The following is a 57,253-nucleotide window of genomic DNA, read 5'->3' on the forward strand; positions in this document are numbered from 1 at the left end:
CGTTCCCGCTTGACGCTTGTCGAGACGGACCGGTGGGCCGACCCGTTCCTCGGGCCCAACATGACTGGCGGCGTCCAAGAGAGGGTATCGAGGCGTTCGACCGTGACACCAGTCGAAACCGTGCGCAGTTACACGCCGAGCAGGTACAACGCCGCGGGGCTCAGCCGGTCACGCGTTCGGACGCGGAGATACTCCGCCTGGTCGAGCTGTTGCGGCTGGTCGCGCCTGGTGAAGTAGGAGTGCAACGCGCGGCGGGGCCGGTCGCTGTTGTTGCGCGTACCGCCGTGCCACAGATGGCTGTTGAACACGACCACCGTTCCGGCGGGCGCGATCAACTGGATTTCGTCCGGGTGGGTGGCTCGCGGGTCGCCGTCGAGTTCGTCGGCGGGCCCGATGCCGCGCTTGCGGTGCGAGCCCGGCACCACCCGCGTCGCGCCGTTCTCGGCGGTGAAGTCGTCAAGCAGCCAGATCGAGTTGCAGACCTGGTAGCCCTGCCCCTCCTGCAAAACTCCCTTCCGCTGTCGTTCGTCATCACGCCCGGCAACATCAACGACCGCACGCGCGGGATCGCCCACACCATCCCCGAACGTCGCGACCAGCTCGCCGCCCGCGCCCGGCGCGGACACCGGCGCTGCGGCTTCGACCGTGCGATCTACCGGCGCCGCAACGTCGTCGAAAGCTGCGGAATCGCCACCCGCTATGAAAAGCTCGCCGCTCACTACCGCACCGCCGTCACCGTCGCCAGTCACACATCCTGTGGATCAACCAAGATCCACAAAACAGGCCTAGCCGACAGTGCCGGCGTGCTCATCCCTGCACTTGACGGCAGGAGTTGCCGAGGCTCCATGAGAAACCGCGTTTCTCGTCAACCTAACCCGCGTTGGCGCGGCGGGCCGTGCTGAACCGGCGTTGGTAGGCGGTGGGGCTGATCGACAGCTTCCTGGCGAAAACCCGTCGCATGCTCTCGTAACTGGGGAACCCGGCGAGGACCGCGGCCTGCGTCGCGGTATGTCCTTGGTCGAGCAAAGCCCTGGACATGTCGAATCGGATGTTTTCCACGTAGCGGGCCGGTGTCGTGGCCAGCTCGTCATGGAAAAGCCGGGTGAGGTGCCGCGTGCTCACGTTGAGGTGTTTCGCGAGTTCACCGAGCGAGTGGTCCCCGCGGGGGTTCGCCGTCACCAAGTCGGTGATCTTACGGAGAGCCGGCGAGCGGGGCGGCGGTATTTGCAGCGGGGCCGAGAACTGGGACTGGCCGCCCGCACGCTGCATGTACACCACCAAGGCGCGGGCGACGTCCCGCGCCAGGTGAGGCCCGTGGTCTTCTTCGACGAGAGCGAGCGCCAGATCGATGCCGGCCGTCACCCCTGCCGACGTGTACGTGGTGCCGTCGCGAACGTAGATCGCGTCGGGCTCGACGCGGCACGTCGGACAACGGGCGGCGAGCTCGTGCGCGACCTTCCAGTGTGTGGTCGCGCGCTTGCCGTCGAGGAGGCCGGCGGCGGCGAGAACGAACGCCCCAGTGCAGATCGACGCGATCCGGCCGGCCACAGCCGCCGGTATCCGCGCGGCGTCCGCCAGGTCGCCGGGGACACGAGCGCGCGGATAGAGGTCGGACCCGGCCACTAGCAACGTGTCGAAAGCCGACTCCGACGAGACGGCGCCGTCGACGGCGAGTTGGACCCCGAGGCTCGACGTGACGCCCGCACCGGTCGGCGACAGCAGCACGATCCGGTAGTCGGCGCCGAACCGGTTCGCCTCCTTGAACACCTCCGCGGGACCGGCGACGTCCAGCAACGTCACTCCGTCGTAGACGAGGATCGCGACGCGATGGGGGGCAGCGTTCACCACTCCGGTCCCTCCAGAGCCGGTGACCGGGGACCCCGGCGGCACCGACCCCGGTCGGGCCGGCGACGCAGAAGGCAGGAACACCGTTCCTTGGTAGCACACCGTCATCCTGGGATGACGGAGGCCCTCGTGGGCGGGGTTGCTCAACCGGCAGCGGGTGCCGAAGCCACCCCCCGGCCGCCCTGGGGTGGTTCCGCGGTGCCGCGGCGGGGTGCGGGTCATCACGAGAGTCAGTGCAGCGGTTGTGGTGGAGCACCCGGCTGCGATTTCGCCCCGTCCGGATTTAAGTGCTTCCTGGCCGGACGAAGGCAGCGCTGCACGCCGCCCCGTCGGCAGCATGGACGTCGGACACACGGTCCACAGCCAGCACAGTTCCCAGAAAGTCAGAGGTCATGGCGGAGGTCATCGCGGGGTTGGAGATTCCTGAGACAGTGGCCGTCGCCGAGGCGACCCGGCTCATCCAGGAGACGACCAGCCCCCTCATCTACCACCACTCCCGGCGGGTCTTCTTCTTCAGCCTGATTCACGCTCACAGGCTGGGTATGAAGCCGGACCCGGAGTTGCTCTACGTGGCGGCAATGTTTCACGACACCGGTCTGTTGACTCCCTTTTCCGACGTCGAGCAGCGTTTCGAAGTCGATGGCGCCGACCACGCGCGCAAGTTCCTCCTGGAGCGGGGTTTCTCGACCGCCGCCGCCGACGCCGTCTGGACGGCGATAGCGCTGCACACCACGCCGGGCATCCCCGACCGGATGGGCGCGGAGATCGCGACCACGTACCTCGGCGTCTTGACCGACGTGATCGGCTTCGGCCTGGACGGATTGGACCGCGTCCAGCTGGACGCAATCCTCGCCGTCCACCCACGAGGGGACTTCAAGAACCAGTTCCTGCGAGCCTACGTCGAGGGGCTGGCAAACCGCCCCGAAACCACGAACGGCACCGTGAACTCCGACGTGCTCGAGCACTTCATCCCCGGCTTCCAGCGCATAACGACGGTCGAGCGCATGCTCGGCGCGCCCTGGCCGAGCTGAGTGATGAACGGTGTCAGTCATGTCGGCAACGGGCGTCGTCTCGGACGTCGCGCCTCGTTCGTCGTGCTCGTCTGCACCAACGTGCTGATGATGGCGACTGCGAGCGCGCCGTCCCCGATCTACCCGCTTTACCGGGAACGCTGGGGCTTCTCGGTGACGATGCTGACGGTGATCTTCGCCGTGTACGTCGCCGGTCTGCTCGGCGCCTTGCTGACGGCCGGTTCGCTCAGTGATCACATGGGCCGTCGTCCGGTGCTGGTCGCCGCCCTCCTCGTGGCGGCAGCCAGCACGGCGATGTTCTGGGCCGCCGACGGGGTGGGAGCGCTGCTGATGGCCCGCGTGGTGCAGGGACTCGCGACCGGGACTACGACGGGTGCGCTCGCCGCCGGGTTGGTCGAGTTCGCGCCGGGGCCGCGGGGCTGGCAGCGGCCCTGATGCTCACCTCGCTGATCGTCTTCGTCATAGGGTCGGTCATCGCCGGACTGGGCGTCGGGTTGACGTTGAACGGAACCCTCCGGGTCATCAGCGCGGCGACCAGCGCGAAGGCCCGGTCGGAGGTGTTCTCCGCCGCCTACGTGATCAGCTACACGGCACTGAGCGTCCCGTCTCTGGCCGCCGGGCTGCTGGCCCGCTCGTGGGGGCTGGAGGACACGGCCCACCTCTACATCGCGTTCGTCGCAGTGTTGTCCGTGATCGCCGCGGCCCACGCCGGACGCCCACAGGCTCACAAGGGCACCGGCGACGGGCGGTCCGCGACCTCCGCGGCCGGGAGCCCGCACCACGCCCGCCACGAGCAGACCTCGTGTTGAGCCCCCAACCCATACCCAAAACGTTCATGAAAGGAGTCGAGGATGCGAGCGATCACTGTACGAGATCGTGACGCGGATGTCGGCGGTCTTGCCCTGACCGACATGCCATATCCCCATGCCGCGGAGAACCACGTCATCGTGCGTGTGCACACCGACGGACACCCGGCATCCCCCGGGCACGAGCTATCCGGGGTCGTGGTGGAGCTCGGCTACGGAACCACCGGCCTCACCGTGGGCCAACGGTGTTCGGACTACCCGCAACGGATCGTGTCGGTCTCACCGCGGACGCCGCCCGCCGGCAGGGCATCGACGTCGCGACCTCGCAGGTTGAACTGCCCGAGGTGATCCATCGACCCGAGACGTACGAGACGAAGCCACGTGGCACTCTCGGCCTCGTCGCTGACCGCCGGCGGAGGACTCTCGTCGGTGTGTGGGTGATCGCTCCACAGGTCGGGGAGTGGATCCACACTGGTGCTCTGGCGATTCGTGCGCAACTTTCTGTTGACATCCTCGTTGATGGCATAGCCCAGTTCTCGACCTTCAACGAGGCTTACTACCCAGCTGCGAGTGCCCTGCGCCTGTGACGCCCGGAGCACCGGAAGTACATGCTGCCGGTGTCACCCGCTGCTCTCCGCACCGCGGGACGACCGGCCGAAGTAAGCGGTGACTACTGTGGCCAACGAACGACCGGACTCGATGGCCACGCCCCGAGGGCCTGCCTCGTCTCCCTGATGAGAACCAACGGACAGACGAAGATGCCCTGCATGTGAACGTGCTGTGCACTCGGGTCGCCTCCACGCGCCCCGAAGGGCGCGGCGAAGACCACACGAACGAATCAAAGGAACCATGACCGACACCCAGCGCGTCAACATCGGCAAGCAGCACCCGGCCGCCTACAAGGCCCTTATCGCCATGTCGTCGGGGGTAGAAGAGGCCGCCGCCGAAGCGGGCCTCAACCCGCTCTTGGTCGAACTGCTGAAGATCCGCACCTCCCAGATCAACGGCTGCGCATTTTGCCTGCGTATGCACACCCGCGCCGCCCTCGAGAAGGGCGAATCCCCCGACCGGATCGCCGTGCTACCTGGCTGGGAAGAGACCGGCTACTTCTCCGAGACCGACCGCGCCGCCCTCCGCCTGACCGAGGCGATCACACGCGTGGCGGACGGACACGTCAGCGACGAGGACTTCAACTACGCCGCGGCCGTGCTCACCGCGGACCAGGTGTCGGCAATCGCCTGGCTGGCAACCGTGATGAACGCCTTCAACCGCGTCGCGATCACCAGCCGGTACCCCGTCGGCAGCTGACCTCACCGGTGACACCCGCGGTGAGACTGATTGCTGAGCCTCCACCGTCGTGAGGTGATAGTGGAATCAGTCGGACGCAGGTGCGAGCTGGCGCATGTTTACACAATGCGGAGGCATTCGACGGCGTGCGTGGACGGTGAACGGCCAGGGGAGAGGTTGAGCCGCTTGTCCAAATGTCAAGGACAAGGTGCCGTGCGGCTTGGCGTCCTACCAGAACAGGGCGGTCCGTCCGCGTTGCTTCTCGTCCGTCAGCTTCTTCGCCCAATCTGCTCCAGCCAGGCGGCTGGAGCGGCAGCGTGTGGACTGGAACGAGGCACCAGCATGTGCAGAGGTCAATCGGCCACCGTCAGCGCCACCCGGTGATCAGACTGGAGGCGTCGACTCGCCGACACAAACGGCGGCGGACCGTGAGGAGCGTCCGCCGCGTGACTCCTTACCAGTCTGCGAGCCCGCTTGCCGAGTCTGTCCTGCTGAGCTAACAGGTCCGCGTGCGCGCGAGCCAGGACATCCGCGATCGCTTGCCGGCGCGCGGATCCGAAGCCGGCCAGGGACTTGGCCGCGCATTGGTCGGCTTCGGAGACCTAGGCGGCGTAGACGCGCAAGGTGGTGGCTCCTCCGCCGCCATGGCCGAGACGGCCGGCGATGGTCCGGACGTCAACGCCGGCGGCGATCAGCTCGGTTGCGGAGTAGTGGTGGAGCTTGTGCAGCGTCGTGCGGATGCCGAGGCTGGCTGCCATGCGCTCGTACCGTGGGCTGATGGACGCTGGCGCTGGCGGCATATGTCCGCCCGGGTCGGGGGAGAAGACATAGCCATCAGTGGCAAGCGGTCCGCCCGCTAGCTCGGCTTGCGCCTGGCACACCTGGTGCGGTGGTCGGCGTCGACCCACCGTTGCTGCACCGCGGTCGTCGCCTTGTCCAAGAAAGACGGCACACCGGTGCGATGCCCGTACCCCCGCAGGTCGGTGGAGCCGTCCGTACGCGACTTGGGCGCTTCCGCATGCGACAGCCTCTCGATGGGTCGGCGTCAACAGCGTTCGGGATCAGCGCCCGCCACTGTAATCGTCCTCGCCGGGACTTCTCGGGGCCGTTCTGTGTCTCGTCCTGGATCGGTCGGCGCATTCAGGCCGGTGTTGCCGCGCCCTCGCGGGAGATGCGCGAGTGTGAAGTCCCACGTGGTCTGTCAGCGGGCATCGTGCCTTCGCCGTTCGCCCCGTCTGTCCGCCACGTTGCCTTCGTATCTCGACGTAGTGGGGTGTAGCGATGAGTGACACGAGCACAGGATGGCGTCTGAGCATCAGAGACGCACTCCAACGCACGAACGACGTCACGAAGCCCGGGATCATCCCCGTCGAAGACGTCTCGGCAGCCGACCTCGGAGACTGGCAGGCGGCGTTGCGCGAGAAGCTCTGGGACCTGCTCGGCGGGCCGGGCGCACGGGTCGAACCGTGCATCAGGGTCGTGATGGAGGCAGAGGAGGACGTCTACACCCGATCCTTGCTTCACTATGAGACAGAGCCAGGCGTGGTGACGAGTGCCTGGCTGCTGGCGCCGAAAAGTTCGGCGAACGAGCGACTGCCCGGCTTCCTGGCGCTCCATGGTCACGGACGTGGCAAGGATGACGTCCTGGGCATGGTCGTCGACGGCGATCCGAACTCGTATGAGCACGTACGGCGGCTCAACTACGACTATGCGGTCCACCTGGTGCGTCGTGGTTACGTGGTCCTGGCGCCGGACGCGCGGGGGTTCGGAGAACGCGCATCCGGAGGGTGTCACGTGCCGGGCCTCGTCTCCCTGTACCAGGGCCGAAGCATTGCCGGACAGCGACTCTGGGACGACATGCGATCCCTCGACCTGCTGGCAACGCTGCCGATGGTGGACCCTCGGCGACTGGGCTGTGGCGGACTGTCCGAGGGTGGCAAGCGATCACTGTTTCTCGCCGCGCTGGACGAACGAGTCCAGGTCGCTGTCGTGAGCGGGTACTTCACGAGTCTCCGAACGGAGATAGCCAGGTGGGACCGGCTTGCAGGCTGGGACATCTGCAACGTCGTTCCGGGCCTGCTTCGATGGGCCGACCTCCCAGACGTTGCCGCATTGATCGCGCCGCGTCATCTGACGATCGAGATCGGCCGTGCCGACCCGCTCTACACACTGGAAGGGGTCGTGACCGGGTACGCCCGAATGGCGTCAGCCTGGCACGCACTGCAGGTGGCCGACCGCATAGACCTGGACATCTTCGATGGGGCTCACCAGTGGAGCGGCCGGCGTAGCTACCAGCACGTCGATAGCGTTCTCCGTCCGGAATGAGTCGCGGTTGCCTGCGATGTGACCCGCGCTGCGCAGCGTTGAGCTGACGAGTCGGCTTCACCCCGGTGTACCGGTGGTCCGGGAAGGGCGGGCCCTGCGACGAGTGCTCGAAACTTAGGTCTGACGGGCCCGGTAGATCCGCGGATGACAAGGTGTGTCTACAGCTCGACGACGGGGCTTGGATCGAGCTCCTTGGCGTCGAGATGACGGAGGAGAAGGTCGACGGCGATGCCGCCCGCTTGGCTGCCAGGCACGTGGATCGAGGTGAGCGTCGGGTAGGCGACCCCGGACATGGGGCTGTCATCGATCCCGAGCACGCTGATGTCGCCCCCAACGTGCAGGTGGTGCTCCGCGAGCCTGGCCATCACGCCGAGCGCGATCACGTCGTCATAGGCGATGACAGCTGTGCACCCACTGGCTCGCAGCAGATCTGCCGCTCGGACACCAGCCTGCATCTGCGGCTCGAACGGCCCGAACTCTGCGAGCTCGACGCCCTGTCGGGCGCAAGCGTTTGTCATTGACGTCCGCCGCTGCTCGTTCGACCACGACTGTCGTGGCCCGGACAAGTAGCAGATCCTCCGATGCCCGAGGGCATGCAGATGCTGAACCGCCTGGTTGATGCCCTCGCTGTTCTCAACGACGACGCTTGGCGCGCCTGTCACTCGTCGGTTCACGAACACGGCAGGAACCAGCTGCAGGATGGCGGGAAGATCCTTCTCCGGCGTACGAGGTGAGACCAGGACAAGTCCGTCGACCTGTCGCACGAGAGCACGAGCACGCTCCAACTCGTCCGCGACGTGCTCGTCGGTGTCCGCTAGCAGGACTGAGACGTCCTTGGTGGCGGCCCGGGCCTGAATGGCCTTGATGACTGGAGGGAAGAAGGGGTTGACTATGTCCGGCACGATCACGCCGATCGCACCCGTGCGCCCCATCGAAAGCGACCGTGCGCTCCGTGCGTAACCTGCCTTCGGTCCCCGTTCGCCACAGCCCGGTCGGACTCGCAGGACAGACTCGGCGAACCCGTAGACGATCCGCAGCGGTACGTCGTGCAGGGCGGCTTCGGTGGCCGCCCATGCAGCGGCGTTGAGCGCGCTCTCAGACCCATTGACGCCCACGACGATCGACCGAGCGTCATGTGTCGCCATCCGGTCGCTGCCTTTCGCCGGATACTCACCATGGACGCGAACCGGTGTCTCTCAAGGCCCAGTTCTTACGATCCCGCGGGCTGGCGGGAGGGGACAGACTGGCACGGTCCTCCGCCAGTCCCAGCGAAGGTCCCAGCCACGAGGCGAGGGGGCATTCGTCGCATCTGACCAGAATTCGATTGAGCATCCCGACGCCCGGGCGGTCGCGACATCGGCCGTTCATCACAACGCTAGGTCGAGGCTCCAACCTCGGCGCTACGTGCCGCCTTGCACGGCTCAGCGCCTCGCCCCCCGGCGCATCCGACCGCGGGGAGCCGGCGTGCCCTCCCCACGTCGTCCGGGGAGATGGGCGAGGGACACGCACCGCCGCACATTCGCGGGCCGGATCGCAGGGTCACAACCACGCCTCGACGGCGAGGACGTCGCGCATGGAGATCATGCCGACAACGGTGTGGTCCCGCACGACGGGTAGGTGGCGGACGCCGCCGTCGAGCATCCTTCTGGCGATGTCGGTGGTGTCCTCGGCGAGCTTGGCGGTCTTGACTTTGAGGGTCGCGTGCGATCCGGCGCCGGCGCGAGGAAGATCGACACCTTCGGCGACCGCACGCACGACGTCGCGTTCCGACAGGATGCCGACGAGGCTGTTACCGTCGACCACAACAGCAAGCGCACCGACGTGCTGGCTGGTCATCCTGCTAGCAGCCTCAGACAGCGAGTCGGTTGCTGCCTAACAGACCAACGCTTCGGGCCGATAGACCTCTTCGACACGCATCAGCGGATCCCCTCCACATAGAGCAATTGCTCTTCTGTCTAGCTCCGGTTGACGCTGTTCCAGCAGGGCCGAACGTCATCAGGGCGCCCCGACGGGTCGGTCCACCGGACCACCGGACCACCGGACCACCGGACCACCGTCGAAGGGGACCGCCGAAGGAGATCCGGCGCGGGGACGCACCAAACGGACGCTGGCGGGAACGTGAAGCGCTGAGGGGCGGAGGGAGCGAAACGAACGATGGTGGCGGGACTCGTAACGGATCTCTACGAGCTGAACATGGCTGCGAGCTACCTTCGGCGTGGCATGTCCGGACCGGCCACCTTCAGCCTCTTCGTCCGTGCCCTGCCACCCGACCGCGGCTTCCTCGTCGCCGCTGGTCTGGAGGACTGCCTGACCGCGCTGGAATCCTTCGCTTTCGAGACGGAGGACCTCGACTGGCTGCGCGACGCCGGCTTCGACGACGCGACCGTTCGGGGGTTCGCCGGGCTGCGCTTCACCGGAGACGTCCGCGCTGTCCCAGAGGGCCGCGTGGTTCTCGCCGACGAACCCCTCCTGGAAGTCACGGCGCCAGCGGCGGAGGCACAACTCGTCGAGACCGTGCTGCTCAACCACATCACCTACCAGACAGCGATAGCCACCAAGGCGGCCAGATGTCGTCTCTCGGCGGGCGACATGGAGCTCGTCGACTTCGCGTTCCGGCGTACTCACGGGATCGAGGCCGGCATGGCCGTCGCCCGCCTGTCGTCAATCGCGGGTTTCGCCGCCACCAGCAACGTCGAGGCGGCGCGGCGCTACGGGCTGCCGGCGGCCGGCACGATGGCTCACTCCTACGTCGAGGCGTTCCCACGTGAGATAGACGCGTTCCGGGCGTTCGTCGAAGACCTGCCCGGGCCGGTCACGTTCCTGGTCGACACGTACGACACACTGCTCGGGGTGCGCGCGGCGGTGCGGGTGATCCAGGACATGACGCTCGACAGGCCGCTCGCGGTTCGACTGGATAGCGGTGATCTCGTCGCGCTCGCCCGCGAGACACGGCAGATCCTCGACGAGGCGGGTCTGCGCAAGGTCCGGGTGTTCGTCAGCGGAGGGCTGGACGAGTACGACCTAGAGCGGTTCATCCTGGAACGAGCGCCGATCGACGCTGCGGGTGTCGGCACCCGCGTGGGCGTATCGGCCGACGCGCCCTCTCTGGACAGCGCGTACAAGCTGGTCGCGTTCGGCGACCGCCCCGTCTGCAAGCTCTCGCCCGGCAAAGCCACCCTCCCCGGAGCGAAGCAGGTGTGGCGACACTTCCCGATCGAGCAGGACGTCCTAGCCCTTCGCGAGGAGGCCGGACCCGACGGCTTCGAACCCGTGCTCGTGGAGGTCATGCGGAACGGTCGACGTCTCGGGAGCGAGGGCACCATCGCCGCGGCACGTGAACGTTGTGTGCGAGACGTGACCGCGCTGCCGCCCGACGTCCGCCGCATCCGTGGTCCGTCGTCGCCCCGGGTGCGCGTCTCCGAAGGGCTCGCCGCATTGGCGACGCGGACTGCGCGGTCCGCCGCCAGGAGGCAGGACCTCACATGGTGAGCGCGGCGACCTGCGCGCCCGGCGGACCGACCTGTCAGGTCACCCGGCCGGCGTGACGGTGGAACGGGACAGTGACGGGACAGTACGGAGGCCGAGCAGATGACGCGGTGGTCGTCGGAGCACCTCGTTGCGGCTGCGCGCCGTACGGGTGTCACCGATCCCGCGCTGCTGGAGGCGCTGCGGGTGGTTCGCCGGTCGGCGTTCGTTCCGCCGGAGTACGCCGACGCGGCGAACGAGGATCGTCCGGTCCCGATCCCGCACGGGCAGGTGACTACACAGCCTTCCCTGTCGGCCGGCATGATCGAGGCGCTCCGCCTGACCGGCACGGAGCGGGTGCTTGAGATCGGGACCGGCTACGGCTACCAGACGGCGCTGTTGTCCCGGCTGGCGGGCTTGGTGACGAGTGTGGAGCGCTGGCCGGACCTCGCCGCACGAGCACGCGAGAACCTCGCGGCCGAGGACGTCACGAACGTCGAGGTCGTGGTGGGCGACGGTACCGAGGGTGCGGCGGACTCCGCGCCGTACGAGGCGGTACTGGTCTCCGCCGCGTACCCCGAGGTTCCTCCGCCGCTGGTCGAGCAGATGCGGCCCGGTGGGCGGCTCGTCCAGCCGATCGGGCCCGGCGGCGCGGAGGAGGTGACGGTCTTCCGCCGTACACCTGAAGGCCTGGACGCGGGAAGGCCAGTACTTCCGGCCCGCTTCGTCCGCCTGCGCGGCCACTTCGGCTACATGTGAGTGGTGTCGTCGTCGGCGCGTCGCTCCTGGCCGCACCAGCCGGCGTTTCGTCGGGGTGACAATGGACGGCGGAGATTCCACCAGCCTGTGAGCGGCTAGCGTGGTGAGTGCACCGAGTGTGCGCTTGTCCCTGTGCGGTGACGTGATGCTCGGTCGTGGCGTCGACCAGATCCTTCCGCACCCCGGTGACGCGACGCTGCGGGAGGCCTTCGTGCGAGATGCCCGGACATACGTCGGATTGGCAGAAGAGGCGAACGGTCCGATCGCTCGCCCAGTTGGCTTCTGCTGGCCGTGGGGGACGCGCTCGGTCGCATCTTGGCGAACAACCACGTTCTGGACTTCGGATACCCAGGGCTGGAGGAAACTCTTCGGACGCTGGCCGGTGCGGGGCTCCGGGCGGTGGGTGCGGGCAGGAACGTGCACGATGCCCGCCGACCCGCGATCGTGCCGCTCGACGGTGCGGGGCGAGCTGTGATCTTGTCGGTCGGTATGGCGTCCAGCGGCATTCCGGAGGCCTGGGCCGCGTCGGAACGACGGCCCGGGATCGATTTTCTGGCCGAGCCGTCGCAGTCTGCCGCGGCCGATGTTGCCGCTCGGGTCCAGGTGGTGAAGCGCGCCGGCGACGTCGCGGTCGTGTCGGTTCACTGGGGATCCAACTGGGGCTACGACATAGCTGACGATCAGGTCAGCTTCGCGCATGCACTCGTCGACGGAGGTGTCGACGTGGTGCACGGGCATTCCTCGCACCATCCCCGTCCCGTCGAAGTGTATGAGGGCAAGCTGATCCTGTACGGCTGCGGAGACTTCATCGACGACTACGAAGGCATTACCGGTTACGAGGAGTTCCGCGATGACCTGCGACTGCTGTTCCTCGTTTCCTTGGACCGAAATTCCGGGCAGCTGGTCGAGGCGAAGATGGCGCCGCTGCAGGCCCGGCGGATGCGCCTCCGGAACGCTTCGGGTGAAGACTCCCGGTGGCTGTGCTCCATGCTGGAGAGGATCGGTCGCCGCTTTGGTTCACGAACTTGGCTAGACCCCGACCGCCAAAGCCACCTCGAAACGCTCGATCACAAGGCCGATCGGTGGATTCGGGCTTGGCTTGGTGACCCTTCAGTGTCACATCCCGAGGAAGCTCACTGTTTCTGCGATGTCCGCCCGCATTGTGCGCAGCTGCGGCACGCCTTCCATCTCGAATCCCACCGAGACACCGCAGAACAGCACGAGGCCGTCATCTGCCCCCACTATATGGCTGACGGTCTTGCGATACATCGTCCACATCACCTGTGGACAGCTGTGCAACCCTTCCGCCCTCAGCAGCAACATGATCGTCTGTAGGTACATCCCCGCGTCCCCCCACTGACCGGGCCCCATCGTCCGGTCGAGGTAGCAGAACAGCACGACCGGTGCGCCGAACGCCTCTGAGTTCAAGGCGGCGATCTTCATGGGCCGGTCGGGATCGTCGCGCGCGATCCCCAGCGCTTTGTACCTCTGGGCGGCCGCAGAGGTACAACGGTCCAGGTATGGCGAGGTCATTTCGGCCGGGTACATCGGATACTCCCGGTCATCGCCCGGGTCTCCTGCTAGTGCCCGAGCAGTCGCGCGCCTTTTCAGTTGGGCCAAGGGCTCGCCGGTCACGACATACACATGCCATGGCTGAAGGTTTCCACTCGAAGGAGCGCGCGATGCTGCGTCCAGTACTCGTTCGAGTACCTCCTTGTGTACCGGCTTATCGCTGAAAGCTCGCACGGCCCGGCGACTGTTCACAGCTTCATACACATCCACATTTTCGTCCTCTCACCAACGACAACCATGTCTTTACCTTCGTCGGTGCCGGCGACGTGCAACGGGGTCGCGTTCGTTGAGGTGCCGGGCGAACCGGCGTCGGTACGCCCGGGCGAGCGTACCGCTCGACATCGCGGACGGAACCATGGCGGGAGCGGGCCAGCACAAACGACGTGCCGATATGCCGGTTGACCTCGCGGCCGTGGGGACGTTGCGCCATCGCCGGCCAGGCCGTGACGAACCGTTGGAGCGGCGTCACCCGTGGACTGCATTGACCCGCGCCGAGTGGCGCGGTTCTGGAGTGAACTGCTCGGCCGCGAGGAAGGTTCGTCCGAGCCTGGATGGGTCTACCTCGGAGGCCGCGATGATCTACTGCCGAGGCTGGTGTTCCAGCCGGTGTCCGAGCCCAAACGGGGCAAGACCCGGATCCACCTGGATATCGTGGTCGACGACATCGCAGTAGGCATCGAGGAGGTCATCTCTCTCGGTGGTTCTTTCACCGGCGAGCGCCACGACTATGACGAAGGTGTCGTCGTGGTCATGACTGACCCGGAGGGCAACGAGTTCCGCCTGTGCCAGTACTACTCGAGCCAGAGCGCATGAGACGTATTCGAACGGAGGACACTGATGCACGTCTCCTCACCCGGTACCACATTCACCTGTCCGGTGCTGGAAGGACGTCTCGTACGTCTGGAACCGCTCGGACATCATCACGCCGGCGACCTCGCCCGGGCAGGTGAGGAGGACCGGCGTCCGTACGCATTCACCTGGGTGCCCACCGCCGGCGAGGTCAAGGCATACATCGACGCCCAGCTTGCCCGGGCGGCCGCCGGGAAGCTTGCGCCGTACGCCGTGATGGAGAAGGCCTCCGGACGCGCGGTCGGCGCCACGGCGTACTGGGATCCACGGCCATGGCCCGACGGGGGAGGACTGTGCGCGGTCGAGGTGGGGTTCACCTGGCTGGCCGCGTCGGCGCAGGGCCGCGGCATCAACACCGAGGCGAAGCTGCTGCTGTTCGACCACGCGTTCATCGAGTTCGGTGTCGCCCGGGTCGACCTGAAGACCGACGCACGCAACATCCGCTCCCGCGCGGCGATCGAGAGCGTGGGCGCAAGCTTCGAGGGCGTACTGCGCCGGTGGTCGCGGTCGTGGGCTCCTGGTGAGGAAGGGCTGCTGCGGGACTCAGCGATGTACTCCATCGTGGCCGACGAATGGCCCGAAGCGCGTGCTCGGCTGCTCGAACGTCTGGCCAGGCACCTGTCGCCGGGCAGCCGTTCCTTCCGGCTGGGGGCGGGAGCGTCACCGGACAGGTGAGGTGACTCCGCTGGGCGGTGCGCTGAACACGCGTGCGGTCGCGGGTTTCCGCCTCGTCGGCGGCCGGCGGATCAGGCCAGGCATCCTGTACCGCAGCTCGGCGTTGTCGTACCTGTCCGACGAGGATCGCGACCACGCTGGAGCGCCTGCAGATTCGTACGGTCATCGACTTTCGCGGGCTGGCGGAGCAGGCGAAGGCGCCCTGCCGGCTGCCAGCGGGCTCAGTCTCGGTCGGCGCGCTGGGTCGTGACGGGTGCCCGGATCTATGAGGGCGCGATCCTGCGGATGGGCGCCAAGATCTCCCTGCTAGCGTGGTGCACGGCGCGGCGCTCCTCCGGCCGCGGTGGAGGCCGGCGCGTAGCGCCGACCCATCCCTGCTGTCCACAGACGAAGTAGGGGCCCCGCGACTGTCACGGGGCCCCATTCACTCACTGTCCGGCTCTCCGGACCGGGCGACTCCGCCCTCATGAGTTCTTCGGGCGGATCTTCCCCTGGAACATCAGCATGATCACGAAGTTGTCCGCGTACGGCGAGTTCTTGAGGATCGGGTCGTCGTCGGCCGGGAAGCCTTCGATGTGGTCCTCGAGCGCCGCGTTGTTGCCGTAGCGCTCGTACAAAGGCACGATCGGCAACAGCTCGTTGAACGCCACGGCGGCAGTCGCCACGTTCTTTTTCTGAGCTTCCTGGTCGAGACCTTCACCGGCGTTCGTGACGGCCTTCTCCAGGTCGACCTTCCCGAGCGTGTCGGTGTCCTGCTTGAGCGGGAAGTCCATCCCCTTGCCGCCCTGGTTCGCCGCGACCGGAATGTTGTGGGTGAACAGGTCCGCGACGAAGGCGAAGTGGGGGTGCGGACTGCTCGAGGATCCCCAGCCCTGGATCGCCAGCTGGAAGTTCCCCTTGTCGACGTCGATCGGCTGCTGGGTGAACGTCACCCCTCTGCCGGTGACGCCGAGCCCGAAGTCCGACAACTGCTTGGCCACGTTGGCGCCTGTGGCGGACCAGTCGGCGTACTCCGAGGGGAAGGTGAGTTCGTACTTGGCCGGAGTCCCGTCGGGCTTTATCCACGACTTGCCCTGCTTCTTCCAGCCGGCCTGGGTGAGCAGATCGGTGGCCTTCTTCTCGTCGTATTCGTAGTGGTTGAGCTTGCCCTGGTCCTCCGAGCTGAGCCAGTCCGGTACCTGGATGTCGGAGAAGCCCGCCATGAACTTCACCGCGACGCCAGATTCGGAGAGGGAAACCTTGCCCACCTCGTCCCGCTTGATCGCGTGGGCGAACGCCCGGCGGACCCGGACGTCCTTGAACTCGGGCTGCTTGCCCAAGTTGAAGAAGATCGCCGGACCGGAATAGACCGGGGGCCGCAGGATCCGGATGCCCTTCGCGATGAACTGCTTCTCGGTGGCGACCGGGAAGCCGTGCGTGGCGTACTCGACCTTCTTGGCCAGGACCAGGGGTGTGATGGTCGGAGTCTCGCCGTTGTAGAGGGTGATCTTGTCGAACTTGACCTTGTCCGCCGCCCAGCCCTTGTTGTTCTTGACCAGGGTGAGCTGCGCGTTGGTGATGCTGTTGTAGTCGTAGGTGAACGGACCGCTGGTGACGACCTCGTTCTGCGGGTTCTTGGGCCGCCAGGCCTGGAGGTCCTCGTTGAGCTTCTTGCCTTCGGGGCTGTCCAGGTCCTTGTCGGACGAGAACAGCTGCTCGGCCCGCTTGCCGAAGTCGCCGTAGGTCGCGGCGCTCAGGATGTTCGCGCGGACGATGTAACGCTCGACCACGCTCGAGGGATTGTTCATCGTGAAGACGACCGTCTGGTCGTCCTTCGCCTCGACCTTGGAGAGGAACTGCCACTCGGTCTGGCGCATCACCCGCCGGCACAAGAACGTACTGATCACGTCCTGGCTGGTGACATCCTTGCCGTCGCTCCACTTGACGCCCTTGCGCAGGGTGTAGGTGAAGGTCTTGGCCACCTCGTCGAAGCCCCACTTCTCGGCGAGCATCGGCTCCCACTTCTTCGCATCCCAGTAGTACATGCCACCGGGCAGGAAGATGAGGTCGAAGTAGGCGCCGGGGTTGATCGCGTCCGTGACGCCCGCCATCAGGTTGAAGTGGCCCTTCGGCGGCACCTGGTAGGGCCAGGCACCGTTGAAGACGGCCTCTCCGCCGCCACCGCCCCCTCCGCCGCCACCGCCGTTGCCGCTGTGCTCGCCACAGGCTGCCAGCACGGCGGCCCCCGCGGCGCCGAGGCCGAAGATCTCGAGCACCCGCCGCCGGGAGAGCTCGGGGCCGAACGGGCCTGGTGTTGCGTTCATCAGTTCCTCCCATCAATCAAGTGATCAATGCCGCGCTAGGAGGGTTCTGCCTAGCGATTCTTCAGACGTACTAGAACGAGGCCCCGACGACACACGCGCACACTGCGCAGCAGGGCCGTCACTTATCCATACAGAGATGCGGGTTCGCCGACGTGCTCCCCGTACGGATTCGTACCGGGAACGTTTGATGATCGGGAACGTATACCTTCACCGGGGCCCAGCGGAACCGTATGGCGACAACTTGTAACCCGATTTGTTGCGAATCTGCGCAGCCCCGGCCATGTCCACCCGGATTCGCGCAGCGGCTCGCGGCCTATGTGGCCGCCCCCAGGCACCGGACCTGGTCAACCGGCAGTTCGGCGCCCAGGCTCCGAACACGTTGTTCGTGGCGGTTTTCACCTACGTCCTCCTGATCAGCGCTTCGTCTACACGGCTTTCGTCGTCGACGCGTTCGCCGGGGTGATCGGCGGTTGGAAATCTCAACGTCCAAGCGGTCCGCGGTCATCGAACGGTCCATCGCCGCGGCCCGCGCGCCGCAGCGAAGGCGGGGTAATCCCCGAAAAATAAGGCGATCCACCACTCGGACGCCGGATGCCAGACGTCCGGACTTTCCGCGTCTGAGTCGGCGGCGGTGTCCTTCGGATTCGGCGAACGCTTTGGTGGTCGGGAGGGTCATCGCCGGATGTGCAGGCACGGGTGCGGGCCATGCGGCGGTAGGAGACTGCCGGGAGCCGGCGCTGGTCCGTCAGCTCTGGGATGAGGACGGCGAGGACGGGGCCGGTTCACAACCAGATCGGGGACGTGGCAACCGAAGGCGCGGCCTTGTGCGAACGCTGGGCATCAATGGCCCAATCGGCAGGGGCCACGTTCAGGGGTGATCCTCTGCCAATGCGAAGACGCCGCGCTCCATGAAGCGAGGTTCAGCACCCGCACCCGCGGCATTCCCGGCTGGCACGAGACTGGCAACTGGGCGATCGTCGCTCGGCGTCGGGCCGCCTTCATTCCGTGGACTGGGGCGGACGTGCTCGCCGTCGACGCGTCGACTTCGATCGAGGACAACATGAAGGCCGTGCGGAAGTTCGTCACGGGAGAGCGGGACGCGACGGTCGACCGAGCGCCTCAAGCTCCCTCTCCGTGCCTCCGCGTGTCCCAAGCCAAGGGTGATCTTGGCCGTAGCGGTGATCCACGGTCGAGGTACGTGCTGTCGGACGCGGCGGCGATCCACGCTGGTGGAGCGTGAGCGGGTGAATGGCCTTTGCAAGGCAGTGGTTCACCAGCGTGCGACGTCCCGGCCTTTGTAGCTGTCTCAGGGGAGGCCGCGATCGGAAGACGGCACAGGAAGCTAGGGTCTCGCCGTGGGATACGAAGGTTCATACCTGCGGCGGCTGCGACGGAAGATCGGCTCCGAGCTAGTCGTCGAGCCGGCCGCCCAAGTTCTGGTCATTGACTCCTACGACAGGATGCTCCTGATCCAACGCAGCACACGGGACGGTGGGGACTGCCCGCCGGCAGCGCCGAACCTCGTTCGACCTCGCGCTTACCGCGGTCCGTGAGCTCGAGGAGGAGACCGGAGTGCGCGCCGAGGTGACCGACCTCGAACCTTCGCCTGCGTCTCGGATCCCGCCCGGCACGCGGTGACCTACCCCAATGGTGACCAGGTGCATGCCTTCGCGCTGTGCTTAGCGGTCAATAACGATGGATCTGTACGGCCACCTCTACCCGGACGAGATGGTGCACCGTCTACAGCGCCGCCCCAGGAGAAGCAGTGGACTACGGCGTTTCGCATCCCATCCCGCACCCCGCGGAGGTGTGACTTGAGACCTGGTGGTGGGGACAGGTGGCGTCGGGATGCACCCCTTGCTGCACGGACGTTCTCGGTGGCTGATCGTTCGCGTGCTCAGCAGATTGGTTCCGAGGAGCAAGGTGCCGACGACGCGCCGAGCAGGCAGATGCCCCGCCCGGGGTCGCGCGGAGGATCTACGACACTTCCGGGTCGACAGCTTGGGCATCTCAATGAGACAGCAAAACCTTCAAAGCGATGATGATCAGGCCTAGGAGCAGATTCACCAAACCAGTCACCAGAACCAACTCCGTTCGTGCACCCATCCGACGCGTAGCCACCACGCCCCAGCCCACCTGCCCGGCAAGGGCCACGAACAGTGCCAACCAGGCTGTCGTGGCATCGGACAGCCCCAGCAACCAGCCCACGCTGGCCATGGCGGCCGGCGGCACGGACGCTTTCACCAGCGGCAACTCTGCGGCGCCGACGGATCTGATCTCCGCCCGGCTCCATACGGCGCCGTGCGCGCGATCACCTATCAGCCGTGCGTAGACATGGGCAAACCAGAAAACCAGCCCGGTGGCAAGCAGCAGGATCGCCAGGGCGGGGGCCGGCACTGGATGCCTGCCAGGGCTGGTTCCGGCGATTACGGAGGCGGCCAGCAGCGACCCATATACCGCACCGGCGTAGTCAACACGATCGGGAACACCGGCCGCCCGGCCATTACCGCTGCTCATATGTTCCCCGTAGGCGTCGCCGACCTATCGGCTCGTCCCGTCCATGGTTCAGATCCTCGGCATCTCGGCTCCCGACGGCACCCGAGGCAGGTCGTGCACTGCCGTCAGGGCGAGCAAAAGCCCAGTCGCGGCTCTGGAACAGGCGAGACCCGGGCAGGGGAGACTGGCTCACCTCAGCAGCCTAGGCTCCTGAAGTGGTGCGTCGGTGCCGACCTGGATGAACGTCCGTGCGCGGGTAGATTCGAGTGCACGGCGAACGAGAAGACAGTTCTCACGGCCGAGGAAGTGGTCGTGGACGCTGACGTGTCAAAGATCCCCGTCGGGATCGACGGGGAGACGGTCACGATGCCCACTCCGGTCTGCTGCACCATCCAGCCTCGGGCGCCGCGGGTCCGGGTGCCACGCAATCGCCCCGGAGTCCGCCCCGCCAAGCCTCGCCTCGACTGGTCGACACTGCGGCGACTGGCCTCGTTCAGCCCCGCATCAGCGGGCACGCGCTGAGCCGCTCCACGCCCCGTCGAAGGCGGGCGCGACGGACCGCTCGTACACGACCCATACCGGAACTGCCGGCTACCGACGGCTGTGACGAGTTCGTTCGCGCTCGAGTGCGCCCGTGACCATCGCAGCCATCTCCGCTCCAAGGATGGAACCCACCACCACATCGCCGGGATAGTGCACGCCAGTATGAACCCGCGAGTAGGCCACCGCACCGGCAAGGAGGTCCAGTGACAGGGCCAGCCCGGGCATGGTGCGGTCGACGGTGTGCGCGAACGCGAACGCTGAGGCCGCATGGCCGGACGGAAACGTTGCGGATGCAGGCAAGGCGCTCAGTTTGCCGGCCGGGTGGACGATCTCCGCCATTATCCTGCACGTCTTGATCCTTCCCGGCAGGCGGCGTAGGCGAATGAGATCACATCTGAGCCCAGGTTGCTGGTCGGTACGCTTGCTGGCAGCAGGACCTGAAGCCCCTGCCGGTCAGGGCAGAGGCCCCTGTCAGTGGGTGGCCAGGCCATGTCCGAGGACGGGCTCGACGTAGCCAGGGCCGTGGTCAAGTTGGTAGTTCAGGTTCATCGCGGCGGTGATGAGGGCAAGGTGGCTGAAGGCCTGAGGGAAGTTGCCGATCTGTTCGCCTGTGGGTGCGATTTCCTCGGAGTAGAGGCCGAGGTGGTTGCTGTAGGTCAGCATCTTCTCGAAAGTGAGTCTGGCATCTTCAAGCCGCCCGGATCGAGCGAGAGCGTCCACGTACCAGAAGGTGCAGATGGTGAACGTTCCCTCGGAGCCGCGGAGGCCGTCTGGAGAGGCGACAGGGTCGTAGCGGTAGACGAGGCTGTCGGAGACGAGTTCGTCGTCGATGGCGCGCAGGGTGGACTGCCACATCGGATCGGTGGGCGCGATGAAACCGACGAGTGGCATGGACAGTAGGGACGCGTCGAGCACGTCCGTTGTGTAGTGCTGGACGAATGCCTCGCGCTTGCTGTGAAAGCCTTGGTTCATGATCTGGTCGTAGATGCGGTCACGCATCTCGGTCCATCGGCCCAGGTTGGCTGGACGGCCACGGCTTTGGGCGAGTCGGATGGCGCGGTCGAACGCGACCCAGCTCATGAGGCGGCCGTACACGAAGTTCTGCCTGCCGCCGCGGGTTTCCCAGATCCCGTCATCGGGCCGGTCCCAGTGGTCGCACAGCCACTCGACCAGGCCGGTGGTGTGACGCCAGGCCTTGTGGGACATGCGCAGGTCGTGGGTGTCGGCAAGATACAGCGAGTCCAGCGCTTCGCCGTAGATGTCGAGCTGCAGTTGGTCGGCGGCGGCGTTGCCGATACGGACGGGGCTGGAGCCCTTGTATCCCTCGAGGTGGTCGAGGACCTCTTCTTCCAGGTGGGGGGATCCGTCGATGCGGTACATGATCTGCAGCGCGCCCGAGTCCTCAGTGGCGTTGCGAACCCGGTCGCCCAGCCACTTCATGAACGCCTGTGCCTCGGAGGTGAACCCGAGCCCGAGTAGCGCGTATACCGAGAACGAAGCGTCGCGCACCCAGGTGAAGCGGTAGTCCCAGTTGCGTTCACCGCCGACCTGTTCGGGCAGCCCGGCGGTGGGTGCGGCGACGAGCGCACCGGTCGGCGCGTACGTCATCAGCTTCAGCGTCATCGCGGAGCGCTCGACCATCTCACGCCAGCGTCCCCGGTAACGGGACTGGCTGATCCAGGACCGCCAGAAGTCGCGGGTCTGCTCGAACAGCGTCCTCAGCTCGTGCGGTTGGACGACGCGTACGGGTTCGATCGGTGAGGTCTCCAGTACGACGCCGCCGACATCTCCGGCGGCCAGGTCCGCGACGAGTTGCATGCCTTGTTCGGTGCGGCGCACGTCCTCCTCCCGAACAAGGCGGTGGTTCGGCCGGCGCGAGGCGCAGACGTTCATCGTCATGGTGGGACTTCGGAAGACAGCGCCGTCAGGGGTTACCTCGATCTGCGCCGTGTCCCGCCCGTAGTTGAACCGCGGCTCGCAGTCGAGCCGGAAGCGCATCTGGCCGCGAACCACCTGCACCATCCGCACCAGGCGGTGGCGGTCGGTGGCCGTCTCACCGGCTATCGGTGCGAAGTCAATGACTTCGCCCACGCCGTCCGCGCTGAGGAACCGCGTCACCACGATCGGCGTACCCGGCAGGTACAGCTGTCGGGTCACGTAGTCGGTTCCGACCGGCGCGATTCGGAAACTGCCGCCGCGATCACGGTCGAGCAGAGCGGCGAAGATACTGGGCGAATCGAACCGCGGCGCACAGAACCAGTCGATCGTGCCGTCTGTCGCCACGAGAGCCGCAGTTTGCAGATCGCCGATCAGAGCGTGGTCGTCGATCTCTGGGTAATTGTTCATTCGGACCCCTCACATAGCGGCCCCGCGCTCAGCGGCGGACAAAGGGGGCGGTGGCCAGTACGGCTGTGAACTGTGAGGGAAGAGCAACGATTTCAACCACGCCGGACACTCTCTGTTGACCAGAGAATCACTCACCCGCACGGCTCGCAAGGGAACTACGATATTGGTGCGTGGCCGCTTCCGTGTTGCCTTGCGAGGCTGGAGCTTGGTTGGACAGAAACGTCTGAATGCCGCAATGGACCGACATGGGTAGAGCCCCATCAGGCCTGCCGAGCCGCCGGAGATGCGATGTTTGCCCGTCCCGACAAGCTGGGAAGCGGCTCTCGCCAAGCGGGGACGTCATGCACCGCATCGCACGCATCGGGGCAGGTGTGACATGGGGGAGTATGCAGGGCAGGGCCGCCCGCCGCGAGCCTTGCGCCGGGCGCTGGCTCCTCTTGCCCTTGCGCAGTTCATCTGCAGCTTTGCAGGCTCCAACATGAACGTGATGATCAACGACATCAGTCGGGACCTCGACACGACAGTCCGGGGGGTACAGGTCGCGATCACATTGTTCCTGCTGGTCATGGCCGCACTGATGATCCCCGGTGGAAAATTGACCGACCGTTATGGGCGAAAACGCTGCTTCACGGTCGGTCTGAGTGTGTACGGAGTCGGGGCCCTGCTCAGTGCAGTCTCTCCCGGCCTGGGTGTCCTCATTCTCGGAAACTCCATTCTTGAAGGCGTGGGGACTGCGCTGTTGATCCCGCCTGTCTACATCCTTGCCACAATTCTGTTCGCCGACATCACCTCGCGCGCCCGTGCGTTCGGCGTCATCAGTGCGCTCGGAGGAGTGGGCGCAGCCGCGGGACCGCTGATCGGAGGTGTCATCACCTCCGCAATCAGTTGGCGGGCGGCCTTCGTGTTCCAAGCAGTGGTGGTCCTCGTGATCATTTGGTTGAGCCGTCACATCGATGATCCGATCGCCCCGGAGCCCACCCGGCCGTTCGACACTCGGGGTGCGATCCTGTCGTCCGTTGGACTGGTCCTGATTGTCATGGGCATCCTGGCCGCCGACGACAACGGCTGGCTGATGCTCGGGCTGCTCGTCGCCGGCGTCGTGGTCCTCGCGTTGTTCTTCCGCTCAGTACGGGCCAAGGAGCGTGCAGGCGAGGAACCACTTTTGTCGACGAGCCTGTTCCGTAGCCGCACTTCCAACCTCGGCCTCGTGACGCAGAACACCCAGTGGCTGCTGCTCATGGGGACCTCGTTCGTCGTCGCTGCGTACCTTCAGGTCGTCCGTGGGTACGACGCGATCCAGACCGGGGTGATCTTCACTGCCGCGACCGGCGGCCTCCTCCTGTCCTCACTCGCCGCGGAACGACTCGCCAAGCGGCACGCACAGCGCACCTTGGTCGTCACCGGGTTCGTTGTCGCGATCGTCGGCATCGTTGTCCTGCTCACAATGGTGATCGGCTCTCCCGGCGCGTGGGAATTCGCGCCCGGGCTCCTGCTGATCGGACTCGGACTGGGCGTCATGCTCACTCCCTCGGTCAACATCGTTCAGTCCAGCTTCGGAGAGGATCGACAGGGGGAGATCTCGGGCCTGTCCCGCAGCGTGTCCAACCTCGGCTCCTCCATGGGCACGGCCATAGCGGGAACGATCCTCGTCGCCGGGATCACCGCAACTCCTGCGCGCGCGTACGGGCTCGCCATGGTCGTCCTTGCGGGTATCGCCGCAGTTGGCCTCATCGCGTCGGCCCACCTTCCGAAGTCGCTCCCTCCGCCTGAGCGGGTCGCCGGCGAGCGGTCCTGAACCGGCGCACTGTCGCTGTAGGTCAGGACCCGAATGCCGCCTGGCCTTCCTTGCCTGGCCTCCGGGTCCGAGTCGTCCGAGGACGGGCCCGGTTTGCGTGGGCTGCGCACTGTTACGGGGATCTATGCCGACCCTCCACAGCAGGCGACGGAGTAACGTTCCAGTTACCGGCTGGCATCGGCGTTGCTCAGGTCGCCATCGGTAGCGCAACTCGTCGGCTCCGTCCGGCAGGACCTGGGTCAACCATGGGCCGGGCTTCAGACGATCTGACGGGGACACACAGGAGTGATCTGGTAACGATTGCCTATCCCGACCAGGCGGCCGTCGAGCGCGCACACGGTAGGTTGCGTAGCGCTGTCAACGACGGGTTGATCGCAGTGGACGACGTCGTGGAGATGAGCAGGGGCGAGGACGGGAAGCTTCGGGTGCAACAGGGCAGCAGCGGCACCGCCGCGATCGCCACCGGAGGAGCGGTGGTGGGCGGTTTGATCGGGCTGCTGTTCATGGCGCCGTTGTTCGGCATGGCTGTCGGTGCCGTCACCACGGGCGGGATGTGGAGCACCATGTGCGGAGATGCCCACGTATCCAAGAAGTTCGTCAGGAACTCAGTGAGAACCTGAGGACGGGAGGTGCCGCGTTGATCATGCTCGTCGCGAGATGGAGCCCGAGAAGGTTTCCCGCACATCCAGGAGCCCGGGCGTGTGATTCGGACCTCTCTTAGCCAGGAGGTCGAGGACCAACTGGACGCGGCGCTCGCGTCGGCCAGAGCAACGCGATCGAACGACGGCGGTTGAGCCCACACGTTGCTTGTTGGGTGACAGCGATGACGAATGCGGATGGCGCCTCCATGCTCATGGGTCCGCACCTTCCGCGTGAGTGCCCGGCTGGTGGGTGGGAATGCCGCGGTAGACGAGCATGGCCGCGAGCGCAATCAGAGCCAGAACTGCCAGAGCGGCGCGGAGACCGACAAGACGGGCTTCGGTGTTCTCGTCGACGATGGCGTCTGCCGTCGGACCAGGCACACCTGCGGCGCCGAGGGCCCGCTTCAGATCCGAGTCGGGAATGAATGGCACTCCGCTCGTGAGTTGGACCGCTGCCTTCGAGGACAGCTCCCTGGGGATCGCGGGATTGTCCTGGATCCCGGTGATGAACGACGTGGTGAGCGCGGCGACCAACACTGTGCCGGCGAGCGCTGTTCCGATGGATGCGCCCAGGTTGGTGACGGTGTTCTGCAGTCCGCCGACCTCCGGCGCCTGAGCGTCGGGCACTGCCGACACGGTGACGCTGCCAAGTTGCGAGGCTAGCCCACCCACCCCGAGCCCGGCCAGGAGCATGGGCCACGTGACGACCTCCGGCCCGACCCCGAGGTCGAGTGCGGCGACCAGCATGAGAATTCCGAGGAACAGCGAGAGGAAGCCGAGCCGGACAACGCGGCGAGGTGACGCGTTCGGAAAGAACTTCGGCACGCCAACGGCCCCCAGAAGCAGGGTTACGGACAGCGGGAGAAGACGCAGACCGGTTTCTATCGCAGACAGCCCGAGCGCGACCGACAAGAACAGCGGTACGGAGAAGAACAGCCCGGCCTGCAGCAGATACTGGAAGAAGAACGAGGTAAGGCCGCCGCGAAGGTATCTGTGGTGCAGAATCGCGGGGTCGATCAGTACTGCCCTGCCACGGTCCCGCCTGCGCCGCTCCCAGGCGAGGAATCCCGCGAGTACCCCACATCCCATGAAGATCAACCAGATTGCCGGGGACAGCCCCAGCCATCGCGGTGCGCCGGGCTTGGCGATGACGAATCCCCAGGTCCCCGAGCGCAGAACGCCGTACACGATCAGGCCGAGGCCCACTGCTGACAGCAGGGTGCCGGCGAGATCGAGCTCGCCATCGTGCTCGTACGGCGTGTCGGCCATTCGCCTGGCCGAGACCAGGATGGCGGCCACGACCAGCACTTCGCCCGCGAAGACCCATCGCCATGAGGCGTACGTGGTGAACAGCCCTCCGATGAGGGGGCCGGCGGCCACGGCTATCGCGCCCGCGGCGGCTACCAGACCGTAGGCGCGAGGCCGCTCGGGCCGGCCGAAGTTCGATGCCACGAGCGCGACAACGGCCGGCATGATGAGTGCGGCACCGAGGCCTTCGAGGAACGACCATCCCAGGATGAGAACCGGCAAATTCGGAGCGAGCGATGTCGTGAAAGATCCGCAGCCGTAGATGACGCAGCCGATCGCGAACGCACGCTTCCTGCCCAGGATCCGCCCGACCTTGCCACCTGTGATCATCAATGACGCCATCACCAGGGCGTACATCGTGAGCGCGGTCTGGACTCCGGTGACCGTCGTCCCGATGTCCTTCGCCACCGTCGCGATCGAGACGTTCATCACCGACGTGTCCAACGTCATCAGGAACTGCGCCGACGCCAGGGTCAGCAGGATCGTTCCCGCGCTCGAGGCGGAGCCCCTGGCCGAGGGAGTCAGCACGGCGCCCTGCGGCTCACGGCAGGCTCTGCAGGGAGCTCGTCCTCAGCCACACAAGCATCTTGCGCGAATCGCGCCGACGCATCAGTCGGATTGCAGGGTGGCCATCAGGTGAGCGGTCCGTTCCGGATTCACCCGGGCAGGGTGAGTCTCGCCGTCTACTGGTGAGCCAGCATTGCTCGGAGGCGTCCGTTGGGCGCTGGGGGAGGCTCTGCACGTCATGAGTGGCCCACTGAACGAGGACGAGCGTGCGGAGCTCGAGCGGCTTCGCGCGGAGGTGGGCAGGGCACGGGCCGAGACCGAGCGGTTGACGGCCCAACTGCACGCTGCGGCCCCTGCAGCGCCGGAGGAGGCGGCTGCCGGCGCCGCCGAGAGGCCACGCAGGCTTTGGCGTACGCCTGTGGCTGTGCTGGTCCTCGTGCTCGGCTGCCTGCTGGCTCCGATCTCGGTGGTGGCGATCTGGAGCAGTACGACTGTTTCCGACTCGAACCGCTACGTGGAGACCGTGGCGCCGCTGGCCAGGGATCCTGCGGTCCAGAACGCGGTCGCCTCCCGTACCACCGAGGAGATCTTCAAGAGGCTGGACCTGCGCGGCCTGCTGAGCCAGGGGGTCAACGGAATCCTCGCGTCGACCCACCTGCCGCCCCTGGTGCAGGAGCGGCTACGAAGTCTGGTCGGGACGATCTCGAATGGGATCGAGGAATTCGTCCGGTCCAAGATCGGCGACCTGGTGAAGAGCGACCAGTTCGCGACCGCCTGGGTACAGGGGAACCGGGTCGCTCACCAGACGATGGTCAAAGTTTTGTCGGGCGAGAGCCGTGGGATCACCGTCCAGGGCAACACCGCCTATCTGCAGTTGGGGCCCTTCATCGATGTCGCGAAGCAAAGGCTGGCCAAGGCGGGCTTCGGGCCGGCGGCGAGCATCCCACAGATCAACCCGAGCGTCGCGCTCTTCCCGGCGAAGGACCTGGTGAAACTGCAGACCGCATACACCTGGCTCAACCGCCTCGCGATCATCCTGCCCGTTCTGACGCTCGCTCTCCTCGGCGCGGCGGTCGTCCTCGCTCGCCGGCATCGACGGATGCTCCTCGCCAGCGGCCTCGGGCTGGCGGCATCCATGGTGGTACTCGGCCTGGGGCTGGTGGCCGCCCGGGCGATCTACCTCAACTCCCTTCCACCGGACGGCATGCCTCCGGACGCCGCCGCGGTGATCTTCGACACGCTTGTGCGGTTCCTCCAGGCGCAGCTGCGCACTTTGGCGGTCGTCGGCGTCGTGGTGGCATTGGGTGCGGCCGCGACCGGGCCGTCGACCGCGGCCGTGCGCACCCGGTCTGTGTTGTCGACCGGGATCGGCAGGCTCCGGGACAGTGGTGAGTCGATCGGCCTGCGAACAGGCCGCGTCGGCAGCTGGACCTACGACCACCGAACCCTCCTGCGGGTCGCGGTCATCACGATCGCTGGGATCGGATTCATCGCGTGGAACGATCCCAGCATCGCGGTAGTGCTACTGCTGGCCCTGCTGGTGCTGGTCGCACTGGCGCTGATCGAATTCATCGCCCGCCCACCCGGCGAACCGCGGGTAGCAGCGTTAAGATGAGGATCTTCGACTTGGCCTGCTGGAACTCGGCTTCGGAGAGGTCGCCGTGCTCCCTGAGCTGGGCGAGCTTGGTCAGCTCGTCGGTAGTCCTGGAACTCGGCCTCGCGCTTCGTCACCTGTGCCATCTCACGTTCGCTCATGGAACGACCGCGTGCGAGCACGTACGCCAGGACGCCGAGGAACGGGAGGACGATCACGAACAGAAGCCATCCGGCCTTGGCCCAGCAGCCCATGTCCGGGTGCTCCGAGCAATGGGTAGTCCACGATTTCCTACAATCAGTGGCTGATGCGCGCCGGGATCTTTGCAAGCCAAGGCGTTCTCAACGGGTGTGCGCGAGCTCCATGACTGTGACTGCGAGGCCCAGCGAAAACCGTTTCTAGACTTATTCTGCTGAGACAATGGTAAGCGTCATCTGACGATCGGGTGTCGGTCTGTGGATCCGGTTATCCTGGCCCTCGGTAAGGACGTCATTTTTGACCAGTTGGATGGGGCGACTTTTCGAATTTTCGGCTGAGAGATCGGATTTCGGTCGATAGGCGGTGCCCGCGCTTCGCAGTAGCGTTGTGGAGGACCTTCCGATCCGTTGGAAGGGAAAACCAATGGGGGTTGTGCCATGACTGACATGGGGCGCCGTGACACCGGCGCCGAGGCGCAGGAGAAAGGTGCAGAGATACCAGAGCAGGCCTCGCCGCCAAGTGAGACAGTCACCTCGCCCAAGGCAGCGCCGGCAGCACGCGGGCCTGGCGAAGCCGAACAGGTACGACCGGCCGCTGCCGGCGGGCTCGGCTGGATCATGTACGCGGGCGCGGTGCTGATCGTGGCGGGCGTGTTCGAGGGAATCTGGGGCTTGACCGCTCTTCTCAGAACGACGTACTTCGTTGTTCCGTCCACCGGGCTTGTCGTTTCCTTCAACTACACCGGGTGGGGGTGGGTCCATGTTGGGCTTGCCGTGCTGCTGGTGCTGACTGGTCTGGCGGTACTCGCGGGTCAGCGGTGGGCGCGATACGTAGGTATCTGCGTGGCGGCCCTCGGGATGATCGCGAACTTCCTCACGCTCGCGGCGTTCCCGTTCTGGTCACTGGTGATGATCGCCATCGACGTTCTCGTGATCTATGCGCTCGCCGTCCACGGGCGGGAAATGGAGCGGCTGCGTGCCTGAAGGCCCCGTCGAGGGACCTGCCGCGTCGGACCCGCTGACCTACTGGCGTGGCAGGTCGGGGCGTTGCCAATCGAGATCGGAGATGCGAGAGGTAGCAAGCAGGATGCATATCAAGCCGCCCACAGTTGCCGCTGTCGCGGTCGGGCTTGGTGTGGCGGGAACGGTCGCAGCCGTACGACGGCATCGCAGCCACGTGAAGCACACAGGGAGACATTGACGTCAGCACGATGGCCTGGTGCGCAGCCTTTGCGAAGGCACGGTGCACCAGGTGATTGCACCGAGATGTCGTCAGCTCGGAGGCACGTCGGCGGGCGGAGTCAGCGAATGTCAGAAATGACCCTGTCGCGGGGTGAGTGCGTCGTGGACGCCGATCTCCTGCGACCCGAGCGCTGAGTTGAGGTATGCCAGGGTCGGCCAGTACCGGTACGTGGTCGGTTGGTGCGCCGTAGCCGGTGGGAAGAAGTGGTGACCGGTGGGCAAGACGCCTGGGGCAAGGCCGCCACCGCCGACCAGTCCAGCGATCCCCTTTGCGTTTCGCCCCCCGTCCCGCACCCCGGGGGAGGAGTCAGGCCGGGCTGCACGCGCTGGAGTTGGCGGTCATGCGCGACGTATTCGCAGGTCAGAGCGGGTGCGCCCGGGAGGATTCGAACCTCCGACCATCGGATTAGAAGAATCACACGCACCGTCTACAACGCCCTCACCTGCAGCTTTGCCACCAAGATCACTCTCATGAGCCTCGTGGCGAGCACCGGCAGACGGCATTTCGCACCCCGTCCCGCACCCCGGGTAGTCGCCTACGTGCGTCACCGGTGATGGTTTCCCTCGCGACGCTGGCCGACGCGCACGTGGTCGAGCCCATGTCGTCTCGGAAGTACCTTCCTAGGCTTCGAAGCCGCCACGCTCCTAACGGACCGGCCCATCCGCGCCCGGGCGCCCGAGCCAGGACAGGAGGTGTAGCCGAAGAACTACACGTTGTGACAGATGCGTTGTTTGGCGCTACCGTGGCATGCCCGCCCATCGGTTAGCCGGACCTTCTCCGGAGAGGGGGAGCCGCCAATGACGCCTGACCTACGCCCCGTGCCAAGTGGCTTGCCATCCGATAGCTCCGCATGCGGCAGGAGAAGCGAGAGGATGTCGCTGAGCTCCTGGCACGGCGGGCCGGCGGATTGTTTCAGGCTGTCGGCGTGGGCGTGATGGTTTGCGGCCTTGGCTCGCGGCTCCGCCTCGTTGCGTCAGCGGGAGAGCGTGCAGGGTTGACGGACTTGTTCGAGATGCAAGCAGACGCCGGGCCGGGACTGGACTCCCACCGCTCACGGATGCCAGTTCTAGACCCCGATGTGGCTGCCCCGAGCAGGTGGGTGGCGTTCTCCGTCTGTGCTGTCCAGGCGGGGATGGTGCGAGCTTGGCGTTGCCACTGGTGTCCGCGGACGCCAGCCTTGGCGCCGTCTCGGTCCTTGCAACCAGCGCGAACGCGTTCACGGATGGCAACATCCGCCTGGCCCAGGGACTCATTGACCTTGCCGTTGTTGGCATCTGTCTGGCCAGGTCGGCGCAGCAGGGTTGGCAGCGCAGTGAACAACTGCAGGGGGCTCTGCAAAGTCGCGTCGTCATCGAGCAGGCCAAGGGGATGCTTGCGCAGTCGTCAGGACTGGGCGTCGATCAGGCCTTCGATGCTCTTCGTGGCTACGCCCGAAACCATCGGCTCAACCTACATGCCCTTGCCGGTGAGGTCGTGAGCCGAACCGTCCTGCCCGAGACGCTGCTGAACCATGTGTACGCGCCTACGAGGCCTCGCCGGCGAGGCGCCAAAGGGCAGTGATGCCTGAATTTGGTTGACCTTTGGCCACGGCAAGAGGAGTCTGGGGCGGAGAGGGCCGCCGATCAGGTAGATCGCGGTGGGCCCACCACGTACGCCAAGTAAGCCAAGGCGCGTCGTCGCGTGCCACGGCGGATACATGGTCAGCAACCGTGCTTCCTCCGTAGACCTTGAGGACCGGAGGCAGCAGGTGAAGCTGTATTACATGACCGATGTGGCAGAACTGATTCTCCAGGAGGGTTTCGGCCCACCCGAGGGCGCAGGGTTCGCTACCCCGACATCGCATGGCGGATACGTCTCCGACCGACCTGTCGCCATGGACGAGGGAGCGATCGGCGACCAGCTACTGGAAGTCCGCCTCCCCGACACTCTCGACCTGGCCGAGTACGAGCTGGATCCCGATGAGTTGTGGCCTTGGGATGGCAGGGAGTGGTGTGTGCCTGCCTCCGTCCTCAACCGGTACGCGAGTGCGCGCCTGCTAGACGGTGAGGAAGCCGACGACGTCTGGCTGCACAGCTGGCTCGCGGCCTGATCGCCGGCAGAGGCTGCTGTGCGAAACTCACTGTCCCCGGCTGGGGGAGAGCATCGACAAGGCGTGGGCGCACCGGCGAGAGCCAGGGGATCGCCCCGGGCCCCGATGCGCTTCGGAAAGGGGACGACCACACCTCCGAAGTCGTGGCAAGCCCCCCGGGGCAACCCGGTCCCGACGTTACGAGGGTTCGACCCACTCGCAAACGGCTCCGGCAATCACTACTGGTCAGAGGGTTCTAGCTCCTCGTGTTCGGCGGGCTGGCGCTCGTCGGGTAGGCACGCAAGTTTGTCGGCGACCCGTTCGGTTGTCGCACATTGACCGCGGTGTTGCAGTGGCGCGCCGAGCCGATCTCAGGAGCTTCGCGTCGGCCGGTCCAGGGGGCGGCGCTTCTCGCTCGCCAGCCTGCCCCATTACCCGGCCGGCTCTTCAGTGAAAGGACTCCTTCGTGGCTTGGATGGCCAGTAGTTCCCGGCCCTGGGACGCCGAGCCGCCGGTCGTCGGTGCACGTGTGAGGCGGGGGCCGGCGTTCTCTCGGCGCGCGCTGGTTCATGGCGCGTGGTGGCCGAGGTCGAACGACCCTCTCATCGAACTCCCGGGGCTGATCGTCGACGTGGACGAGTGGCGCGGCGATTCCTCCGAGTGCCTCATGCTCGCCCCGCAGGGCTGGGAGGACCGCTTGGGGCGGATCCGGGTCCGGGGCCGGATGGTCAGGGTGGGTTGGTACACGACTCAGCCGACCGCCCTGCTCACGGTGGCCTTTCCCGAGCCTCCCAACGTGCATCTCCTGATCGTCCCGTTTGACACCGATCCCGTACGGGCCGAGGCCGCGATGGTCATGGCAGCGAGCCCAGAATGCGTCGTGCCGGCCCAGGAGCTCCTCGCCAGGGTGGCCCATGGTCCGGCAGCACCTCCGCCTGGCGTCGATCCTCTGGGGCCGGAGTCCTGACGGATTGCGCCATTGCCGGCACGCGAACGCGTAATGGCAATGGCGCTCTCTCCACGCCCCGCATCCGGCCAGGCCATCAACGGCCGGACTGGCCCCGGAAAACCGGACGAACACCGTCGACGTTGTGAGGTCCGAGTCACTGGCAAGGGCCTTCGGCAGCCACCCAGGCAGGGGTCTGACTGCGCAATCCTTGATCAGCTGTACGCCGTGGCCCCAATCTGGCAGGCCCTCCAGTAGGGAGCCCACCCGCGCTAGAGCCAGCGATCGGTCGACCTCAACCCGCTGTGACAAAACCGACTCAAAAGTCGCGATTGGCCAAGGTCTTTCGCATGGTAGAGAAGCACGATGCGTACCATCGACGATATGGGCCTGGACGATGCACCCGTGAACGAGCCGGCACGCGAGGAATTGATTCGCCTGCGTGAAGAGGCTCAAGATCTGCGCGGACTTGCCGCCAACCAGCGGGAGCTGGCCGCCGAGGCGCGGTGCGACGCCAAGGAAATCCGGATGGCCGAGGCAGAAATTCGCGCTAAGAGCACAAGGATTCGCGACGACGCCTCGTATCAATGGCGGCTAGGCCCGGAGAAGCGTGAGCGCCTCATCGACCAACGAGAACGTGCCGCCGACCAGCGGGCCGACAGAGCCGACGAACGCGAACGGATCGCTGACGAACGCGAACGGATCGCTGACGAACGCGAACGGGTCGCTGACGAACGGGAACGGGTCGCTGACGAACGGGAACGGGTCGCCGGCTTGCGTGACCAGGACGGCTGACCGTCCGACGGGGCCGAGCCTTTGCCCGGACCTCCCGTCACCACCCAAAGTGGCCGAAAGTATCTAAACCGGGGTCGCTCGGCGCAGGGGGAACGTGACGGTGCCGTGCTGGACGAGCTGCTCGGCCAGGCGGTCGACGAGCGGCCTGTGCGGCTCCAGGACGTCCTCGGCGAGCTGCTCGACGAAACGCGGCGGGGCGGCGGCGGCAAGCGAGCGCGGTTAGCGGCGAACGCCCGCCGCACGTCTAGCGCCGACGCTGCAGATCCACGTTGCCGACCTGCAGCGTGATGCATCGCCATGCGAAGCCTGGTGTAGGTCAACGTTCGGCCGAACATGACGCCCCGCCGCCCACACAGTGAGCGTTCGTCTATCCCTCGTAGGTGTCGGGGTTGGGTCCGAATCGGTCAGTAGGTCCGCGGTTGAGCGGATCAATCGAGGTCATCTGATCTGGGGGAGTTCGAAGTCGAAGGGGTCACATTCTCATACCCCGTTGCGTCAGTAGGAGGCGGTGCTGCGCGGTCCGTATTTATGCTTCGTTGACCCTGGTCCCGCATCCTCGTCATCGGCAATCTCGGCTGCGCCGGCTGTCAACGAAGTGCATCGTCTGACGGCCCCTAGCGCAGGCGACCTGGAGAACTACATCGGTGGTGACCGACGTCCCGGCCGACTCTGCATCGCCGCCGGGCGCGGGCGCGCCCGGCGGCGGGCAAAACCATTCTGTGGCCGAAATCCGCCCCCGACCAGAATTCGTGCAGAGGACTCCGATCATCCGTGCAGTCCACTTCGGAAATCGACAGGTCAAGCCGGCGGCGTATCCTCCCCGAGGTGGGACTGCGGTTCGAGACGCGCTGGTCCGACTCGCCGTGGGTCGACACCGTGTGGACCTGCACAAGCGAGCAGGTCACTGCAATGACGTCCGTCGCAGGGGTGCGCTGGGGCCTGGTGTTCTGGGAGCAGGACGGCCGGGGGTACGCGGCCATCACCGGCCCCGAGACCCGGACAGGCACGGCGCCGGTGCCGGTGGGCGCGACCTTCACTGGCATCGAGTTCGCCGTGGGCACCTCGTTGCGGGCGGTGCCCGCGCCGGCTCTGGTCGACGGCGGCATCGAACTCCCTGACAGCACGCGCCGGACGTTCCGGCTGGACGGGGCGCGCTGGGAGACGCCGGGACCGGACGACGCCGAGGCCCTGGTCGAGCGGCTAGTCCGGGCCAGGATCGTGGTCCGTGACCCGCTCGTCGCCGAGGTGCTGCGGGGCCGCCGCCCGGCCGTCTCGGCGCGCACGGTCGAACGCCGGTTCCGCGCCGCGACCGGGTTGACGCGGGGCGCCGTCCGGCAGATCGAGCGGGCCCGCACCGCGGCGGAGCTGCTGGCGGCCGGCGAGCCGACCGCCAAGGTCGTCGCCAAGCTCGACTACTTCGACGAGCCGCACCTGGCACGGGCGCTGCGCTCGTTCGTCGGACGCACCGCTAGGCAGCTTCGCGAGGGCACCGGCGGCGCGATCGCCCTCGACCTGGATCAGCGTATGACGTCGTAGACCAGCTTCAGAATTCCGTTCGAATAGCTCTCTGACTCCCGTAGCCTCAGCATCTGCTTGTCGCGGTCGGCTCGGCCGAACAGGCTCTTCCCGGCACCGAGCAGCACGGGGAAGACGAGCAGGTTGTACTGGTCGATCAGGCCTGCGTCGGACAGCCGCCGGGCCAGCTCCGCGCTGCCGTGGATGAAGATCGCGCCGCCGTCGCCCTCCTTGAGCGCGGCAACATCCTCGGTGGAGCGCAGGATCGTCGTCGGACCCCACCCGTCGACGAGGGCATCGTCGGACAGCGTGGTCGACACCACATACTTGGGCAGCTCCTTGTAGTCGGCGTGGTCCTCCGAGCCGGGCCAGACTGGCGCGAAGGCCTCGTAGCTGCGACGGCCGAACATCAACGCCGTCGTGTCGGCGAGCTCCTCGCCCTTGAGCGACCAGGCTTCTGGGACGAACTCGAGGTCCTTGACCACCCAGCCGCCGCTGCGGTGCTCCTCGCTCGGCCCGCCGCCGGGCGAGTCCACGACGCCGTCGAGCGACATGAAACAGGTGTAGACCACGTCACGCATTGTGCTGTCTCCTCATCATCGGGCGAACTGCTCGGTCCACCTTAGATCGCGGCAGCGGCGACCGTCTTGGACGGAAACGACAGCGGGCTCAGAACGCGAGAGGTGGTTGCCGGACTCGGACTAGCGGGCGTCGATTCGAGGCGAAGCAATGTTGGGGGCCATGGCCAGCGTCAAGCAGAAGATCAGCGACGCCCGCGAACCCGTCGCCGACCGGCGCAAGGCCACGTTGCTCCGACACATCAGGTAGCGGCTGCTCTCCCGCCGGTCGGACGCGCCGCTCGGCTCGACGACGACACCAGCTTGTCGGTGATGATTCCAAGCGGCCAGGTCGCAGCCGTCTCCACCAGCGCTCTACCGGCCGACAGGCCAGCGCGTCGGGCGGACTTGGCCTGCTCCTGTTCTTCCTGCTGGGAATGCACGTCGTGTACTACCAGTCGGAGATCAACAAGATCATCGACGCGTACAAGGGTGTACTGGAAGGCGAGCGCATTCCGCTGTACCGGTGACGAAATGCGGGCCGGTTCGGGGGCTTGGGGACAGTGGGGGACGCCCTGGATCCGCGAGCGCTACCGCGCTTGCCACTGGCGTGTCGGACCGCCGGTCGGCCCATGGGGGAGCGGGCCCAGGGGACCGTGGCTGAGGTGGTCGTCGGAGCAGCAGGCTTTACCCACCTCCCTCGGGTCGGGTCCTTAAGACCGGGGGACCGCCTCGGGCCACAACGGGCAAGCCAAGAACCAGCCCGAGCCGCGGAAGCGTACGGCCCCCGGGTCTGCGCGACTCGATGCAGGACACCGGCCAAGCCAGCCGGCCCTTTCATGCTTTCCGCGTCGACGCCACAAGGGTTGACACGACCTCCGTACAACGCGGTCCGAGTTTCCCAGCTTCGAGTTGGTCAAGCAGCAGGGCTAGTACGCGGTCCTTGAGTGCGTGTGCTCGGCGGCGGTAGTCGGCGAGGTCTGCCTCGGGGTGTGCTTCGAGGTCCTGCAGCAGGGCGTCGATGTCGCACCCGAGTGGGTCCTCGTTCTCCTTCAGCGTGGTCCGTGCCTCGGTGCCGCTGGCCGGGGCGATGCCGGTCGTGTGTCCGGCGATGATGGTGGCCATCCAGGCGAGGATCTTCTGGACTCCGGCCTGGTCGGTCCAGCTCAGGTCGTCCTCCTTGACGATTACTCGGAACACGAGGCCCACGACGGTACAGGCAGACACCGACGGCGTGTGTCCTGTGCCTGGAGAGACCTGGATCTGAGCAGGTCCTTCGACAACGTGCCGCGCCATCCGAGCCGTCCCGGCCGCGTAATCGAGCCGCCAGCGGAACGGGTCCGGACGAGTGAGTGCCGGATCCGTTCGACCACTGCATCGGTGTCAGCCGACGCCCACCTCCACGCCGACGCGCGCTGCCATGCCGTGCCGGCTCGTTGCTCGATAACCATTTCCTCGCCCGGACGCTCGACTGGGCCCATCGGGTCACCATGCCAGCGCTGGGCGAAGCCTGGCCATCGATTTCCTCTACAGACGGGCGCGCCGCCAGCCCTCTGAGGCGCGCCGACGGCATGCAACGGCCACTGCGGACAGGGGTGTCGCTGACGACTGGTAAGCATGACCGACATCGCCTGCAACCGTCGAGGAGACGTGATGAACGATCCCGCTGGAACTGACCCTCTAGCCATCACCATGTCCGGTGTGGTCCTCGACTCGCTGGACGCGCGTGTGCTCGCTGACTTCTACAGCAGGCTGCTTGGATGGCCGATCGGCGACTACGACCCGGGTTGGTCAACCGTCAAGAACCCCAGCGGCGGCACGCAGCTCTCGTTCCAGGGGGAGCCGAGCTATCAGCCGCCGAACTGGCCGACCAAGCCCAACAGCCAGCAAATGATGCTGCACCTCGACTTCAACGTTGATGACCTTGCGGTAGCCCACGTGCACGCAGTCGCAGTTTGGCGCAACCCCAGCACCGTGGCAACCGCAGTCGCACGTTCGGGTCTACACCGATCCAGTGGGACATGTGTTCTGTCTCGCAAGCTGAGCGCCTGGGACCGCGCCCGAACGCGCCTGCATGGACTGACATGAACAGGTGAGCATGGGTTAGCTGCCGTGCTTTCCGCCACGGCTTTTAAGGGGTCCCTCGCGGTGACTCCCGGGCCGTTCCGCCGAGCGTGGGAAGCGATCGAAGCGGGACGCACCTCAGATTCCCAAGCTGACGGTGCGGGTTTGCCTAACGATTGGGCCGGTGCAACCCGTTGACACGTCGCCAATCTCGTAAACCGACTGGCCCGCTCGCTCTAGACAAATCCTGGATTCGAGCTACCGCGACGCCCGTCGCGCGGCGGACGTCGCGGTAGCCCATATCTCTCAGGGTTTGAGGGCGCGGGTGGCGTAGTAGCCGGGCAGCCAGCCTGCGGTGGCGTCGGAATGGTGCGGGGCCTCGTCGAACCCGGTGATCACGAAGCCGGCGGCGAGCTGCCCGCCGATCTGCTCGGCCATCGTGTGGCTGTACTCCAGCGGCGCGTTGGCTCCCCACAGCCGCTCGCGCTCCTCTGCCGGGACGTGCGTCAGGTCACTGTACGGCAGGCGGTGGCGGACGACCAGCTCGCCGCGGGTGTCCATGGCCTCGTGGTCGAACAGGTACACGTCAGGGTTGAGGAAGCCGCACAGCAGCGCGCCGCCCGGCCGCAGCACGCGGAAGCACTCGCGCCACACGGGTGCGAGCTCGGGCACGAACAGGTTCGAGACCGGGTTGAGGACGAGGTCGAACGAGGAGTCGCCGAACTCCGACTGGTCGCGCATGTCGCCCAGTACCGTGCGCAGCTGCAGACCCTCGCGCTCCGCGACCATCTGATCCTGGGCGAGCTGACGCGGTGAGTTGTCGAAGACCGTGACCCGCGCGCCGGCCGCGGCGAGCGTCGGGCCTTGCTGCCCACCGCCGGAGGCCAGGCAGAGAGTGTCTACATCGGACAGGTCGGCGGGGAACCACGCCCGGTCGACCGGCCGGTACCCGATGAGCACGACGGACCAGTCACCGGCGCGTGCCCGCGCGACGGTCTCGGGGGTGACCGGGCGGGACCACTCGTTGCCGCTTTCGACCTCAAGGTCCCACGCGGCGCGGTTGTGCGCTACCGGATCAACGCTCACTGGCATACGGTAGCGCCGCGGCGACGATCACCGCCCGGGGCGCGCATACCTTCAGCTTCTGGTCCAGGCCTGGTTGCTGTCTCCGTTGCAGGTCGCGACATTGACCGGGGAGCCGTTTCCGGTGCCGGCGTGTTCAGGCACAGGGCCGGGCTGGGTCGTCGACGCAGTGATCGCGAACCAGGTGAGCGCCATAGAAGCCGTCCGCCGGCTTGCATCTGAGGGCCACGTGCGCCAGATCACGATGGGTGGCCGACCGGTACCCCGAGCAACTCGAACAACACATCAAACTGGACAGCGGAAAGGTCCGCGGATCGGTCGACGTGCGGTGTGGGCTGCTCGGCAAGCCACTGGAGGTTGCACCGCTCGAGTCCTGCTGAGGTGTCGGTGCCGCTTGTACGGTGCGGCGATGGCCACGATCTGGCTCACCTCGAACGGCGGCGCCGAGCCGCGAGAAGTAGGTTCGGGAGACTAGGGCGTGTTGCGAAGTCGGTTCGGCTGGGTGGCGGGGTTGTCGCGTGTCGTGATCGACATGAAGAGAGGTCTCCGGTAGAGGGTTCATCGACCAAGAAGAACCTGAAGTACCGGAGACCTCGTGGCCACCATAGCGGTGACGAGGCGGTTCGACCTGACCGATGCGCAGTGGGCTGTGCTGGAGCCGTTGCTGCCTGCGCTTTCGCGGTCGGGCCGGCCGTCGCAGTGGACCAAACGGCAGCTCATCGACGGGATCCGGTGGCGGGTCCGGGTCGGCGCCCCGTGGCGCGACGTCCCGGCCTGTTACGGGTCCTGGCAGGCGGTGTACGGGCTGTTCCGCCGCTGGCAGCGCGCCGGGATCTGGGCCCAGATCCTGACCGGCCTGCAGGCGCTGGCTGATGCGGCGGGGCTGATCTGGTGGGACTTGAGCGTGGACTCCACCATCACCCGGGCCCACCAACACGCCGCGGGTGCTCGGACCTGCCCCGGCCTTCAGGCCGAACCGCCCGGCGGGGTTTCGGTTGAGCCGTCCGACCATGCGCTGGGGCGTTCTCGTGGCGGGTGGTCGACCAAGCTGCACCTGGCATGTGAGCAGAACCAGATGTTGATGTCGCTGGTCCTGACCCCCGGCCAGGCCGGTGACAGCCCACAGATGATTCGGGTCCTGGAACAGGTCCGGGTGGCCCGCCCCGGTGGCGGCCGGCGCAGGACCCGGCCGGTGCGTGTCTTAGCGGACAAGGCCTACACCGCCGTGGGTAACCGGGTCTACCTACGCCGTCGCCAGATTAAGGCCACCATCCCGTCCAAGGCCGACCAGGACGCCAACCGGGCAAGGAAAGGCTCCCGCGGCGGATGCCCTCCGGCCTTCGACGCCGAGATCTACAAGCCGGCGCCACGCCGTGGAGTGCGGCATCAACCGACTCAAACGCCACCGCGCCACCGCCACCCGCTACGACAAACTCGCCGTCCGCTACGAAGCCACCATCCACATCAGCACCATCAACGACTGGCTCCACCGAATTTGAAACACGCCCTAGGGGGCCGGTCGCACCAGCAGTCTGCGTTTCGCACCCCGTCCCGCACCCCGGGGAGGGGCCAGACTGGCCTGGACGCGCTGGAGTCGGCTGTCAGGCGGGACGTATTCGCAGGTCAGAGCGGGTGCGCCCGGGAGGATTCGAACCTCCGACCATCGGATTAGAAGTCCGGTGCTCTATCCGCTGAGCTACGGGCGCTGGTCTGCGTCGGAATGACCGCATCCTGCTTCGTCGCGGCAAGAGCGTAGTGGCCATGCCGGACGCGGACAGACTAGTACCCGCCTAGCGCGTGCCGGTTTTCTGTCCACAGATCGCGGTTCGGCGGCTTTGTCCACAGCCCGGGTGCGGGCGGGCCGAGCCGCTGGCGATCCGGGCCAAGGTGGTGACCACAGATCACGAAGAAGGGTCGCCCCATGAACGAGACGATGATCACCATCGCCGGCAACGTCGCCACCGAGCTGCGCTTCGTCCGCTCAGATCGCGGCACGTCGCTCGTGTCCTTTCGGCTCGCATCGACCCCGCGGCGCTACGACCGCAACCAGGGCGGTTGGGTGGACGGCCATACGACCTACGTCACGATCGTCTGCTGGCGCACCCTCGCCGAGAACGTCGCCGGCAGTCTCCACAAAGGAGACCCAGTGGTCGTCTTCGGCCGGCTCCGGGTGGAGAACTGGGAGCGTGAAGGGAAGACGGGCACGACCGTCGAGGTCGAGGCCCAGGCGCTCGGCCACGATCTGTCACGGGGGACCTCGGCCTTCCGGCGAACCCGCCGTGAGCAGCGTGAGGGAATCTCCGACACCTCGCTGGCTGAGGAACTGGCCAGGAGCTGGGACACCGGCGAGCCTGCCGACGGCCCTGACGTGACGGGCGAGGAAGCGACATCCAGCGGCACCGACAGCCCCCACGGGCACACAGATGTCGGCGTCGATCACCCCGAGGACGGCGCGATGCCCACGCGCCGGCGCGGCAGTGGCCAAAGCCCCCTGGCCGATGCCGTCACCTCGGACGACGCCGATCGGCGGGCTGCCTGACCAGCCCGCCAGCAGAGAGAGCGGGCTTCCTGAGTGCCCGCCTCTCCAGCTGCCGGGCGGCGACCTCGGCCGCGGTGTAACCCACCCCCCACCGCGGACGTGCCCCCGGACGCCGCCCGGCAGCACCCTCACGTCGCCGGTGTTGCAGGATGGTAGTTGTCTTGTTTGCCCCCGACCCCGAGGTGAATCGCGTGCCGGAGTACATCTACACGATGCGGGGCGTCCGCAAGTCGCTCGGCGACAAGGTCGTCCTCAACGACGTGACGCTCTCCTTCCTACCCGGCGTGAAGATCGGTGTGGTTGGTCCCAACGGGACGGGTAAGTCCACTCTGCTCAAGATCATGGCCGGGATGGAGAACGTCTCCAACGGTGACGTGCTGCTCGCGCCCGGATCGTCCGTGGGCATCCTGCTTCAGGAGCCGCCCCTGACCGAGGACAAGACCGTCCTGGAGAATGTCCAGGAGGGGGTGGCCGAGACCAAGCAGATGCTCGACCGCTTCAACGAGATCTCCGCCGAGCTCGCCGACCCCGACGCCGACTACGACACGCTCCTCGCCGAGATGGGGGAGCTGCAGACCCAGCTCGACCACCGCGACGCCTGGGACCTCGACTCCAGGCTGGACATGGCAATGGACGCGCTGCGCTGTCCGCCCGGTGACTCCGACGTCACCCGCCTGTCCGGCGGGGAGCGACGGCGGGTCGCGCTGTGCAAGCTGCTGCTGTCCCAGCCCGACCTGCTGCTGCTCGACGAGCCCACCAACCACCTCGACGCCGAGAGTGTCCAGTGGCTGGAGCAGCACTTGGCCGCCTACCCCGGCACCGTGCTGGCCGTCACCCACGACCGGTACTTCCTCGACAACGTCGCGGGCTGGATCCTCGAGCTCGACCGGGGCAAGGCCCACCCGTACGAGGGCAACTACTCCACCTACCTCGAGACCAAGCAGCAGCGACTGTCCATCGAGGGCCGAAAGGACGCCAAGCGCCGGCGGATCCTCGAACAGGAACTGGAGTGGGTGCGGTCCAACCCCAGAGCCCGGCAGGCGAAGAACCGCGCTCGTCTGCAGCGGTACGAGGAGCTGGCGGCCGAAGCCGAGCGAGTCAAGAAGATTGACTTCGAGGAGATCCAGATCCCGCCGGGCCCGCGCCTCGGCAACGTCGTGCTCGACGCGCACGGCCTCAAGAAGGGGTTCGGCGACCGCGTACTCATCGACGATCTGTCGTTCTCGCTCCCCAGGGCCGGCATCGTCGGTGTGATCGGTCCCAACGGGGTCGGCAAGACGACCCTCTTCCGCATGATCGTGGGTGAGGAGAAGGCCGACGCCGGCGAGCTCCGGGTAGGGGAGACGGTCAGTATCTCCTACGTCGACCAGACCCGCGCCAAGCTTCCCGCAGAGAAGAACGTGTGGGAGACCGTTTCGGACGGCCTGGACTGGATCCGGGTGGCCAGCTTCGAGATGCCGAGCCGCGCTTACGTCGCGTCGTTCGGCTTCAAGGGGCCCGACCAGCAGAAGCGTGCCGGGATCCTCTCCGGCGGCGAGCGCAACCGGCTCAACCTGGCGCTGACCCTGAAGCAGGGCGGCAACATGCTGCTGCTCGACGAGCCCACCAACGACCTCGACGTCGAGACGCTCCAGTCGTTGGAGAACGCTCTGCTGGAGTTCCCCGGCTGCGCGGTCGTGACGTCCCACGACCGGTGGTTCCTCGACCGCGTGGCGACGCACATCCTCGCCTGGGAAGGCACGGACGAGAACCCCGGGAAGTGGTTCTGGTTCGAAGGAAACTTCGCCGACTACGAGGCGAACAAGATCGAGCGCCTCGGACCCGAGGCGGCGCGGCCCCACCGGGTCACCTACCGTCGGCTCACCCGCGACTGACGCTGGTCAGGCAGCCGGCGCGCGCCGCTCGGTGAGCGCCGTGCCGGCTGCGACGCGCCGACAGCGGCGCTTACGCGATCATCTGTCACGGTTGGTCCAGGGCGGGCAGGCTCAGCCTGCAGCCGACATTTGCGGGGTGGTAGGTGCGCCGGCATCCGCCACCCCGTTGTCGTTTCCGTCGTCCGGGCACCCCGGTGCGGCGTCACCGACGCGGTCACGCCGCTTGCCTGCCAACGCCGCCGTGTTGCGGGCGCTCACTGCCGCGAACACCCGGCCGAGCGCAGCCAGGTCGTCCTCGCTCACCAGGTCGATCAGCCCGTCCCGCACGCCCGCGACGTGGTGCGGGGCCGTCTCCACCAGTCGGGCGTACCCCTCCTCCGTGAGACGAGCCAGGACACCTCGCCGGTCGGACGGGCAGGCTTCGCGCTCGACCAGGCCGGCGGCCTCCATCCGCGCGATGGTGTGCGTGAGCCGGCTTCGTGAGTGATGCACGGATTGGGCGAGTTCGGCCATCCGGAGCGTGCGCCCCGGTGACTCCGACAGCCGAACCAAGATCTCGTACTCCGGCATCGACAGCCCCAGGGCCCGCAGATCGCGGTCGATGCGCTCCATCAACTGCGCGCTACCGAGGAGGTAGGCGCGCCAGGCTCGCTGCTGCCCAGCGCTGAGCCACTTCGTTGATCCCATGCGTTCAGCATACTCGATGGTTGACACTTCAACCATAGTCCTGGCACTATGGCGAACGTAAGAAGGTTGAACCTTCAATATACTGTTGTGGAGGGCTATCCCATGAGCACCCTGACGACCCCGCCCGAGCTGACCGCCGGCACCTGGACGATCGACCCGGTTCACTCCGAGGTCGGCTTCACGGTCCGTCACCTCATGACGAAGGTGCGTGGCTCGTTCCGCGACTTCGAGGGGACCCTCGAGATCGCCGACGACGTGGCCGCGTCCAAGGTCAACGTGCAGGTCCAGCTGGCTTCGATCGACACCGGAAACCAGCAGCGCGACGACCACGTTCGCTCCGGCGACTTCTTCGACATCGAGAAGTTCCCGACGATGACATTCGTGTCCACCGGCGTACGTCCGCACAACGACGGGTTCGTCCTCGTCGGCGACCTCACCATCAAGGACGTCACCAAGCAGGTCGAGCTGGTCGGCGAGTACCTCGGTGTCGACGACGACGCCTACGGCAACACCCGCGTGGGATTCGACGCCACCACGACCATCAACCGCAAGGACTTCGGCGTCGACGCCAACGTCCCGCTCGGCGGCGAGAAGTTCCTGATCGGCAACGAGATCGCCGTCCAGCTCTCGGTCCAGGCGATCCTGCAGAAGTAGACACGGCCCCGCACGACCCACCGCAGCAGCGGGGTGGCTCGAGCAGTGCTCGAGCCACCCGTTGCGGGTCTTCGGCACCTGGCTCGTCGCGTCGGGCGCGTGCCACCGCCCGCGGGTCAGCCGACTGTGCTGTGCGCCAGGCGTGGCATGGAGGGTCAAGCCGAACGCGGCGTGGGCCAGGCCCCGAGGACGACCGGGCCGACCCGAGCCGTGGACGGCCTGAGAGGATCGCCACCGTGAGTCGCTTCGTCTTCCGCTGCCCGCTGCGCTGGTCCGACATGGACGCGTACGGGCATGTGAACAACGTGGTCTACCTCCGCTACCTCGAGGAGGCGCGGGTCGCGATGTTCTTCGAGGGCGCGCGGACCGCCGGCGTGAGCACGTTCGAGGGAGAGCTGGTCGTCGTCCGGCACGAGATCGACTACCGCAGGCCGTTGGTGTTCGGGCCAGAGCCGATCGTCGTGGAGACCTGGGTGACCGACATCCGCAACTCGTCCTGCTCGCTGCGCTACGAGGTCAGGAACGACGATCTGGTCTACGCCGAGGCGCGCAGTGTGCTCGCCGCCTACGACGCTAAGGCCGGCCACGCTCGCCGGCTGACCGACCCCGAGCGCGCCTGGCTGGAGAAGTTCCGCGACGACGCCGCGCCGACGGGATGACGCCGAACCGAGGCCACTATGCCGGCTCGACCTCGGCGCGCTGAGAGCCACCGCCCTCGCGACGCTTCTGCTTCACGTCGATGCCGCCCCAGAAAGCGAACCCGGTGACGCGGATGATGGGCCTGCCATCCTGCGGATCGGCGTGCTGGGAGGTGCCGTCGAAGCCGCCCATGATCCCCACGCCGTCGATGATGACCGTGACGTCGTCGGGGACCACGATCTCGATGCCGCCCATCACCGCGAAGGCCCGGATCGTCGTCTCCTGCTGGGTGAACCGCGCCTCGCGCAGGTCGAGTTGGACACCGCCCATCATGGCGAACGCGGTGTAGGCGGGCGGCACCAGCCAGGCGCCGCGCCGGGTGGCACCCGACAGCACCGCGATCGAGAACGACTGGCCGGCGACCCCACCCGTGATCCGGGAGTCCGCTCCCGCGGGGGCGGCGGCCGACCGGGGCGGGTGCTCGACGGTCGAACCCACGCCGGGCAGGTCGCTGGTGAAGCGTTCGAGCTCGGCATAGGTCTTGGCCGCGTAGACGCCCTCGAGTCGCTCGTCGAGTTCTTCCAGGGTGAGGCGGCCCTCCCCGGCGGCGTCGCGGAGGACCTCGGCGACACGCTGCCGGTCGGCGTCCGAGGCCCGCAGATGGCTCGGGCCGATGGGTTCGGGAAGCTGGCTCACGGCGCAAGTTTAGGGTCTGCTCTGCCGATCATGCGCGACAAGCGACCGGGCGGCAGAGTCCGGACTCCGTATGTCCGACGCCCGACCTCGCCTTGCCACCCGCCGCCGCCGTGGTCTACGTTCCGAGCAAGCGCTTACCCGTCTGCCCGAACGCTCCCGTCGCGAAGGCCGGTGCCCGGGCCGGCCGGGGGCGCCCGCCGTTCGGCTGGCGCGGATCGCCAGCAGTTCGCCCAGCAGTTCGCCCAGCAGGTGCAGCGCAGATCGCCGAGAGGGAGTCTCGATGACCACGGAGCAGCCGTCCACCCAGGAGAGTGCCGTCGACGCCGGAACCATCATCCCCGGGTCCGGCGTTGGGCGGACCAGATACGCGGTGGTCGGGCTGGGGTCGCGCTCGCGGATGTTCACCACCGCGCTGCTCACCGAGTTCCGGGGCCGGGGGGAACTTGTCGCCCTGTGCGACCCGAACGAGACGCGGATGAACTACCACAACAAGTCGTTCGCCGACGAGTACGGCACCGAGCCGATCCCGACGTACCGTCCCGAGGAGTTCGTCTCGATGCTCGCCGAGCAACGGGTGGACGTGGTGATCGTGACGTCGATGGATCGTACGCACGACCACTACATCGTCGCCGCCATGGAGAACGGCTGCGACGTCATCAGCGAGAAGCCGCTGACCACCGACGCCGACAAGTGCCAACGCATCCTTGACACCCAGGCGCGCACCGGCCGCAAGCTGACCGTCTCGTTCAACTACCGCTACGCCCCGCGCAACTCCGCGGTCAAGGAACTCATCCAGTCGGGTGCCATCGGCGACGTCCTGTCCGTCCACTTCGAGTGGGTGCTGGACACAAAGCACGGGGCGGACTACTTCCGCCGCTGGCACCGCGACAAGCGCAACTCCGGCGGGCTGATGATCCACAAGGCCAGCCACCACTTCGATCTGGTCAACTGGTGGCTGGGGGAGACCCCGCGGACCGTCTTCGGCTTCGGCGACCTGAGGTTCTACGGCCGGGACAACGCCGAAAGCCGCGGTGAGGCGCCTCGGCCGTACCGCAGCCACGGCAGCCCCGACCTGGAATCCGACCCGTGGGCGATCGACCTCGCGGGCGAACCGACGCTGCGAGCCCTCTACCTGGACGCCGAGCACGAGGACGGCTACATCCGCGACCGCAGCGTCTTCACCGACGGCATCAGCATCGAGGACGACATGGCGGTGCTGGTGAAGTACCGCTCCGGCGCGACCCTCAGCTACCACCTCACGGCGTACTCGCCGTGGGAGGGCTACCGCGTCATGTTCAACGGCACCAAGGGCCGGCTCGAACTCGACGTGGAGGAACGCTCCTACGTCAGCGGTGCCGCGCAGGATCCGAACAAGCCCGGCGCCGGAAGCACCGACCCCACCAACCCGGAGCAGAACGCGGACGAACCGCCGGCCACGCCGATCGACGCGGCGCGGCTCACGCTGCGTCCGCTGTGGGACATCCCCAGGCGGGTGGAGGTCGAGGAGGGCAGCGGCGGCCACGGCGGCGGCGACCGGCGGCTGCTGAACGACCTGCTCGGCGACGCCGAGGCCGACCCGCTGGGCCGCGCGGCCACGCACGTCGACGGAGCGTACGCGATGCTCGTCGGCGCGGCGGCCAACCGTTCGTTCGCGACCGGAGCGCCGGTCGAGATCGCCGACCTGGTGGCCTTCCCCGGCGGCGGAGGACAGCCGAGATAACGCGGCCGACGACGAGGCTGCGGGCCGGTCTCAGCCGGCCCGCAGCCGGTAACGGTGGCCGGCCTGTGCGGTGAAGCCGATCACGTGGTCGGCGTCGTCGCGGGTGTGCGGCACCGGCTCGCCGGTGGTGCGGTCACACAGCGAGTACGACGAACTCACGAGGTTGGTGGACAGGCGCAGGTCGCGGGTCCGGCCGGGCAACAGGTCGATCCGCTCCGCCCGGCAGTCCACCCAGGTGGCGTCCACGGTGAGGTCTCCGCGGGCCCGTAACCCGCACACCCGCCCCCGGGACCACACCGCGGGCAGCGCCGGAAGCACGTGCACGAACGCCGTCCGGCCCTCCAGCCTGCTCTGCAGCAGCATCTCGGCCACGCCGGCCGTGGCGCCGAGGTTTCCGTCGATCTGGAACGGCGGATGGGTGTCCCACAGGTTGGGCAAGGTGGAGTTGCGCAGGAGTTCGCCCAGCATCAGGTGGGCGTGGTCGCCGTCGAGCAGCCGCGCCCAGAAGTTGACCTTCCACGCCTTGCTCCAGCCGGTGCCGCCGTCTCCACGGGCACGCAGGGACACCTGTGCCGCCTTGGCGAGATCCGGCGTGGTCAGCGGCGAGACCTGACTGCCCGGGTGCAGCGCGTAGAGGTGGGAGACGTGCCGGTGGTCGTCGGTCGCGACGTCGAGGTCGCCCTTCCACTCCTGCAGCTGTCCCCAGGAGCCGACCCGCAGACCGGGATCGAGACGAGCCAGAGTGTCAACCAGGCGTTGACGGAACTCGTCGTCGGCGTCCAGCACCTGCGCGGCGGCAAGAGTGTTGGTCAGCAGGTCCCACACGATCTGCTGTGACATCGACGCGCCGGCGGTGACCGGGCCGTGCTCGGGGGAGTAGCTCGGGGACACGACCAGCGTCCCGTCGGCGTCCTCGACCAGGAACCCGAGCCAGAACCGCGCCGCCTCGGCCATCACCGGATAGGCGTGTTCGCGCAGGAAGTCGACGTCGCCGCCGAACTCGTAGTGCTCCCACAGATGGCGGCACAGCCACGCGGCGGCTTCGGGAAACCAGAACGCCGTCGGCCAGTCGTGCACCCCGGTAAATCCCCAGACGTTGGTCTGGTTCTGGACCACCCAGCCCCCGACGCCACAGATCCGGCGAGCGGCCTCCCGGCCAGGCGGCCGCAGGCCGTCGATGTAGTCGATCAGGGGCCCGACGGTCTCGGCGAGGTTGGTGACGTGGGCCGGCCAGTAGTTCATCTGCAGGTTGATGTTGACGTGGTAGTCGCAGTTCCACGGCGGTGCTGTGGAGGTGTTCCAGCCGCCCTGCAGGTTGGCCGGTAGTGAGCCGGGACGGGACGAGGCGATCAGCAGATATCTGCCGTACTGGAAGAACAACGTCTCCAGCTCGCGGGCGTCCGGACCGGTGCCGTCGTAACGGGCGAGGAGTTCGTCGGTGGGCATCGGTGAGCGCGCGGGCTGGCCGAGGTCGAGGTGCACGCGGCCGAAGAGGTTCGCGTGGTCGGCGACGTGCGCGGCCCGCAGACTCGCGTACGGCTGCGCGGCGGCAGCGTTGACCCTGCGGGTGAGGCGGCGATGCGGGTCGCGGCCGCGATAGTCGGGAAACGTGGGGGCGTACGAAGTGCCCGCGCCGAGGATGACGGTGACCGCGTGCGCCTCCCGGACCAGGACGGAATCCTCGCAGTCGAAGAGCATTCCGTCCTCGGCGATGACGAGCACCTGTGACTCGTAGACGAGTTGGTTGTCGGGAAGCGAACCGCGGACGGTGATCCGTCCGTTGTGCACCCGCACATGTGCGCCGGCATGCGGCGTCTCGAGGCACACTGTCAACGACAGGTTGCGCGGCTCGCTCGCGCGCAGTCTGGTGACCAGCACGTCGGCGGGATAGCTGGCGAAGTGCTCGCGGGTGAAGCGTACTCCGTCCAGGTGGTAGTCGACCCAGGCGACTCCTTCGGACAGGCTGAGACCTCGTCGGTAGTCGAGGGGATCCACATCCGGATCGTGCAGGTCGAGGACGAGGGTTCCGAACGGCTGGAACGCGCCGAACGCCGTGGCCTGCTGGCCGAGTCTGGCTGCGAACCGGGCGGGCTCGACCGCGCCGGTGGCGGCGATCTCGCGGCGTACCTCCTCCAGCGCGCCGGGACGGGGTTGTGCCCACAGGCCGTGGCGGTAGGACCGGCCGTTCTCGACCGCGCCCGGTCCGCCGGTCCACAGCGACTTCTCGTTCAGGGTAAGGCGTTCGGTGGCGACCCCGCCGAACACCGACGCGGCAAGGCCGCCGTTGCCGATCGGCAGCGACTCGCGCTCCCAGTCGTGGGCCGGCGCTTCGTACCACAACGTCGACGCGTCAACGGCATCGGGAATCGACGGATCGGCTGTCGATCGTGAGGACGTAATGGCGAGCCTCCTGACGGTTGAGGTCGGGAACGGGCTCGAGCTAGTCCTTGATCGTACCTCCGCGATTTCGGTCGTGTCAGGAAGAGAGCATCATCGTGATGAGCGATGTAGGACAGGCGAAAACGCAGCCGTCGGACGAGGACGGAACCCCCGGGTGGGAACGCGAGGACGGGCTGAACAAGCAGAACTGCCGGGTGGTGAGTCCTGTGGAGACCCACCACCCGGCAGTTGTCACGTCGCTGTCACCTCACCCGAGCCGGATGGCTACACGCCCGGGATCTGCGGGACGCTCAGGAGGAGATGCGCAACCACACCGAGGTGTCGGTGGGCAGCTTGCCGTCCGGCAGCGGAGCGCTGGCGAGCAGCACCTCCGCGTCCGCGGGCAGCTCCACCGGCTCCGAACCGAGGTTGACCACGCACCGGAACGAGGAGCCGCGGTCGAACGCCAGCACGTCGGCGTCGCTGTCGCGCCACACCAGCTCGGCCTCGATCCCGGCCTCGCCCGCCCCGGACAGCTCGGCGAGCGAACGCCGCACCGACAGCGCCTGGCGGTAGAGCGAGAGTACGGAGTTCGGGTCGCCGGTCTGCGCCTGGACGGTGAGTTCCTTCCACTCGGCCGGCTGCGGCAGCCACGGCTGTGCGTCGCCGAAACCGAGCGCGGGTTCCTCACCGCTCCAGGGGAGCGGCACGCGGCAGCCGTCCCGGCCGCGGTGCTTGTGCCCGGACCGCTCCCAGATCGGGTCCTGCAGCGCCTCGACCGGGAGGTCCTCCACCTCGGCCAGGCCGAGTTCTTCACCCTGGTAGACGTACGCCCCGCCGGGCAGGCTCAGCATCAGCAGCGTGGCGGCCCGGGCCCGCGCGCACCCCAGCTCGACGTCGACCGGGACGGTGCCGGCCGGCTTGGCGATGTCCTCGGCCGCCCGGCCGTAACGGGTGACGTGGCGGATGACGTCGTGGTTGGACAGCACCCAGGTTGGCGGCGCGCCGACCTCGTTGAGCGAACTCAGCGTGTGGTCGACGGAGGCGCGCATCTGGGCGGCGTCCCAGCCGCGCTTGAGGAAGTCGAAGTTGAACGCGGTGTGCAGCTCGTCCGGGCGCAGGTAGCGCGCCAGCCGGTTGGCCTCCGTACGCACCCACGCCTCGGCGACGAACACCCGGGCACCCTCGGGGGTGCCGGCGTAGGACTCGGCCACGGCCCGCCAGGAGCGGTAGATGTCGTGCACGCCGTCGCGGTCCCAGTGCGGGTGGTCGGCGATCTCGGGCTCGGCGAGGAGCTCCTCGTCGTCCCAGCCGATGTCGGGCAGCGCCGGGTGCTTGTCCATTCCGTGCGCGACGTCGATCCGGAAGCCGTCCACGCCCCGGTCGAACCAGAACCGCAGGATGTCCTCGAACTCCCGGCGGACCTCAGGATTGGACCAGTTCAGGTCGGGCTGCTCGGGCGCGAACAGGTGGAGATACCACTCCTCGGGCACGCCCTCCTCGTCCAGGAGGCGGGTCCACGCCGGTCCGCCGAAGACCGAACGCCAGTCGTTGGGCGGGAACGCGCCGTCGGGCCCGTGACCGGGCCGGAACCAGTACCGCGCCCGCTCGGGCGAACCCGGGTCGGCGGCCAGCGCCTCCTTGAACCACGCGTGCTGGTCGGAGGTGTGGTTGGGAACGATGTCCAGGATCACCCGCAGACCGAGCTGGTGAGCCTCGGCGATCATCTCCTCGGCCTCTGCGAGGGTCCCGAACTCCGGCGCGATCGCCCGGAAGTCGGCCACGTCGTACCCGCCGTCGGCCATCGGCGAGACGTACCACGGGGTGATCCAGATCGCGTCCACCCCCAGCTCGGCGAGGTAGGGCAGCCGGGAACGGATACCGGCGATGTCGCCGATGCCGTCGCCGTTACCGTCGGCGAAGCTGCGGATGTAGATCTGGTAGATGACGGCGGTACGCCACCAGTTGGGCGAGGAGTTGCTCATGGAGGGGTAGCTTCCCGGTCGAGGGGATTTTCGGCAAGTCCCGAGCGGGACGGCTCCAGGGGTCCGCGGACAGACCCTAGAGCAGGTTGGGCCGCTGCCCCTCGACGGTGTTGACCAGTGAGTTGGCGGCCATCACGAAGTACGTCCACAGCTGGTGCTCGTGCTCGGGGTCCAGGCCGAGCTCGTCCACGGCCGTGCGCATGTGCCGCAGCCAGCGGTCGCGGGCGTCCTCGGTCACCGCGAACGGTACGTGCCGCATCCGCAGCCGCGGGTGACCGCGCTGCTCGGAGTAGGTGCGAGGCCCGCCCCAGTACTGCTCGAGGAACATCCGCAGCCGCACCTCGGCGGCGGCGAGATCCTCCTCGGGATAGAGCGCCCGCAGCTCGGGGTCGCTCGCCACCCCGGCGTAGAACCGGGCCACCAGTCGCTCGAAAGTGGCGTGGCCGCCGACCGCTTCGTAGAACGTCTCACTCATCGCGTTCCATTGTGACAACAGGCGGCGGCGAGGCGGCTGCCAGGTGGCAGGCGACGTGGTGGCGGTCCGGCTCGGCGGCGAGCACCGGCAGGGGAGTACGCAGACACGACGGCGCCACCCCGGCCGCCTCGGACGCACCGGAGGCGAGAGCGGGACAACGCGGGTGGAACCGGCACCCCGTGGGAATCGACGTGGCGTCCGGTGGCTCGCCGGCCAGCACGATCGGCCCCGGTACCGGCGAGTCGGGCAGCACCGACACCAGCGCGCGGGTGTAGGGGTGCCGCGGAGCGGACAGGACCTCCTCGGTGGGACCGGACTCCACGATCCGGCCGAGGTACATCACCGCCAGCCGGTCGGCGATGCTCCACGCGAGCCCCAGGTCGTGGGTGACCACCAGCGCGGCCAGCCCGAACTCGTCGCGCAGCCGCAGAAGCAGGGCCAGGATCTCGCCGCGTACCGAGGCGTCCAGGGAGGCCACCGGCTCGTCGGCGATGATCACCTTCGGCTCGAGGACGAGGGCGCCGGCGATCACCACCCGCTGCCGCTGCCCGCCGGACAGCTCGTGGGGGTAGGCGAGGAAGAAGCGTTCGGCCGGCCGCAGCCCGCACCGGGACAGCGCCCGGGCGACCCGGTCGCGTTCGTTGTCGGTGATCCCGTGGATGCGCAGGCCCTCCGCGACCGCCTCGTAGACGGTGTGCCGGGGGTTGAGCGCGCCGGTCGGGTCCTGCAGGACGAGCTGGACGGCTCGCCGGTACGCCTTGAGATCGGCACCGGAGGTCGCCATCGGCGCACCGGCGTAGGTGACGGTGCCGGCGCTGGGCTTCACCAGGCCGAGCATGGCCCGGGCCAACGTCGTCTTGCCGCAGCCGGACTCACCGGCCAGGGCGAGGATCTCCCCGGGCGCGAGGTCGAGGTCGACCCCGTCGACGGCCCGGGCCCGGCGGCCGCCGCGTACGCCGAAGTCGACGCGCAGGCCGCGAGCGGACAGGATCGGCCCGGACAGGATCGGCCCGGACGCCTGGTCGTTCATCGCGTACTCCTCGGGCGGTCGGCCGGCTGCTCGGACCGGTCCGCGGCCGAGGCGGCGCCGGACCCCGGATACCCCTCGACGCGCACGCAGGCCGCGGCGCGCTCCGACCCGGCCGGCCAGAGGTCCACCGGCGTCGACGGGCACTCCGGGAGGACGACCGGGCAGCGCGGATGAAACGGACAGCCGCCCGGGATGTCGGTCGGATCCGGCGGGTCGCCGCCCAGCCCGCGCGGGCGCCCACGCGAGGCGAGGTCGCCGACGGTGGGGAAGGCCGATGACAAGGCGGCGGCGTACGGGTGCCGCGGGTCGGCGAAGACGCTGCCGGCCGGGCCGAGCTCGACCACCTTCCCGGCGTACATCACCGCGAGCCGCCGGCAGTGCGCCGACAGCACCGAGAGGTCGTGGCTGATCATCAGCAGCGCGATGTCGCGTTCGGCGACCAGCCGGCCGAGCAGCTCCAGCACCTGTGCCTGGATCATCACGTCGAGCGCCGTGGTCGCCTCGTCGGCGATGACCAGCCGCGGTGAGCAGGCCAGCGCCATGGCGATCATCACCCGCTGCCGCTGCCCGCCGGAGAGTTCGTGCGGGTAGCTGCGGGCGCGCCACGCCGGCAGTCCCACCTGGGTGAGCAACTCCTCGGCGCGGCGCAGCGCTACCGCCTCGCCGACGCGTTCGTGCACCAGGATGGGTTCGGCGACCTGCCGGCCGATCCGGTGGACGGGGTTCAGCGCGTGCATGGCGCCCTGGAAGACGATGGACGCCCCGGCCCAGCGGACGGCCCGCAGCTTGCCCCAGGACATGCCGAGCACGTCCTCGCCGTCGACCAGAACCTGCCCGTCGACGGTCGTGCCGGCCGGCAGCAGCCGCAGCATGGCCAGGGCGAGGGTGGACTTGCCGCATCCGGACTCACCGGCGATGCCCAGGGTCTCGCCCGGCGCCAAGGAGAGGTCGACACCGCGGACGGCGGGGATGTCGCCGCGCGAGCCGTGGTAGGTGACCGCCAGGTCGCGGATCTCCAGCAGCGACATCTACCGCCCCCGCAGTCTCGGGTTGAACACCGCTTCCAGCGCGCGTCCGCACAACGTGAAGCAGAGGACGACGACCAGGATGGCCAGGCCCGGGGTGAGGAGGTACCACCAGGCGCCGAACGTCACCGCGCCGGAGGAGTTCGCCCGGCTGAGCATGCTGCCCCACGACACCCGGGCCGGGTCGCCGAGCCCGAGGAAGGACAGCGTGGCCTCGGCCAGCACGGCGCTGGCGACCTCCAGTGTGGTGCTGGCCAGCACCAGAGGCATGACGTTCGGGAGCACGTGCCGGGTCATCTGGTGCCAGTGGCCGGCGCCGAGCGCGCGGGCGCGTTCGAGGTACGGCCGGGCCTCCACCGCGAGCGTCTGCGCCCGGATCAGCCGCGCGGTGCCCGCCCAGGAGGTCACCCCGATCGCGATCACGATGGTGGTCAGGCTCGGGCCGAGCACAGCGGCCAGGGCGATCGCCAGCACCAGGCGGGGCAGCACGATGAACCAGTCGGTCACCCGCATCAGCAGGCCGGTGAACCAGCCGCCGAAGTGCCCGGCGGCGATGCCGACCAGGGTGCCGATCCCCATCGCCAGCAGAGTGGCCGTCACCCCGACCAGCAACGAGATCCGCGCACCCCACAAGGTGAGCAGCAGCACCGAACGGCCGGTCTCGTCGGTGCCCAGCGGGAACGCCGCACTCGGCGGCTGCAGCCGGTCGCCGGTGGCCTGGGTGACGTCCAGCCCGGCGCTGTCGGTGATCAGGGGAGCGGCCAGGGCGAGTACGACGATGACCGCCATCCCGGCCAGGCCGGCCAGCCCGGCGGGCTGGCGGCAGTAGCCGGCCCAGAACCGGAGCAGGGCGGCCTTGCGGCGTTCGCGGACCACCGAGCGCACCGAACGCAGTTCCTTCGCGACCGGCGCTCCAGCGTCGGCAGGTGTCCCGGAGCCGGCCGGTGTCCCGGTGTCGGGAGGTGTGGTCATGAGTGGCGCACCCTCGGGTCGAGGAACCGGTACACCACGTCGGCCGCGGTGTTGGCCAGGATCACCGCCGTGGAGAAGAACAGGAACGTCCCCTGCAGCAGTGGCAGGTCGGGGATGCGCAGCGCCTGGTAGGCGAGCAGTCCCAGGCCGGGCCAGCTGAACACCGTCTCGGTGAGGATCGCGCCGCCCACCACGCCGCCCAGCTGGAGGAAGACGAGGGTGACCGTGGGCAGCAGTGCGTTGGGTACGGCATGCCGGCGGCGTACGTCGTCGTCACGCAGGCCCTTGGCGCGGGCGGTGACGAGATAGTCGGCGTCCTTCTCGTCCAGGATCGACGAGCGCATCACCAGGACGTACTGCGCGTAGATCACCGCGGTCATGGTGAGCACCGGCAGCACCAGGTGGTGCAGCGTGTCGAGCGCCTGCGGCCAGAAGCCGTCCGGGGTGTAGGGGGAGACCATGCCGTTGATGGGGAACAGCCCGAGATACCGGGCGAACACCATGATGACGATCATCCCGAACCAGAACGTCGGTGCCGACCACAGCGTGAGCGACACGCCCACCTGCACCTTGTCGAACGTGCTGCCCTGGCGCCAGCCGGCGCGGGTGCCGATCCACAGCCCGAGCGACACGGCCAGCACGAGCGCGGTGCCGGTGAGCAGCACCGTCGCGCCGAGCCGGGCACCGATCAGCGACGTGACGGGCTGTTGGTACTGGTACGACTGGCCGAGGTCTCCGGTGAGCACGCCCTGCAGGTAGTGCAGGAACTGCAGCGAGAGCGGCTGGTCCAGACCGAGCCGGTGCCGCAGCGCGGCGCGTTCGGCGGGTGTGGTCGGCACGTCCCTGGTCAGCGCGTCGACGGGATCGCCGCCCAGGACGCGGAACAGGAAGAACGCCGAGAACACCACCATCAGCAGTGACACGGCGGCACCGCCCAGCTTGGCCAGCGCGTACTTCGCGAAGCCGCGGCCGGCAGCAGCCGAGCCGCCACCGGCTGAGCCGCCGCCTGCCGCAGCGGCGCCCGGCGACTCCGCGACCAGCGAGGGATCCATGCTCATCCGCGACGGCTACTCTCGCTCGTCGGCGGTCCGGCGGCGCCGCACCACGACCAGGGCGGCGGCCGCGGCGACCACCACGACGACGGCTCCGCCACCGAGATAGAGCCCGGTGCGCGACTCCTTCTGCTCCTCCTTCACCACCGGCTTGGCCGAGGCGTAGGCCCAGTTGCCCTGCTGGCCGGAGATCATGCCCCGCTTGGCGGGCTGCTTGACGAAGCCGGTCCAGCGGTCGCTGCGGTAGGCCTCCAGCGTGTCGGCGTACCGCAGGGTGATGACCGGGGCCTGGGTGTAGAGGATCTGCTGCATCTGCTTGACGAGCCGCGCCCGGCTGGCGAGGTCGGTCTCCCGCTTCTGCTGCTCGTGCAACTTGTCGTAGGCGGGGTTGCAGTAGAAGGTGTCGGTGTCGCGCTGGGTGCCGGAGGCGTCGTCGGGGAGCACGCCGCACGTGTGCAGGCTGAGGATCGACGTCGGGTCGGGCCCCACGCCCCAACCGGAGAAGATGATGTCGTACTTCCCGAGGTAGAGCAGGTCGTTGAGCTTGGTGAAGTCGGCGCTCTCGATCTTGGTGTCGATGCCGATCTCCTTCCACCAGCCCTTGAGGTACTCGGAGTCGGTGGCCTCCGACGGGGTGTCGGCGTGGTTGAGCAGCCGGAACTTCAGCGGCCGGCCGTTGCCGGGCATCCGCCGGATGCCGTCGGGGCCGCGCTTGTAGCCCGCCTGGTCGAGGATGCGGTTGGCCTCGGCGAGGTCGAACTTCACCTTCTCCGACGCGCTGGGCTGCCAGAAGTACGTACTGAAGATCGGCGGGATGTAGCTCACGCCGGGCTGGGCGAGGCCGTCGTTGACCTTCCTGATCAGCTCGTCCTTGTCGACGGCGTGGTGGATCGCCTGCCGGACCCGGACGT

Annotated in this window: 53 protein-coding genes, 1 tRNA gene and 2 pseudogenes (1 of these 56 only partly in view); 29 read left to right on the forward strand and 27 right to left on the reverse strand. The window is 67.5% G+C overall.

The features are described 5' to 3' along the window. Positions 1–128: 128 nt before the first annotated feature. Both BLU27_RS17080 and BLU27_RS17085 read right to left on the reverse strand, forming a co-directional pair. On the reverse strand, positions 129–506 hold the full coding sequence (locus BLU27_RS17080) for a phytanoyl-CoA dioxygenase family protein (RefSeq protein ID WP_241827480.1): 378 nt from the start codon (positions 504–506) through the stop codon (positions 129–131). Between the two features lie 364 nt (positions 507–870). Further along, positions 871–1,845, reverse strand: a complete 975-nt coding sequence (locus BLU27_RS17085) for a GlxA family transcriptional regulator (RefSeq protein ID WP_241827481.1) — start codon at positions 1,843–1,845, stop codon at positions 871–873. 392 nt (positions 1,846–2,237) lie between these two features. Between BLU27_RS17085 and BLU27_RS17090 the strand changes: the two genes are divergently transcribed. The 6 genes from BLU27_RS17090 to BLU27_RS17110 all read left to right on the forward strand — a co-directional run bounded on the left by BLU27_RS17090 (position 2,238) and on the right by BLU27_RS17110 (position 4,990). Next, positions 2,238–2,876 (forward strand): HD domain-containing protein, encoded by a 639-nt coding sequence (locus BLU27_RS17090; protein ID WP_092654683.1) that lies wholly within the window; start codon positions 2,238–2,240, stop codon positions 2,874–2,876. A 3-nt stretch (positions 2,877–2,879) separates the two neighbouring features. Further along, a complete protein-coding gene (locus BLU27_RS17095; protein WP_157728605.1) occupies positions 2,880–3,311 on the forward strand; it encodes an MFS transporter in 432 nt (143 codons plus the stop codon). Next, on the forward strand, positions 3,311–3,685 hold the full coding sequence (locus tag BLU27_RS17100; RefSeq protein ID WP_092654685.1) for a hypothetical protein: 375 nt from the start codon (positions 3,311–3,313) through the stop codon (positions 3,683–3,685). Before BLU27_RS17095 ends, BLU27_RS17100 begins: the two co-directional genes overlap by 1 nt. 102 nt (positions 3,686–3,787) lie before the next feature. Then, positions 3,788–4,030 (forward strand): alcohol dehydrogenase catalytic domain-containing protein, encoded by a 243-nt coding sequence (locus BLU27_RS31295; protein WP_422386106.1) that lies wholly within the window; start codon positions 3,788–3,790, stop codon positions 4,028–4,030. After that, positions 3,928–4,269 (forward strand): hypothetical protein, encoded by a 342-nt coding sequence (locus BLU27_RS30525; RefSeq protein WP_157728607.1) that lies wholly within the window; start codon positions 3,928–3,930, stop codon positions 4,267–4,269. The genes BLU27_RS31295 and BLU27_RS30525 overlap by 103 nt, the downstream gene beginning before the upstream one ends. A 262-nt stretch (positions 4,270–4,531) precedes the next feature. Next, positions 4,532–4,990 (forward strand): carboxymuconolactone decarboxylase family protein, encoded by a 459-nt coding sequence (locus BLU27_RS17110; protein WP_092654687.1) that lies wholly within the window; start codon positions 4,532–4,534, stop codon positions 4,988–4,990. A gap of 581 nt (positions 4,991–5,571) precedes the next feature. On the opposite strand, the gene BLU27_RS17115 is transcribed toward BLU27_RS17110, so the two are convergent. Continuing rightward, positions 5,572–5,727 (reverse strand): hypothetical protein, encoded by a 156-nt coding sequence (locus BLU27_RS17115; protein ID WP_197681470.1) that lies wholly within the window; start codon positions 5,725–5,727, stop codon positions 5,572–5,574. Positions 5,728–6,250: 523 nt separating this feature from the next. Here BLU27_RS17115 and BLU27_RS17120 point away from each other — a divergent pair. Continuing rightward, positions 6,251–7,294 carry an alpha/beta hydrolase family protein gene (locus tag BLU27_RS17120; RefSeq protein ID WP_092654688.1) on the forward strand — a complete coding sequence of 348 codons (1,044 nt, stop codon included), beginning with the start codon at positions 6,251–6,253 and terminating at the stop codon, positions 7,292–7,294. A 158-nt stretch (positions 7,295–7,452) separates the two neighbouring features. Here the strand turns inward: BLU27_RS17120 and BLU27_RS17125 are convergent, their stop codons facing one another. Beyond that, entirely contained in the window at positions 7,453–8,439 is a 987-nt protein-coding gene (locus BLU27_RS17125; protein ID WP_092654689.1) for a LacI family DNA-binding transcriptional regulator, read from the reverse strand. 394 nt (positions 8,440–8,833) lie between these two features. Next, positions 8,834–9,151, reverse strand: coding sequence for a CBS domain-containing protein (locus BLU27_RS17130; RefSeq protein ID WP_277869312.1), 318 nt, complete (start codon positions 9,149–9,151; stop codon positions 8,834–8,836). 297 nt (positions 9,152–9,448) lie between these two features. Here BLU27_RS17130 and BLU27_RS17135 point away from each other — a divergent pair, with 297 nt between their 5' ends. The 3 genes from BLU27_RS17135 to BLU27_RS30530 all read left to right on the forward strand — a co-directional run bounded on the left by BLU27_RS17135 (position 9,449) and on the right by BLU27_RS30530 (position 12,853). Then, positions 9,449–10,783: a nicotinate phosphoribosyltransferase gene (locus tag BLU27_RS17135; RefSeq protein WP_197681471.1), complete on the forward strand. Its 1,335-nt coding sequence runs from the start codon at positions 9,449–9,451 to the stop codon at positions 10,781–10,783. Positions 10,784–10,882: 99 nt separating this feature from the next. Continuing rightward, positions 10,883–11,518, forward strand: a complete 636-nt coding sequence (locus tag BLU27_RS17140; protein WP_092654691.1) for a protein-L-isoaspartate(D-aspartate) O-methyltransferase — start codon at positions 10,883–10,885, stop codon at positions 11,516–11,518. 291 nt (positions 11,519–11,809) lie between these two features. Then, positions 11,810–12,853, forward strand: coding sequence for a CapA family protein (locus BLU27_RS30530; protein ID WP_241827483.1), 1,044 nt, complete (start codon positions 11,810–11,812; stop codon positions 12,851–12,853). On the opposite strand, the pseudogene BLU27_RS31000 reads toward BLU27_RS30530, so the two are convergent. Beyond that, positions 12,773–13,300, reverse strand: a pseudogene (locus BLU27_RS31000) (nitroreductase); the annotation flags it as partial. The gene BLU27_RS30530 and the pseudogene BLU27_RS31000 overlap by 81 nt on opposite strands. A 261-nt stretch (positions 13,301–13,561) precedes the next feature. Between BLU27_RS31000 and BLU27_RS17155 the strand changes: the two are divergent. Genes BLU27_RS17155 through BLU27_RS31300 form a run of 3 tightly spaced genes read left to right on the forward strand, consistent with a single transcriptional unit; the run spans position 13,562 to position 14,864 of the window. Further along, the gene (locus BLU27_RS17155) at positions 13,562–13,903 is read left to right on the forward strand and encodes a VOC family protein (protein ID WP_092654693.1); all 342 of its coding nucleotides are present in this window, start codon (positions 13,562–13,564) and stop codon (positions 13,901–13,903) included. 24 nt (positions 13,904–13,927) lie between these two features. After that, positions 13,928–14,614: a GNAT family N-acetyltransferase gene (locus BLU27_RS17160; protein WP_092654694.1), complete on the forward strand. Its 687-nt coding sequence runs from the start codon at positions 13,928–13,930 to the stop codon at positions 14,612–14,614. 1 nt (position 14,615) lies between these two features. Next, entirely contained in the window at positions 14,616–14,864 is a 249-nt protein-coding gene (locus BLU27_RS31300; RefSeq protein ID WP_157728609.1) for a tyrosine-protein phosphatase, read from the forward strand. A 214-nt stretch (positions 14,865–15,078) separates the two neighbouring features. On the opposite strand, the gene BLU27_RS17165 is transcribed toward BLU27_RS31300, so the two are convergent. The 4 genes from BLU27_RS17165 to BLU27_RS17185 all read right to left on the reverse strand — a co-directional run bounded on the left by BLU27_RS17165 (position 15,079) and on the right by BLU27_RS17185 (position 22,302). Then, on the reverse strand, positions 15,079–16,917 hold the full coding sequence (locus tag BLU27_RS17165) for an ABC transporter substrate-binding protein (RefSeq protein ID WP_092654695.1): 1,839 nt from the start codon (positions 16,915–16,917) through the stop codon (positions 15,079–15,081). Between the two features lie 2,010 nt (positions 16,918–18,927). Then, positions 18,928–19,434: a hypothetical protein gene (locus BLU27_RS17175; protein ID WP_092654697.1), complete on the reverse strand. Its 507-nt coding sequence runs from the start codon at positions 19,432–19,434 to the stop codon at positions 18,928–18,930. Positions 19,435–20,004: 570 nt separating this feature from the next. Beyond that, positions 20,005–20,295 carry a phosphatase PAP2 family protein gene (locus BLU27_RS17180; RefSeq protein WP_092654698.1) on the reverse strand — a complete coding sequence of 97 codons (291 nt, stop codon included), beginning with the start codon at positions 20,293–20,295 and terminating at the stop codon, positions 20,005–20,007. A 132-nt stretch (positions 20,296–20,427) separates the two neighbouring features. After that, positions 20,428–22,302, reverse strand: a complete 1,875-nt coding sequence (locus BLU27_RS17185; RefSeq protein WP_092654699.1) for a glycoside hydrolase family 15 protein — start codon at positions 22,300–22,302, stop codon at positions 20,428–20,430. A gap of 376 nt (positions 22,303–22,678) precedes the next feature. On the opposite strand from BLU27_RS17185, the gene BLU27_RS17190 reads away from it, so the two are divergent. Both BLU27_RS17190 and BLU27_RS29165 read left to right on the forward strand, forming a co-directional pair. Next, complete coding sequence (locus BLU27_RS17190) at positions 22,679–24,097, forward strand: MFS transporter (RefSeq protein WP_092654700.1); 1,419 nt, start codon at positions 22,679–22,681, stop codon at positions 24,095–24,097. A 344-nt stretch (positions 24,098–24,441) separates the two neighbouring features. Further along, positions 24,442–24,717: a DUF1269 domain-containing protein gene (locus BLU27_RS29165; RefSeq protein ID WP_206744619.1), complete on the forward strand. Its 276-nt coding sequence runs from the start codon at positions 24,442–24,444 to the stop codon at positions 24,715–24,717. Positions 24,718–24,948: 231 nt separating this feature from the next. Here BLU27_RS29165 and BLU27_RS17200 read toward each other — a convergent pair whose 3' ends face one another. Beyond that, complete coding sequence (locus BLU27_RS17200) at positions 24,949–26,574, reverse strand: MFS transporter (protein WP_277869238.1); 1,626 nt, start codon at positions 26,572–26,574, stop codon at positions 24,949–24,951. 217 nt (positions 26,575–26,791) lie between these two features. On the opposite strand from BLU27_RS17200, the gene BLU27_RS29585 reads away from it, so the two are divergent. Beyond that, entirely contained in the window at positions 26,792–28,168 is a 1,377-nt protein-coding gene (locus BLU27_RS29585) for a hypothetical protein (protein WP_172804976.1), read from the forward strand. Here the strand turns inward: BLU27_RS29585 and BLU27_RS31305 are convergent. Both BLU27_RS31305 and BLU27_RS31310 read right to left on the reverse strand, forming a co-directional pair. Beyond that, positions 28,122–28,244 (reverse strand): SHOCT domain-containing protein, encoded by a 123-nt coding sequence (locus tag BLU27_RS31305; RefSeq protein WP_172805109.1) that lies wholly within the window; start codon positions 28,242–28,244, stop codon positions 28,122–28,124. The two genes, BLU27_RS29585 and BLU27_RS31305, sit on opposite strands and share 47 nt — an antisense overlap. Positions 28,245–28,347: 103 nt before the next feature. Then, a pseudogene (locus tag BLU27_RS31310) lies at positions 28,348–28,401 on the reverse strand (hypothetical protein); the annotation flags it as partial. Between the two features lie 381 nt (positions 28,402–28,782). Here BLU27_RS31310 and BLU27_RS17210 point away from each other — a divergent pair. The 6 genes from BLU27_RS17210 (at position 28,783) to BLU27_RS17235 (ending at position 34,932) form a co-directional block, all read left to right on the forward strand. After that, complete coding sequence (locus BLU27_RS17210; protein ID WP_197681472.1) at positions 28,783–29,328, forward strand: DUF7144 family membrane protein; 546 nt, start codon at positions 28,783–28,785, stop codon at positions 29,326–29,328. A gap of 1,402 nt (positions 29,329–30,730) precedes the next feature. Then, positions 30,731–31,147 carry an ANTAR domain-containing protein gene (locus tag BLU27_RS29170; RefSeq protein ID WP_157728611.1) on the forward strand — a complete coding sequence of 139 codons (417 nt, stop codon included), beginning with the start codon at positions 30,731–30,733 and terminating at the stop codon, positions 31,145–31,147. A 187-nt stretch (positions 31,148–31,334) separates the two neighbouring features. After that, positions 31,335–31,676, forward strand: a complete 342-nt coding sequence (locus BLU27_RS17220; protein WP_157728612.1) for a hypothetical protein — start codon at positions 31,335–31,337, stop codon at positions 31,674–31,676. 454 nt (positions 31,677–32,130) lie between these two features. Next, positions 32,131–32,622: a DUF5994 family protein gene (locus BLU27_RS31315; RefSeq protein WP_422386107.1), complete on the forward strand. Its 492-nt coding sequence runs from the start codon at positions 32,131–32,133 to the stop codon at positions 32,620–32,622. A 345-nt stretch (positions 32,623–32,967) separates the two neighbouring features. After that, positions 32,968–33,396, forward strand: a complete 429-nt coding sequence (locus BLU27_RS29175; RefSeq protein WP_157728613.1) for a hypothetical protein — start codon at positions 32,968–32,970, stop codon at positions 33,394–33,396. A 909-nt stretch (positions 33,397–34,305) separates the two neighbouring features. Continuing rightward, complete coding sequence (locus BLU27_RS17235; RefSeq protein WP_241827485.1) at positions 34,306–34,932, forward strand: helix-turn-helix transcriptional regulator; 627 nt, start codon at positions 34,306–34,308, stop codon at positions 34,930–34,932. Here BLU27_RS17235 and BLU27_RS17240 read toward each other — a convergent pair. Both BLU27_RS17240 and BLU27_RS17245 read right to left on the reverse strand, forming a co-directional pair. Continuing rightward, positions 34,914–35,492: a dihydrofolate reductase family protein gene (locus BLU27_RS17240; protein WP_092654707.1), complete on the reverse strand. Its 579-nt coding sequence runs from the start codon at positions 35,490–35,492 to the stop codon at positions 34,914–34,916. The two genes, BLU27_RS17235 and BLU27_RS17240, sit on opposite strands and share 19 nt — an antisense overlap. Before the next feature lie 813 nt (positions 35,493–36,305). Next, positions 36,306–36,668 (reverse strand): hypothetical protein, encoded by a 363-nt coding sequence (locus BLU27_RS17245; RefSeq protein ID WP_157728614.1) that lies wholly within the window; start codon positions 36,666–36,668, stop codon positions 36,306–36,308. Between the two features lie 417 nt (positions 36,669–37,085). On the opposite strand from BLU27_RS17245, the gene BLU27_RS17250 reads away from it, so the two are divergent. Continuing rightward, positions 37,086–37,556: a VOC family protein gene (locus BLU27_RS17250; RefSeq protein WP_197681473.1), complete on the forward strand. Its 471-nt coding sequence runs from the start codon at positions 37,086–37,088 to the stop codon at positions 37,554–37,556. A gap of 282 nt (positions 37,557–37,838) precedes the next feature. On the opposite strand, the gene BLU27_RS17255 is transcribed toward BLU27_RS17250, so the two are convergent. Further along, positions 37,839–38,618: a class I SAM-dependent methyltransferase gene (locus BLU27_RS17255; protein ID WP_241827486.1), complete on the reverse strand. Its 780-nt coding sequence runs from the start codon at positions 38,616–38,618 to the stop codon at positions 37,839–37,841. Positions 38,619–39,225: 607 nt separating this feature from the next. Here BLU27_RS17255 and BLU27_RS17260 point away from each other — a divergent pair. Further along, positions 39,226–40,114 (forward strand): IS5 family transposase gene (locus tag BLU27_RS17260; protein ID WP_172805110.1). Its coding sequence is split into 2 segments (ribosomal slippage): positions 39,226–39,975 and positions 39,977–40,114, totalling 888 coding nucleotides; the frame shifts between segments, so codons are not numbered across the junction. A 134-nt stretch (positions 40,115–40,248) separates the two neighbouring features. On the opposite strand, the gene BLU27_RS17265 is transcribed toward BLU27_RS17260, so the two are convergent. Further along, positions 40,249–40,321, reverse strand: a tRNA-Arg gene (locus BLU27_RS17265). A 215-nt stretch (positions 40,322–40,536) separates the two neighbouring features. On the opposite strand from BLU27_RS17265, the gene ssb reads away from it, so the two are divergent. Continuing rightward, a complete protein-coding gene (ssb, locus tag BLU27_RS17270; protein WP_092654710.1) occupies positions 40,537–41,154 on the forward strand; it encodes a single-stranded DNA-binding protein in 618 nt (205 codons plus the stop codon). Positions 41,155–41,345: 191 nt separating this feature from the next. Continuing rightward, a complete protein-coding gene (gene ettA, locus BLU27_RS17275; RefSeq protein WP_092654711.1) occupies positions 41,346–43,028 on the forward strand; it encodes an energy-dependent translational throttle protein EttA in 1,683 nt (560 codons plus the stop codon). A 111-nt stretch (positions 43,029–43,139) separates the two neighbouring features. On the opposite strand, the gene BLU27_RS30535 is transcribed toward ettA, so the two are convergent. Then, positions 43,140–43,715: a MarR family winged helix-turn-helix transcriptional regulator gene (locus BLU27_RS30535; RefSeq protein WP_092654712.1), complete on the reverse strand. Its 576-nt coding sequence runs from the start codon at positions 43,713–43,715 to the stop codon at positions 43,140–43,142. 102 nt (positions 43,716–43,817) lie between these two features. On the opposite strand from BLU27_RS30535, the gene BLU27_RS17285 reads away from it, so the two are divergent. Together BLU27_RS17285 and BLU27_RS17290 are read left to right on the forward strand one after the other, a co-directional pair. Then, a complete protein-coding gene (locus BLU27_RS17285; protein WP_092654713.1) occupies positions 43,818–44,369 on the forward strand; it encodes a YceI family protein in 552 nt (183 codons plus the stop codon). Positions 44,370–44,605: 236 nt separating this feature from the next. Then, entirely contained in the window at positions 44,606–45,028 is a 423-nt protein-coding gene (locus tag BLU27_RS17290) for an acyl-CoA thioesterase (RefSeq protein WP_157728615.1), read from the forward strand. Positions 45,029–45,044: 16 nt separating this feature from the next. Here the strand turns inward: BLU27_RS17290 and BLU27_RS17295 are convergent, their stop codons facing one another. After that, a complete protein-coding gene (locus BLU27_RS17295) occupies positions 45,045–45,704 on the reverse strand; it encodes a DUF1707 SHOCT-like domain-containing protein (protein ID WP_092654714.1) in 660 nt (219 codons plus the stop codon). Between the two features lie 280 nt (positions 45,705–45,984). Here BLU27_RS17295 and BLU27_RS17300 point away from each other — a divergent pair, with 280 nt between their 5' ends. Continuing rightward, entirely contained in the window at positions 45,985–47,424 is a 1,440-nt protein-coding gene (locus BLU27_RS17300) for a Gfo/Idh/MocA family oxidoreductase (RefSeq protein WP_092654715.1), read from the forward strand. A gap of 30 nt (positions 47,425–47,454) precedes the next feature. Here BLU27_RS17300 and BLU27_RS17305 read toward each other — a convergent pair whose 3' ends face one another. The 8 genes from BLU27_RS17305 to BLU27_RS17340 all read right to left on the reverse strand — a co-directional run. Continuing rightward, positions 47,455–49,764, reverse strand: coding sequence for a glycoside hydrolase family 95 protein (locus BLU27_RS17305; RefSeq protein WP_092654716.1), 2,310 nt, complete (start codon positions 49,762–49,764; stop codon positions 47,455–47,457). Positions 49,765–50,114: 350 nt separating this feature from the next. Further along, on the reverse strand, positions 50,115–51,788 hold the full coding sequence (locus BLU27_RS17310; protein WP_092654717.1) for a glycoside hydrolase family 13 protein: 1,674 nt from the start codon (positions 51,786–51,788) through the stop codon (positions 50,115–50,117). Positions 51,789–51,864: 76 nt separating this feature from the next. Continuing rightward, the gene (locus tag BLU27_RS17315; protein ID WP_092654718.1) at positions 51,865–52,263 is read right to left on the reverse strand and encodes a globin; all 399 of its coding nucleotides are present in this window, start codon (positions 52,261–52,263) and stop codon (positions 51,865–51,867) included. After that, the gene (locus tag BLU27_RS17320; protein WP_092654719.1) at positions 52,256–53,293 is read right to left on the reverse strand and encodes an ABC transporter ATP-binding protein; all 1,038 of its coding nucleotides are present in this window, start codon (positions 53,291–53,293) and stop codon (positions 52,256–52,258) included. Before BLU27_RS17320 ends, BLU27_RS17315 begins: the two co-directional genes overlap by 8 nt. Next, positions 53,290–54,321, reverse strand: a complete 1,032-nt coding sequence (locus tag BLU27_RS17325) for an ABC transporter ATP-binding protein (RefSeq protein ID WP_092654720.1) — start codon at positions 54,319–54,321, stop codon at positions 53,290–53,292. Before BLU27_RS17325 ends, BLU27_RS17320 begins: the two co-directional genes overlap by 4 nt. Continuing rightward, entirely contained in the window at positions 54,322–55,290 is a 969-nt protein-coding gene (locus BLU27_RS17330) for an ABC transporter permease (protein ID WP_092654721.1), read from the reverse strand. It lies immediately after the preceding gene. Beyond that, entirely contained in the window at positions 55,287–56,348 is a 1,062-nt protein-coding gene (locus tag BLU27_RS17335; RefSeq protein WP_092654722.1) for an ABC transporter permease, read from the reverse strand. The genes BLU27_RS17330 and BLU27_RS17335 overlap by 4 nt, the downstream gene beginning before the upstream one ends. A 9-nt stretch (positions 56,349–56,357) precedes the next feature. Then, a protein-coding gene (locus tag BLU27_RS17340; RefSeq protein WP_092654723.1) for an ABC transporter substrate-binding protein crosses the window boundary here: on the reverse strand, positions 56,358–57,253 show its 3' portion. 931 nt of this gene lie beyond the right edge of the window; the window shows 896 of its 1,827 coding nt (coding positions 932–1,827); its start codon lies off the right edge, out of view; its stop codon occupies positions 56,358–56,360.

Source organism: Actinopolymorpha singaporensis (assembly GCF_900104745.1).
In the GTDB taxonomy this organism is placed as follows: Bacteria; Actinomycetota; Actinomycetes; order Propionibacteriales; family Actinopolymorphaceae; genus Actinopolymorpha; species Actinopolymorpha singaporensis.

Coding starts and splice junctions, on each gene's coding strand:
- BLU27_RS17090 (WP_092654683.1), top strand. CDS start 2,238: ATGGCGGAGGTCATCGCGGGGTTGGAGATTCCTGAGACAGTGGCCGTC.
- BLU27_RS17095 (WP_157728605.1), top strand. CDS start 2,880: ATGAACGGTGTCAGTCATGTCGGCAACGGGCGTCGTCTCGGACGTCGC.
- BLU27_RS17100 (WP_092654685.1), top strand. CDS start 3,311: ATGCTCACCTCGCTGATCGTCTTCGTCATAGGGTCGGTCATCGCCGGA.
- BLU27_RS31295 (WP_422386106.1), top strand. CDS start 3,788: ATGCCATATCCCCATGCCGCGGAGAACCACGTCATCGTGCGTGTGCAC.
- BLU27_RS17110 (WP_092654687.1), top strand. CDS start 4,532: ATGACCGACACCCAGCGCGTCAACATCGGCAAGCAGCACCCGGCCGCC.
- BLU27_RS17115 (WP_197681470.1), bottom strand. CDS start 5,727: ATGGCAGCCAGCCTCGGCATCCGCACGACGCTGCACAAGCTCCACCAC.
- BLU27_RS17120 (WP_092654688.1), top strand. CDS start 6,251: ATGAGTGACACGAGCACAGGATGGCGTCTGAGCATCAGAGACGCACTC.
- BLU27_RS17125 (WP_092654689.1), bottom strand. CDS start 8,439: ATGGCGACACATGACGCTCGGTCGATCGTCGTGGGCGTCAATGGGTCT.
- BLU27_RS17135 (WP_197681471.1), top strand. CDS start 9,449: ATGGTGGCGGGACTCGTAACGGATCTCTACGAGCTGAACATGGCTGCG.
- BLU27_RS17140 (WP_092654691.1), top strand. CDS start 10,883: ATGACGCGGTGGTCGTCGGAGCACCTCGTTGCGGCTGCGCGCCGTACG.
- BLU27_RS17160 (WP_092654694.1), top strand. CDS start 13,928: ATGCACGTCTCCTCACCCGGTACCACATTCACCTGTCCGGTGCTGGAA.
- BLU27_RS17165 (WP_092654695.1), bottom strand. CDS start 16,917: ATGAACGCAACACCAGGCCCGTTCGGCCCCGAGCTCTCCCGGCGGCGG.
- BLU27_RS17175 (WP_092654697.1), bottom strand. CDS start 19,434: ATGAGCAGCGGTAATGGCCGGGCGGCCGGTGTTCCCGATCGTGTTGAC.
- BLU27_RS17180 (WP_092654698.1), bottom strand. CDS start 20,295: ATGGCGGAGATCGTCCACCCGGCCGGCAAACTGAGCGCCTTGCCTGCA.
- BLU27_RS17185 (WP_092654699.1), bottom strand. CDS start 22,302: ATGAACAATTACCCAGAGATCGACGACCACGCTCTGATCGGCGATCTG.
- BLU27_RS17190 (WP_092654700.1), top strand. CDS start 22,679: ATGGGGGAGTATGCAGGGCAGGGCCGCCCGCCGCGAGCCTTGCGCCGG.
- BLU27_RS29585 (WP_172804976.1), top strand. CDS start 26,792: ATGAGTGGCCCACTGAACGAGGACGAGCGTGCGGAGCTCGAGCGGCTT.
- BLU27_RS17210 (WP_197681472.1), top strand. CDS start 28,783: ATGACTGACATGGGGCGCCGTGACACCGGCGCCGAGGCGCAGGAGAAA.
- BLU27_RS31315 (WP_422386107.1), top strand. CDS start 32,131: ATGGCCAGTAGTTCCCGGCCCTGGGACGCCGAGCCGCCGGTCGTCGGT.
- BLU27_RS29175 (WP_157728613.1), top strand. CDS start 32,968: ATGCGTACCATCGACGATATGGGCCTGGACGATGCACCCGTGAACGAG.
- BLU27_RS17235 (WP_241827485.1), top strand. CDS start 34,306: ATGACGTCCGTCGCAGGGGTGCGCTGGGGCCTGGTGTTCTGGGAGCAG.
- BLU27_RS17240 (WP_092654707.1), bottom strand. CDS start 35,492: ATGCGTGACGTGGTCTACACCTGTTTCATGTCGCTCGACGGCGTCGTG.
- BLU27_RS17250 (WP_197681473.1), top strand. CDS start 37,086: ATGACCGACATCGCCTGCAACCGTCGAGGAGACGTGATGAACGATCCC.
- ssb (WP_092654710.1), top strand. CDS start 40,537: ATGAACGAGACGATGATCACCATCGCCGGCAACGTCGCCACCGAGCTG.
- BLU27_RS30535 (WP_092654712.1), bottom strand. CDS start 43,715: ATGGGATCAACGAAGTGGCTCAGCGCTGGGCAGCAGCGAGCCTGGCGC.
- BLU27_RS17285 (WP_092654713.1), top strand. CDS start 43,818: ATGAGCACCCTGACGACCCCGCCCGAGCTGACCGCCGGCACCTGGACG.
- BLU27_RS17300 (WP_092654715.1), top strand. CDS start 45,985: ATGACCACGGAGCAGCCGTCCACCCAGGAGAGTGCCGTCGACGCCGGA.
- BLU27_RS17310 (WP_092654717.1), bottom strand. CDS start 51,788: ATGAGCAACTCCTCGCCCAACTGGTGGCGTACCGCCGTCATCTACCAG.
- BLU27_RS17315 (WP_092654718.1), bottom strand. CDS start 52,263: ATGAGTGAGACGTTCTACGAAGCGGTCGGCGGCCACGCCACTTTCGAG.
- BLU27_RS17320 (WP_092654719.1), bottom strand. CDS start 53,293: ATGAACGACCAGGCGTCCGGGCCGATCCTGTCCGGGCCGATCCTGTCC.
- BLU27_RS17325 (WP_092654720.1), bottom strand. CDS start 54,321: ATGTCGCTGCTGGAGATCCGCGACCTGGCGGTCACCTACCACGGCTCG.
- BLU27_RS17330 (WP_092654721.1), bottom strand. CDS start 55,290: ATGACCACACCTCCCGACACCGGGACACCGGCCGGCTCCGGGACACCT.
- BLU27_RS17335 (WP_092654722.1), bottom strand. CDS start 56,348: ATGAGCATGGATCCCTCGCTGGTCGCGGAGTCGCCGGGCGCCGCTGCG.